We start from the raw sequence: 55059 nt of genomic DNA, 5'->3' as shown, positions 1-55059 counted from the left end.
GGGCACGAGCAGGTGCTGGGCTTCCACCTGCCCGGCGAGGTGATCGGCCTGAACGCGATCCACGGCGACCGCTACCCGTGCAATGCGGTGGCGCTGGACACGGTGATGCTGTGCCGGTTCTCGTTCCCGAAGATCGCCCTGCTGGCCCAGCGCCTGCCCAACCTGCAGGCGCACCTGTTCCGGCTGATGAGCCGCGACATCGGCGTGGCCTCGCTGTTCGCCCGCGACAACACCGCCGACGAGCGCATGGCCGCGTTCCTGATCGGGCTGTCGCGGCGGCTGGCCGCGCGCGGGTTCTCGCCGCGGCGGTTCCAGCTGACCATGTCGCGCACCGACATCGCCAACTATCTGCGCCAGGCGCCGGAGACGGTGAGCCGGGTGCTGCGCCGGTTCGAGACCGACGGCCTGCTGCACATCAAGCAGCGCGACGTGGAGATCGTGGACATGGATCGGCTGGAAGCGCTGGCGCTGGCGGTGCTGCGCGACTGAGGCGCGGGCCGCGGCCGTTGCCGGCCGCCATCCGCCCGGCGCTTGACCTGCGTCATGGAGGCACTTGCGGCGGGCGCCGAAGATGCCACCGTTCCCCGCAGCCGAGAGCCACGTCATGAATTCCACCCGCAAGCTTTGGGCAGGCCTGGCGGTCCTGCTCATCGCCTCGTTCGCCGTCCTGCTATGGGTCGGCAGCGAGACCTACCGCCAGGCACCCCCGATGCCCGAGAAGGTGGTGACCACCGACGGGACCGTGATCTACACCCGTGCCGACATCGAAACCGGACGCCAGGTCTGGCAGTCCATCGGCGGCCAGCAGCTGGGCTCGATCTGGGGCCATGGCGGCTACGTGGCGCCCGACTGGGGCGCGGACTGGCTGCACCGCGAAGCCGAGGCGGTCCTGGACATCTGGGCATCGCGCGAGCACGGCCTGGCCAGCTACAAGCAGCTGGATGAAGCCACCCAGGCCGCGTACGCCAAGCGGGTGCAGGGCCTGTTGCGGCCCAACAGCTGGGATGCGGCCTCCGGCACGATCACCATCGACGCCGACCGCGCCGCAGCCATGGCCGGAGTCGCCTCGCACTACCAGAGCCTGTTCGGCAACGATCCGGCCACCGCGGAGCTGCGCGAGGCCTACGCCATGCGCAACGACACCGTGCCCGACGCCGAACACCGTCGCCAGCTGACCGCGTTCTACTGGTGGGCGGCCTGGGCCTCGGTCACCGAGCGTCCCGGCTCGCAGATCACCTATACGGCAAACTGGCCGCACGACGAGCTGGTCGGCAACAAGCCCGCCTCGAACCTGTTCATCTGGACGGTGTTCAGCGTGCTGTTCCTGACCGCCGGCATCGGTCTGCTCGGCTGGCACTACGCGGTCAGCCACGGCGAGGAGATGGAGCCCGTCCTGCCCAAGAGCGACCCGCTGGCGGCGATCAAGGTCACCCCGTCGATGCGCGCCACCGCCAAGTACTTCTGGGTGGTGATCGCGCTGTTCCTGGTCCAGATCCTGCTCGGTGCGACCACCGCGCACTACCAGGTCGAGGGCCAGGAGGCCTACGGCTTCGCCCTGGCCGAGATCCTGCCCTACTCGCTCACCCGCACCTGGCACACCCAGCTGGCGGTGCTGTGGATCGCCACCGCGTGGCTGGGCATGGGCCTGTACATCGCCCCGGCCATCTCCGGGCACGAGCCGAAGTTCCAGCGCCTGGGCGTGAACTTCCTGTGGACCTGCCTGATCGTGATCGTGGTCGGTTCGTTCTTCGGGCAGTGGCTGGCGGTGATGCAGAAGCTGGGCCTGGACAAGAACTTCTGGTTCGGCCACCAGGGCTGGGAATACGTCGACCTGGGCCGGTTCTGGCAGATCTTCCTGTTCGTCGGCCTGCTGCTGTGGCTGACCCTGGTCGGTCGCGCGCTGTGGCCCGCGATGCGCAAGGGCGACGATTCGCGCTCGATCGTCGGCCTGCTGTTCCTGTCGGTGGTGTGCATCGGCCTGTTCTACGCGGCCGGCCTGATGTGGGGCGAGCACACCCACCTGTCGATGGTCGAGTACTGGCGCTGGTGGGTCGTGCACCTGTGGGTCGAAGGCTTCTTCGAGGTGTTCGCGGTGGCGGTGATCGCCTTCCTGTTCACCCGGCTGGGCCTGCTGCAGGTGAAGTCGGCCACGGTCGCGGTGCTGTTCGCCACGATCGTCTTCATGGCCGGCGGCGTGCTGGGCACCCTGCACCACCTGTACTTCACCGGCACCACGCCTTCGGTGATCGCCCTGGGCGCGAGCTTCTCGGCGCTGGAAGTGGTGCCGCTGGCCTACGTCGGCTTCGAGGCCTACCACAACTACAGGCTGGGCAAGGCCACGCCGTGGATGACGAAGTACAAGTGGCCGATCATGTTCTTCCTCGCCGTCTCGTTCTGGAACCTGGTGGGCGCCGGCCTGTTCGGCTTCCTGATCAACCCGCCGCTGCCGCTGTACTACATGCAGGGCCTGAACCTGACCGCGAACCATGGCCACACCGCGATGTTCGGTGTGTACGGCATGCTCGGCATCGGCCTGATGCTGTTCTGCCTGCGTGGCCTGCGGCCGGATGTGGCCTGGAACGAGAAGCTGCTGAAGACCGCGTTCTGGGCGCTCAACATCGGCCTGGCCGGGATGGCCGCCTTCACCCTGCTGCCGCTGGGCATCCTGCAGCTGCTGGCCGCGATCGACCACGGCTACTGGTACGCGCGCTCGGCCGAGTTCATGCAGCAGCCGATCGTGGAGCTGCTGGTGTGGATGCGGGTGCCGGCCGACACGCTGTTCAGCGTCGGCGCCCTGGCCCTGGCCTGGTTCGTGTTCCGGCTCTGGGTGGCGCCCAAGCGCCTGGCGCCGCTGCCGTCCGCCAGCGCGGTGGCCGCGGCGGCGATCGTGCCCAAGCGCTGATCGCGCGACAGGCGATGTGACATCGGGGGGCCGCAATGCGGCCCCCTTTCTTTTGGTTCTTCCCCCCAAGAGCTGGGAACATCCGGGTGCAGTGCTGCGGCGCTTTGGCGCGCGGCCTGCTGCCGCACCGCCGCGCGGTGGCGGCGCGCGCAGGCCGATGCGCACCCGCTTGATCCAGGTCAAGCCTGCACGGAATACGGTGCTCAATGGCTGCGCCGGCATGTCGATAGGAGAGTCAGCCCAGTCCCCCGCGGGCCGGGCGGAGCCACCTCCCCCATCGAAGACATCCCCCATGAAAACGCTCCAGCGCCTGAAAGTCGGAAGGCGCCTGGCCCTTGGATTCGGCCTTCTTCTGGCCGTCCTGGGCCTTTCGACCCTGCTCGCCCTGCACCAGCTCGCCGGCATCGACCGGCACATCCAGGAAATCACCCGCGTCCACAACCGCAAGCTGCACCTGATGACGCTGATGCGACGCGACAACTTCCGCCTCGACTCGGCCATCCGCGACCTGGTCATCGCCGCTCCGGACGCGCGTACCGGCGTGGCCGAGCGGATCGATGCCGTACGCAAGAGCTACGCCGACTCCGCACGGGCGCTGGAGGCCTTCGCCGTGGATGCGGAGGAGGCCCGTGCGCGGCAGGCCATCGATGCCGCCGCGCTGGTCGCCGGCCGCCGGATCGACCTCATCGTCGAACAGGCCACCGCCGGCGAACAGGCGCAGGCCGCGCAGACCCTGGCCGAGGCGGCGGAGACCGCGTTCGCGCGACGTTCGCAGGCGATCCAGGCCGCGATCGACCTGCAGAACCGGCGCCTGGACGCGGCCGTCTCCGGCATCGACCGCGCGGTGCGGCGGGCCGACGGGATCCTGCTCGGCTTCTGCCTGCTGGCCGGCGTGGCCGGCGTGCTGCTCGGCCGCGCCATCACCCGCAGCCTGGTGCGCCCGCTGGGCCTGGCCACTGCCGTGGCCGATGCGATCGCGCACGGCCGGCTGGACAACGCGATCCCGGCGCAGGCCGACGACGAGACCGGCCAGTTGCTGAGCGGCATGGGCCGGATGCAGGAGCAGTTGCGTGCCGTGCTCGGTGCCCTGGGCGAGATGGCGCAGCGCCACGACGAGGGCCGGATCAGTTTCCGCATGGACGACAGCCGCTTCCACGGCGACTACGGCCGCATGGTCCGCGACACCAATGCCCTGGTCGACGCGCACGTCGCGGTCAAGCTGCGGGTGGTGGAGGTGATGCGACGCTATGCCGTCGGCGACCTGTCGCTGGACATGGACCGGCTGCCCGGCGAGAAGGCCGCGATCACCGAGGCCATGGACGCCTGCAAGCGCAGCCTGGCCGAAATCAACCGCGAAATCCGGCAGCTGGCCGAAGCGGCCGCCGCGGGCGACTTCACCCAGCGCGGCGACGAATCGCGCTATCAGCACGACTTCCAGGCCATGGTCGCCGGCCTGAACCGGCTGATGGAGACCACCGACGGCAACCTGGACCAGGTCTCCACCCTGCTCAGGGCCATCGCCGCCGGCGACCTGACCGCACGCATGCAGGGCGACTTCCACGGCGTGTTCGCGCGCATGCGCGACGACGCCAACGCCACCGTGGCCCAGCTGACCTCGATCGTCTCCGGCATCCAGCAGGCCTCCGGCTCGATCAATACTGCTGCCACCGAGATCGCCTCGGGCAACAACGACCTCTCCCGTCGTACCGAGCAGCAGGCCGCCAACCTGGAAGAAACCGCCGCCTCGATGGAGGAGCTGACCTCCACCGTCAAGCAGAACGCCGACCATGCCCGCCAGGCCAACCAGCTGGCCGTGGGCGCGGCCTCGGTCGCCTCCCAGGGCGGCCAGGTCGTGGGCCAGGTGGTCACCACCATGGCCGACATCCAGGCCTCCTCGCGCAAGATCGCCGACATCATCTCGGTCATCGACGGCATCGCCTTCCAGACCAACATCCTGGCGCTCAACGCCGCGGTGGAGGCGGCCCGCGCCGGCGAGCAGGGCCGCGGCTTCGCGGTGGTCGCCACCGAGGTGCGGTCGCTGGCCCAGCGCAGCGCCACCGCTGCCAAGGAGATCAAGACCCTGATCGAGGACTCCACCGGCAAGGTCGCCGACGGTTCGGCCCTGGCCGAGCAGGCCGGCAAGACCATGGGCGAGCTGGTGGCCTCGGTGCAACGGGTGACCGACATCATGGCCGAGATCAGCGCCGCCTCGCAGGAGCAGGCTGCCGGCATCGAGCAGGTCAACCAGACCATCGTGCAGATGGACGAGACCACCCAGCAGAACGCGGCGCTGGTCGAGGAGGCCACCGCTGCGGCGCGTTCGATGGAGGAGCAGGCCGCGGGCCTTGCCGACGCCGTGGCGGTGTTCCGCCTGGACGGCAGCGATGCGCCGGCGGCCAATGTCCCGGCGGTGGCCACGCCCTTCCCGGCGCCGCAGGCACGCAACCGGACCCGTGCCGCCATCGCGCGCAGCACCGGCAACACCGCCCGTCGCCTCGACGAGGACGAGTGGGCCGAGTTCTGAACGGACCGCCGCGCCGACGCACTCCGCCCCGGCCCAGGCCGGGGCTCTCACTCACGCATCGCGCGCACCGCGATCCTTTACCGGTGGGCGACCACCGTGGCGATCATCAGCGCTGGCTGCTGCACCCGCAGCCGCAACCGCCGGCACGCGCCGGCGCGGCCTCCTCCACCGCGTCCTCCGCCGCCTCGCCCGCCAGCAGCTCGGCCGATTCGCCCAGCGCCTGCAGCACCTGCAGCACGTCTTCCGGGGGCAGCACGGTGAGCACCTTCATCCGGCCGTTGTCCGGGTCCAGGGCGACCTCGGCGTCCGGGTCGAGCCGGCGCATCGCCGCGTGGATGGCCGCCAGGCGCGAGAGCCGGGCGACCGCATCCTGCGGGGTTGCGTCGCGGGAGAAGCCGGGAAGGGGAACGGGAGTGGACATCGACAGCCTCGCTCAGGACAGGCACCGGGAACGGACGCGGACGCGCCATCGCGCGGCACCGCGCCGCGGATGCAGCGACTGTAGGCAGGCCCGGCGTGGCCGGCCTTGACCGCGGTCAAGCCGCGTCCATGCGCGCGGCCTGACCTGGATCAAGGCCCGTCGACGGCGACGGCGGCAGACTGCGCCCATGCACATCGAGGTCGTCCCCCTGCCCCCGCGCCGCCCTGCCGGCCTCTCGCCCAGCTGGCTGGCGCACGCGCCGCACCGGCTGATGTTCTTCATCGGCGCGTCCAACGTGCTGCTGGCGATGCTGTGGTGGGCGCTATGGCTGCTGGCGGTGCGCTTCGGCCTGTGGACCCCGCCGGCGCTGTCGATCCCGCCGGGCTGGCTGCACGCGTTCCTGATGCAGTACCTGGTGCTGCCCAGCTTCGTGTTCGGCTTCCTGCTCACCACCTTCCCGCGCTGGATGGGCCTGCCGGAACTGCAGCGCTGGCACTACGTGCCGGTCGGCCTGGGCCTGATGGGCGGGCAGCTGGCGATCCTGCTCGGCGCCGCCGGCCTGGAGGTCGGGCTGACCGTGGGCCTGTGGATGGCGCTGGCCGGCTGGAGCGCGGCGCTGGCGATCCTGGGCCGGCTGCTGGCCGACGAGAAGGGCCGCACCTGGCACGCGCGCTCGTGCTTCGCCGGGCTGGTGCTGGGCTGGCTGGGGGTGGCGATGTTCCTGGCCTTCGTCCTCGGCGCGCCGGCGGACTGGGCGTTCGCCAGCATCAAGCTCGGCGGCTTCGGCCTGCTGTTGCCGGTGTACGTGACCGTGGCCCACCGCATGTTCCCGTTCTTCGCCGGCAATTCGGTCCCCGGCTACCAGGCCTGGCGCCCGCTGTGGTGGCTGGGCGCGGTGTGGGCGCTGGCGATGCTCCACCTCGGCCTGGAACTGGTGCACGGCTACGCCTGGCTGTGGCTGGCCGACGCGCCGCTGCTGGCGCTGACCGGTTACGCGGTCTGGCGCTGGTGGCCGCGCCGCGCCGCGGGCAGCCCGCCGATGCCGGGCCTGCTGGCGGTGCTGTTCATCGGCACCGCCTGGCTGCCGGCGACCTTCGCCCTGTACCTGGCGCAGAGCCTGACCTACCTGGCCAGCGGCGAGTTCATCCTCGGCCGCGCGCCGATGCACGCCCTGTTCGTCGGCTTCTTCGGCAGCCTGCTGGTGGCGATGGTCACCCGCGTCACCCAGGGACACTCGGGCCGGCCCCTGCAGATGTACGGCATCGCCTGGTTCGCCTTCGTCGCCATCCAGGTCGTGGCCACCCTGCGGATCCTGGCCGAGGTCCTGCCCGACCCGGGCCTGTGGCAGGCCGTGGCCGCGGTCGGCTGGCTGGTCGCTTTGTCGCCGTGGGTGGCCAGGATCGGCCGCATCTATCTGAGCCCGCGGCGCGACGGCCGCCCGGGCTGAACCACACGACCCATGATCACCTTCTATCCCGACATCAAGCTGGTCCACATCGCCGCGGCGATGATCAGCGGCAGCTTCTTCGGCCTGCGCGCGATGGCCCTGCTGGCCGGCATGCGCTGGCCGCGCATGGCCCCGGTGCGCTACCTCAGCTACACCGTCGACACCGTGCTGCTGACCGCGGCCTTCATGCTGCTGACGATCCTGCCCAAGGCGCTGTACGCCAACGGCTGGCTGCTGGTGAAGCTGTGCTTCGTCACCGCCTACGTGGTCCTGGGGATCCTGGCCTTCAAGCCGAAGCGGCGCACCGTGGCGCGCGCCGGGCTGGTGGTGGCCGCGGCCCTGTGCTTCCTGCAGGTCTACTGCATCGCCCGCGCCCACCATCCGCTGGGCGCGTTCTATCTGCTGATGGGCTGAACGGCCCGGGAGTCCACCATGGACGCAAGCGAACTGGAGTGGCCCGATCCCTGCTCGCCGGGATGCGGACTGTTGCAGGAATGCTGGGAAGCGGCCGGTGTCTCGACCGCGACGCCGGAGATGCGGCCGGAACCGGAAGCCGCCGGCGATTGAGGCCTACGGCCGCGCTTGCCGGCGCCTACCGGCGCTTGCGGGTGCGCGAACGGGCGGGCTTGGCCGTGGCCGCGCGCGGTTCCGGCGTGGCCGCCGCGCGCAGCGACTCCAGCGACGAGAGCGCGTCGACGTAGGCGACGAAGTGCTGCAGGTAGCCGGGCGAGCACTGCTGCATCAGGGTCAGCGCCCGGTGCACCAGGCGACCGGAGTTGAGCGGGCCAGCGTCCTCGTCCACCTGCTCCAACGACTGCCGCAGCTGGGCCTCGGTACGCAGCCGCGCCCAGGTGCGGCGCGAGGCCTCCAGCGCCGGCAGCGCGACCCGCCTGCCCGCGCCTTCGTCGCGCTGCCGCTGCCGCGCAGCCAGTTCGTCCGCCAATGCGGCCAGCACGCCGGGCTCCGGCGCGGCACCGGTACCAACCACGGCCGCATGTGCCGGTACGGCCTCGCATTCGGCCACCAGTGCGGATATCCGCGCTTCCAGCATCCGTCGCGCTTCGCCCTGGTGCGCAGCCGCGCGCGCGTGCAGCGCCTCGATCAGGTCCAGTCGCCAGACCTGCACGCCACCCTGCGCGCGCCGGACCGCAAGCCAGTCCGCCAGGTCGACGTGCTCAGCCGCCATCGGCCTGCTTCTGCGCGGGCGGCGTCGCCTGGGCCGCCTGGGTTCGCTGCGGACGCGGGATCGGCGCGATCTCCACCCGCCGGTTCTTCGCCCGTCCGGCCTCGTCGTCGTTCGTGCTCACCGGCTGCTGCGCGCCGAAGGCGGCGGCGAACACCGCGTCCGCCGGCACCCCGGCCTCGATCAGGCTGCGGGTCACGGTCAGCGCGCGCTGCGCCGACAGTTCCCAGTTGTCGGCGAACTGGCGGTTGCTGCCCAGCACCGGGCGGTCGTCGGTGAAGCCGCTGACCATCAGGATCTGCTCGCGCGCGGCCAGGTAGCCGGCGAGCGGGCCGGCCAGGCTGCGCAGCAGTTCGCCGCCCTCCGGCTGCAACTGGTCGGAGTTGAGCGCGAACAGGACGTTGCCGCCGATGCCGATGCGCCCGTCCACCAGGGTCACCCGGCCCTCGGCCAGCGGCACCGCCAGCACCTGCTCCAGGGTGCGGCGCTGCTGTTCCTCCTGCTCGCGCCGGCGCACTTCCTCGTCCAGGCGGCTGGCCAGCTGCGCCTGGATCGCGATCGCGCCGACCAGCACCAGCACGAACGCGCCCAGCAGCACCGACATCAGGTCGGCGAAGGTCGCCCAGATCGGCGCGGACGCCTCGCCGTCGTCGAACTCCACGCTCATGCCGCGCCGGCCCCGTCGCCGCGCGCGCCGTCGAGCTGCTGCAGCTGGGCCACGATCTGCTGCTGCGACAGCAGGCTGAGGTCGATCACCTCGCGCGCCTGGGCGACGTAATAGGCCAGCTGCTCGTCGCTGCGCGCCAGCGAGCGCTCCAGCGCGCCCTCGATCGCCTGCAGCCGCTCGACCAGGCCGGCGCTGGATTCGCCGAAGCGCTGCACCGCCATGCCGAACGCATCGCCCAGGCCGGCGACCTCGCCGGCGCCGGCGGCGACCTGCGCGGCCACGTTTTCCAGCTTGCCGGTCTGCGCCTGGACGTGGTCGGTGAAGCGGGTGCCGACCTGCTCCAGCAGCCCGGCCGAAGTCGCGACCAGAGCGTCGATCGCGCCGCGCTGCTCGGTAGAGGCGTGGTTGACCGCGTCGAGCAGGGTGCCGAGGGTGCCGATCAGCTGGGTGCGCTCCTCGAGCATGGCGGTGTCGCGGACCATGCTGTCGGACAGCTTCTGGCGCAGCTCGGCCACGACCTCGGCGGCCGCGCGCGGCGCCTCGGAGGCCGCCTGCACCAGCCGCTCGATCTCGGCGATGGTCTGCGCGGCCTGGTCCCGGGCCTGGGCGGCGATCTGCCCGGCGCTGCGCTCCAGCGTGGCGCAGACCGCCTGCTGGCTGCGCGCGGCGTCCTGCGCCGCGCGCGTCCAGTCCTCGCGCAGGCCTTCGCTGATCGCCGCCAGCTGCGCGGCCCATGCTTCCAGGCGTCGCGCGTCCTGCGCGGCCAGGTCGGCGTGCAGTTGCGCGTGGCTGCCGTCGAGGCCGCGCACCAGTTCGCCGGCCTGGCGTTCCAGGTGGGCCGCGGCCGCGTCCAGCGCCTGGCCCTGGCGCGCCACCAGCGCTTCATTGGCCTCGGCCTGCAGGGCGATGGATCGCTGCCAGGTGTCGTCCATGCCGGCCGCGCTGCGGTCCAGGCGCGCGGCCACGCCTTCGACCAGCGCGGCGGAGCTTCGTTCGAAGCCGGCGACGAACGCATCCAGGGTTTCCTGCAGGCGCAGCGCGGCATCCGCATTGGCTTCGCGCTGGACGGCCAGGGCCGCGTTCCAGCTTTCGGCCGCGGCCGCGCCGGCGCGCTCGAAGCCGGAGGCCAGGCCGTCGAGCTGCTGCCGGGTGGCCTGCGCCACCGCCTGGTGGGTGGCCGCGGCCTCGCGCGCCAGGCCGTCCAGGGTCGCTTGCGCCATCGGCTGCAGCACCGCGGCCACCGCCTGCGCGCTCTCGGCCACGCCGGCCTTCAGGGCGTGCTCGAGGGTACCGGCCAGGCGCGCTTGCGCCGCCTCCTGGCGCTCATGGAAATCCTGCTGGCGCACCGCCAGCTGCTCGTGGCTGGCCGCGGCCTGGCGCTCGACCGCCGCGACCATCGCCTGCATCCGCTCGACCAGGTCGGGCATCAGCTCGGCCTGGCGCCGCAGCAGCCCGAAGGCTTGCTCGCGCTGGTGCGCCTGCGAGTACGGGCGCAGGGTGGTGGCGATCTCCGCGTCCAGCCTGTGCACCGCGGCCAGCCGCTCGCGCCGGCACAAGGCCGACAGCAAACCGAGCATTGCGGACGCGGCCACGCCGGCGATCGAGGTGCCAAAGGCGAAGCCCAGCCCGCGCACCGGCGCCGACAAGGAGCCGCGCATCGCCTCCAGGTCGGTCGCGCTCTCCAGCGCCAGGCCGGTGCCGCGCAGCGTCGCCATCATCCCCAGCAGGGTGCCGAGCATGCCCAGCAGCACCAGCAGGCCGACCAGGTAGGGCGTGAGCGCGGGGCCGGGCAAGGCGGTCCGCTCGCCCTCGATGCGCAGGCGCACCGGATGGCGCAGGCCCGGGTGCAGGCGCGCCAGCCATTCGCCCAGGCCCGAAGCCGCCGCGTCCGGCAACGCGTCCAGCGCCGAATCCAGGGTCGCGGTGGCCTGGCGGTAGCGCAAAAGTTCGTACGCGCCGGCCAGGTAGCAGGCCGCGACCAGGGCGATGACCGGCACGCCCCAGGGATGGACGGCGAAGGTGGCGATGGCGACCCAAACGATGGCGGCCAGGCCGGCGAGGAAGATGGCGGGGAGCAGGAAGTTGCGGGACATGTCGCTCGATCAGATCAGGAAGTGCGAAGCGCCGCGAGCAGGCCTTCGATGGGATGGAAGCGGACGTCGAGTTCGGCGAGCAGGACATCCTTGAGGTCACGGCGGAACAGCGCCAGCCAGGCGCCAGGCGCGGCGACGGAGGGCGCGACGGTCGCGGCGGCCTGGCTTTCGGCGGCCTCGGCCTGCGGCTGCGCGGCCGCCGCGCACAGGCGCCCGAAGTACGCCTCCAGCATCAGCGGCACGCCGGACAGCAGGCCGTGCTCGCGCGGGCTGAGGGCCTGCTCCATCACCGCGTCGACCTCGGCCAGCCGCGCCATCTGCGGCGATCCCGCCGTCAGGCGCTCGCGCAGCTGCCCGCGCAGGCGGCCGCTGGCGGTCTGCATCGCCCGCTGCATCGCCAGGCAGTACTGGCGGAACGGGGCATAGTCCGGTGCCGCCGCGGGGGTGGGCAGGTTCAGGCCGCGCTCGCCGGCGATGGCCTCAGCCAGCGAGGCGCGTACGCGGGCGCACTCGGCCGCGTCCGCCGCCACGTCGCCTGCCGCGTCGCCAGTCACGCCAGCCTTGGGCAGGCGACCGTCCAGGGCACGGGCCAGGACCACCGCGCGGTTCCAGTCGATCCACTGCCCTAGCCGTTCGCCCAGCCCGGGCCCGGACGGCGGGATATCCGCGTCCGCGAGGCGTGCCAGCAGCCGGGCGAACGCCGGTGCCTGCACGGGTGCGCGTTGTTGGACTTTCGCCACCGTAGCGCCCAAAAGGCGGCGATTTTACATGAAAGGCCCCGTCCGGCAGCCGCTCCCGCGCGCGCCGCCGCTACACTGCGCTCCCCTTTCCTCCCGGCAACACCCATGCCCGCCCCGGTCCGACTTGTCCAACGCGTGGCCGAACTGTTCGGCCTTTCGCGCCAGGAGGCCGAGCAGTTCATCCGCAACGGCTGGGTTTCGGTGGACGGCGAGGTGATGGAAAGGCCGCAGCACCGGGTGGACGCCGAGCGGATCGAACTCGACCCCGACGCCCGCCTGGAAAAGATCGAACCGGCCACGATCCTGCTGCACAAGCCACCGGGTTTCGATGCGATCGACGGTCCCCGTCCTGCCGCAGCACTGGTGACGCCGGCCATTCGCTGGAGCGACGATCCCAGCGGCACGCGCCTGCTGCAGAGGCATTTCCATCGACTCACCCCGCTGGTGCCTTTGGACACCGAGGCCAGCGGCCTGATGGTGCTGACCCAGGACGGCCGCGTCTGGCGCCGCCTGGTCGAGGACGCGGCCCTGATCGAGCACGAATACGTGGTCGAGGTCCGCGGCCGTATCGCGCCCGACGGCCTGGAGCGGCTGGGCCATGGCCTGGCGTTCGACGGCCGCATCCTGCCGCCGTGCAAGGTCAGCTGGCAGAACGAAACCCGGCTGCGCTTCGCGATCAAGGACGTGCGCGAGGGCCAGCTGCGCGGCATGTGCGCGCAGGTCGGGCTGGAAGTCGTGTCCATCCGCCGCCTGCGCATCGGCCGGATCGGCCTGGGCAAGGGCGCGGACGGGGCGATGCCGGCGGGCGCGTGGCGCTATCTGCCGGTGGGCGAGCGGTTCTGAAGGCGCCCGACGCCTAGTCGTCCTCTTCCGCCGCCTCGCGGCCCTGCTGCCGGATCAACGCCTCCTCGCGGGCGTCGTTGATCGCGTGGCGCACGCTGTCCAGGTCGACCGCGGATGCGTCCGGAGTGAACTCGCCGCTCAGTTCCGTGTCCGGCCGCAGCTCGCCGGCCTCGAACAGCGCCCACATCTCCTCGCCGTACCAGGTGTCCAGCAGCTCCGGCGCGCAACGGCCCAGCCAGGCGGTGAGGGTGTTGATGTCGCGCAGCAGCATCGTCCGCGCCGCGTTGTTGCCGCCGGCGCTGACCACCTGCGGGAAATCGATCACCACCGGCCCGTCCGGCCCGACCAGCACGTTGTACGGCGACAGGTCGCCATGGATCAGGCCGCAGCACAGCATCAGCACCACCTGCCGGACCAGCACCCGGTGGAACTCGCGCGCCTGCGCCGGGTCCAGCTCGACCTCGCCCAGGCGCGGCGCCGAGAACCCGCCGGCATCGGTGACCAGTTCCATCACCAGCACGCCGTGGAAATAGCCGTACGGCTCGGGCACCCGCACCCCGGCCTCGCGCAGCTGGTACAGCGCCTCGACCTCGGTGTTCTTCCAGGCCGTCTCCTGCTGCTTGCGCCCGTACTTGCTGGCCTTGCCGATCGCGCGGGCCTCGCGGCTGCCGCGCACCTTGCGGCCCTCCTGGTACTGCACCCTTTGCTGGAAGCTGCGCTGGGCCATGTCCTTGTAGACCTTCGCGCAGCGCACCTCCTCGCCGCTGCGCACGACGTACACCGCCGCTTCCTTGCCGCTCTTGAGCGGCCGCAGCACCTCGTCGATGACACCGTCGTCGATCAGCGCCTGCAGTCCTTGTGGTGTCTTCACTGGGTCTCTTGGGAGGGGTCATCGCGGCGGGATCCGCGACAGCGTGGCGGATCTTCGCATTCCCGGGCCGGGGCGGCCATCGGAGGGCCAGCGGCCCGAGGCCCAGCGCACGGAAGCGAACTCCGGACAAGGGCTGACCATCCCGACGGACGGGCCATCGCGTGGACCGTTCCCTCACGCCCGCCGCAGTTCGACTCCCGCGACGCCATCGGCAAGTGCACCCAGATCCGGCGCCGTCCACGGTCCGTGCCGCGCCGGGTCCAGCCGGCACTCCTGCACCACCCATCGGCGCACGCCGCGGCGGGCCAGTTCGCGGCCCAGGGCATGCAGTTCTTCCTCCGGGTACAGGTCCGGATGCCAGGTGGTACGGCACTCGTAGTCCACGCCGCTGGCCAGCAGCCACTTCAGCGAGTCCCACACCGCATCGGCGCCGAGGCGGCGGCCGGTGACCTCGGCGTAACGCGAGGGCAAGGCCTTGATGTCCAGGCCGACCCAGTCCAGGTACGGCAGCAGGCGCGCCAGGCGTAGCGGATACATGCCGCCGGTGTGCAGGGCGGTGGCGAAGCCGAGCTCGCGCACGGCACGTACCGCGGCCGGCAGCCCGGGCTGCAGCATCGGTTCGCCGCCGGAGAAGACCACGCCATCGAGCAGGCCGCGGCGGCGGCGCAGGAAGGCGATCGCCTGCTCCCAGGCGATCGCGTCCTCGCCGCGGGCGGGCAGCAGTTCCGGGTTGTGGCAGTAGCCGCAGCGCCAGGGGCAGCCTTGCAGGAACAGGACCGCCGCCAGCCTGCCCGGGAAGTCGATCGTGGTCAGCGGCAGCATGCCGCCGATCCGGATCATGCGGCGCGCGCGGTTCCGGCCGGGGCCGGCTCGGCGAAGACCGACTCGACGAAAAAGCGGCGCTCCGCGTGCTCGCCCTGCTTGCCGATGTTGAAGCTGGAGACCGGGCGGTGGTAGCCCATGACCCGGGTCCAGACTTCGCAGGGCTGGCGTTCTTCGTCGCGCAGGGTGGGGACGATGGTGGTGACGTTCATGGGTGCTCTCCTGTTGCGGGATGGGCGGCGGGGGTGGGACGGCATCGGCCGGTGTGCTGCCGGTGGACGGCGTGGCTTGAAGTCGCTGGGTCCCGGCATGCGCCGGGACGACGGGGTTGGGTGGATGGAGCGGCTAGGCCGCGCCGGCCAGTTCGCGGCGCTTCTGCGCCAGCTTCTCCTCGTCGCAGCGCGGGCAATAGGCGTGCTCGCCTTCCAGGTAGCCGTGCACGGGACAGATCGAGAAGGTCGGGGTGATGGTGATGTAGGGCAGGCGGAAGCGGGTCAGCGCGCGCCGGACCAGGTCGCGGCAGGCGGCGCCGCTGGAGACGCGCTCGCCCATGTACAGGTGCAGCACGGTGCCGCCGGTGTAGCGCGACTGCAGGGCCTCCTGCCGTTCCAGCGCCTCGAACGGGTCGTCGGTGAAGCCCACCGGCAGCTGCGAGGAGTTGGTGTAGTACGGCTGGTCGTCGCTCCCGGCCTGCAGGATCCGCGGCCAGCGCCGGCGGTCCTCCCTGGCGAAGCGGTAGGTGGTGCCCTCGGCCGGCGTGGCCTCGAGGTTGTAGAGGTGGCCGGTCTTCTCCTGGAACACGACCATCCTCTCGCGGATGTGGTCGAGCAGGCGCAGGGCGAAGGCGTGGCCCCACTCGCTGGTGATGTCGTGGGCGTCGTCGCTGAAGTTGCGGATCATCTCGTTGATCCCGTTCACCCCCAGCGTGGAGAAGTGGTTGCGCAGGCTGCCCAGGTAGCGCCTGGTGTAGGGATACAGGCCGCCGTCGATCAGCTCCTGCACCACCTGGCGCTTGATCTCCAGGCTCTGCCGGCCCAGCTCCAGCAGTTCGTCCAGGCGCGCGAACAGCGCGGCCTCGTCGCCGCGGTGCAGGTAACCCAGGCGCGCGCAGTTGATCGTGACCACGCCCAGGCTGCCGGTCTGCTCGGCGCTGCCGAACAGGCCGTTGCCGCGCTTGAGCAGCTCGCGCAGGTCCAGCTGCAGGCGGCAGCACATCGAGCGGATCATCCCCGGGTCCAGCTCGGAGTTGATGAAGTTCTGGAAGTACGGCAGGCCGTACCGGGCGGTCATCTCGAACAGGCGCTGGGCGTTCTCCGACTCCCAGGGGAAGTCGGCGGTGATGTTGTAGGTCGGGATCGGGAAGGTGAACACCCGGCCCTTGGCGTCGCCCGCGCTCATCACCTCGATGTAGGCGCGGTTGATCATGTCCATCTCCGCCTGCAGTTCGCCGTAGGCGAACGGCATCTCCTCGCCGGCGATGAACGGGGTCTGTTCGCGCAGGTCGGCCGGGCAGACCCAGTCGAAGGTGAGGTTGGTGAACGGCGTCTGGGTGCCCCAGCGCGAGGGCACGTTGAGGTTGTAGATCAGCTCCTGGATGCACTGGCGCACCTGCTCGTAGGACAGCGCGTCCTTGCGCACGAACGGGGCCATGTAGGTGTCGAACGAGGAGAAGGCCTGGGCACCGGCCCATTCGTTCTGCAGGGTGCCGAGGAAGTTGACGATCTGGCCCACCGCCGAGGACAGGTGCTTCGGCGGTCCGGCCTCGACCCGGTTGGGCACGCCGTTGAGCCCTTCGTACAGCAGGGTGCGCAGCGACCAGCCGGCGCAGTAGCCGGAGAGCATGTCCAGGTCGTGGATGTGCAGGTCGCCCTCGCGGTGGGCGCGGCCGATGGCGGCCGGGTAGATCCGGTCCAGCCAGTAGTTGGCGGTGACCTTGCCGGCCACGTTGAGGATCAGCCCGCCCAGCGAGTAGCCCTGGTTGGCGTTGGCGTTGACCCGCCAGTCGGCCCGGTTGAGGTACTCCTCGACCGTGGCCACTGGGTCCACCCGGGTCGCCTGGGGCCGCAGCCGGGGCGCGCCCTGGCCGTCCGCGTGCCTGTCCATGAGGGAACCTCCTCCACAAGATGTGGGGTGATTCTGTTGATCAGGCACCACATGTTGTTTGACGTGGATCAAGCGGCCGGCGGATTCCCGCGGCCGGCACGGGAAGCGTGACCGCGGTCCGGAAGCCGGAGGACGGGCACGCGGCGACGCCGGCTAGGGAAACAGCCGGCCAACCCCGAAGCGCCGCGGCGCAACATCCCGGCCTGCCTCCGACTCAGTACGCGTACTGCAACTGCAGCCAGACCTTGTCCACGTCCGCCGTGCGCGCGTCATCGTCGCTGCGGTAATGCGCCAGCTTCGCCAGCCCGCTCAGCCCCTTCACCCCCGGGATGGCATGCGCCCAGGACAGGTCGATCTCCTTGCCGTAGCGGCCGCCGCCGCGCTCGGGCACGAAGTCGTGGTACCAGGCCTGCAGGCTGCCGCCGGCCAGCGGCGCGGTGATTCCCGCGTAGTGGTCGTCCACGCCCGCCGCCGGCGTGGTCAGGAACACGTCGGCCCAGCCCTGGAAGGCATGCTTGGTCGCCAGCGGCGTCTGGAACGCACGATTGCCCGTGCCCTCGCCGCCGCCGAGCGACTCGTAGCCGGCCTTGAGCACCGCGCCGCGCACGCTGTAGCCCAGCTCCGCCAGGCGGTAGCGGCTGTCCAGTCGCCATGGATTGCGGTCCAGCTCGCGCTGGCGCGCGTATTCGGCGGCGTAGCTCCACCCGCGCCGCCTGCCCTCCAGGCGCAGTCCGCTGGTGCGGCTGACCAGGGTGCCCAAAGGCGCGGTCGCGGTGACCGCCGCGTCCTCCAGGTCCAGGCGATGGTGATAGGCGCTGGCCGCCAGCGCCGGGACGAGCTGCAGGGTGGCCTGCAGCAGCTGGCTGCGGCCCTCGATGTCGGACGGATTGGCGCGGGTGGACGCGGCGCTGTCCTGCGGCCCGAACACGGTGTTGATGCCGTCCAGCCAGGCGTAGTCCAGGCTCAGCTTCTGCAGGGGCTGCCACTGCACCCGCACGCCGTCGAAGGTCTGCTCGTTCTGGCGCCAGGCGCTGCCACCGACGAAACGCTGGTTGCCCAGGTTGATCCGCTGGCGGCCGAAGCTGGCGCTGGCCTGGCCGTGGGCGTAGCGCACGAGCGCCTGGTTGAGCTCGGCGCCGGCCGGGTCCGCGACCACCGGGTACTGGCGCTGGCCGTTGCGGGTGTCGTTGTAATGGCCATCGCCCAGGTCCATCACCGCGTCGGCCTCGGCCAGGGCGGACCAGCCGTGCCAGCTGCCGCTGCGGAAGCCTGCGCGCAGGCGCAGGGTATCGGCGCCGGCGTCGCGCGCCAGGCCGTCCTGGTCGACCCGCTCGTGGCGGTAGCGCAGGTCGAGGTAGGCGCCTTCGCGCTCGGCGGCGGCGACCGCGAGCGTGGACAGCGCCAGCGGCAATGCGGCCAGCGCCGACCAGGCGCGACGGGTGGAACGGATCTTCATGCAGCACACCTCTGTTGTGGGGTGCGCGCACCGTAGGCCCTGCCGCTGCCGCGCCTCCATGACCGGGATCAAGCTGAACGCATGCGGGTGCCAGGTGGCCCATCGATGCCGGCCTGATGCAGGTCAAGGCACCGCCCGCGCGCGGGCGCGATGGTGGCCGCACGCCGCCATCGCCACGAAACCGCCGCCATGCCTCCGCTCCTCGACCTGCGCCACCTGCCGCCGCCCGAACCGATGCAGCGCATCCTCGACACGCTCGAGACGCTGGCGGCCGGCGAGCGCCTGGACGCGCTCACCCCGCAGCGACCCGAACCCCTGCTGCCGACCCTGGCGCGATGGGGCTACGCCTGGCGGATCGAAGGCCTGGCCGAAGGCGGCGCGCGGATCGCGATCTGCCGCCAGGAGGACGAGGCCGCGCTGCTGTCCGGATACGCGCCGGAATGAGTTCGCTGGCGCTGGGCCGGGCGCCGCCTTTCTGGCGTCCCCTGCGCTTCCTGCTGACCGCGCCGCTGTGGGGCGTGGTCGCCGGGCTGGTGCTGTTCGCCGATCCCGGCGCGCTGGCGCTGGGCCGCTGGGCGCCGCCGGCGGTGGCGCTGGTGCACCTGTTCACCCTGGGCGTGCTCGGCAACGCGATGCTCGGCAGCCTGGCCCAGTTCCTGCCGGTCGCCGCGGCCACGCCGGTGCCGGGCGCCGCGCTGGCGCCGTGGCTGCACGCCCTGCTCAACCTCGGCCTGCTGCTGTTCCTGTGCGGGCTGTACCACCTGCACGCGCTGCTGGCCCCGGCCGGCCTGCTGCTGGCCGCCGCCCTGCTCGGTGCGGTCCTGCCGGCGCTGCCGGCCCTGCTGCGCCGCGGTACCCAGCGCCTGCTGCGCGCCGGCCTCGGCATGGCGGCGCTTGCGCTGGCGGCGACCGTGGTCCTGGGCGTGCTGGCCGCGGCCGTGCTCGGCGGCTGGATCGCCCTGCCGCTGGATCGCCTGGCCGACGCCCACGGCAGCCTCGGCATGGGCGGCTGGATGTTGGGGCTGCTGGCGGCGGTGGGCGCCACCACCGTGCCGATGTTCCAGGGCACCGCGGCGGTGCCGCCGTGGGCGCTGCGCGCCTGGATCGCGGTCACCTTCGCGCTGCTGGCGGCTGCCGCCATCGCCCGCCTGTGCGGCGCGCCGCCGCTGCTGCCCGCGCTGGCAATGACCGTGCCGACCCTGGCGTTCGCCGCGGCGGTGCTGTGGCTGCAATGGCGTGCCCCGCATCGGCGCAACCCCACCCTGGTCCGGTTCTGGCGTGCCGGCTGCATCGTCCTGGCATTGGCGGCACTGGCCGCCTGTGCCGCGGCGGCCGGCGCCCCGGAGCCGGCCGGCGTGCTGGCCGGCGTGCTCGGCATCGGCATCGGCGTGCCCTTGCTGGTCAACGGCATGCTGCTGGAAGTGGTCGCCTTCATCACCTGGATCGCCCTGCGCGAACGCTGCCCGCGCGGCGTGCGGATCCTGGCGGTGGGCCGCCTGATCCCGGACGCGGACAAGCACGCCGCCCTGCTCGCCCACCTCGCCGCATCCGCCCTGCTGGTCGCGGCGACGATCTGGCCCGTCCTGGCGGCTGCGGCCGGCCTCGCCCTGGCCGCCGCCTACGCGGCCACCGCCTTGTGCCTGCTGCGCTGCCTGCGCCGCGCCCACGACTTCGCCCGCGACCATGGAGGCGCCCGATGAGCCGCAAACCCCCACTGGTGTACAGCTGCTCCGGCTGCTCGAGCGCGGCGCAGATGGCCAACGCGATGGCCCTGTGGCTGGACCGCGCCGGGGCCGCGGAGATGTCGTGCATCGCCGGGGTCGGCGGCGGGGTGACCGGACTGGTCCGCACCGCGCAGTCGGGGCGGCCGATCCTGGCCCTGGACGGCTGCGTCCTGCACTGTGTGAGCGCCTGCCTGGAGCAGGCCGGCGTGCGGCCGGACGCGCATCTGACCCTGTCCGACTATGGCGTGCGCAAGCGCAGGCACGCGGACTTCGACCTGGAGGAGGCACAGGCGGTGTATCACGGGCAGGTGCTGCCGGCGGCGCTGGGGTTGCAGGTGCAGGGAGGGAAAGAGGGGAATGAAGGGAGTGAGGGGGAGGACGATGCGTAAAGCCCACGGACGCCGCGCGCACGGATCCGGGCCGGCTTGATCTGGATCAGGAGGCGCCCGCGCCGCCGTCGCTAGGATCGCTGCGCTCGCCACTTCACTGCGGACCTGCATGCACACGCCACGAGGGTTGCCGCCGTCGATCGCTCCCGGCAGCGCACCGGCCCGCCGGCTCGCCGCCGGCACCCTGGCCGGCGCACGCCATGCGATCGATCACGTCGACGACGCGGTGGTGGCATTGGCCGGCCTGCGCCGACGCCTGGTCGGTGCGGTCCAGCGCAGCAAGCGCATGGCCGGTCTCCCGGTCCGCGACGGCGAGCGTGAGGCGGGGGTGCTGTCACGCGCGCGGCGGGTGGCTGCGCGCGTGGCAGTACCCGGCGACACCGCCGATGCGTTGATGCACGCCCTGATCTCCGACGCCTGCCCCCCGCAGGCCCAGGCCGGCACCGCCGGCGACCGCTTCCTGCCCGGCCTGCCCATGCCCCTCCCGCTTCCCGCACCGCCCGCGGCCGCCGCCGACCGCCTCCTGCGCCTGCTGCCGCCGCCGCGGCGCTGGCAACCCGTGCTGCGCCCCCTGCCGCGCGCCAGCCACGCCCCGCTGGCCGCACGCATCCTCGGCCGCGCCCTCGCCCGCCTCGACCCGGACACCCTGGAGATCGTCCGCGACCGCCGCCTCGGCATCGCCATGGACGACCTCGGCCTGGAATGGGTGTTCGCCTGGAGCAACGGCCGCCTGCAGGCCTGCCATGCGCCGGCCGAAGCCACCGTGCGCGGCAGCGCCACCGACCTGGCCCTGCTGGCCAGCCGCCTGGAGGACGCCGACACCCTGTTCTTCCAGCGCCGGCTGGTGCTCACCGGCGACATCGAGCTCGGCCTGACCGTGCGCAACCTGCTCGACCGCCTGCCCTGGGAAGACCTGCCGCTGGCCCAGCGCATCGTCCTGCAGCGCGGCAGCCGGCTGCTGCGCGCCGCGCGCGAGGCCCACCGCAATGGCTGAGGGCGGCGCGCGCGCGCCGGCGCCGCAGGCCGGCCCCGGCCTGAGCTGGCACCCGGAACTGGAGGCGCGCTACGCCGAACTCGGGGCCAGGCTCGAACCCCTGCTGCCCTGCCTGGAATGGCCTCTGCACCTGCCGTGGATCGACGCCATCGCCCGCCTCAAGCGCGAGCGCGGCGCGGTGATCATGGCCCACAGCTACCAGTCGCCGGAGATCTTCCACGGCGTGGCCGACGTCACCGGCGACTCGCTGGCCCTGGCCCAGGCCGCCGCCGACTGCGACGCCGAACTGATCGTGCTGGCCGGTGTCCACTTCATGGCCGAGAGCGCCAAGATCCTGGCTCCGGGCAAGACCGTGCTGATCCCCGACCCGGAGGCCGGCTGCTCGCTGGCGTCCTCGATCACCGCCGCCGACGTGCGCGGACTGCGCCGGCGCCATCCCGGCGCGCCGGTGGTCAGCTACGTCAACACCAGCGCCGAGGTGAAGGCCGAGTCCGACGCCTGCTGCACCTCGGCCAACGCCACCCAGGTGGTCGAGGCGATGGCCGCCGAGTACGGCTCGGACACGGTGATCTTCCTGCCCGACCGCTTCCTCGGCCACCACGTCGCCCAGCAGACCGGGATCGCGCTGGTGCTGTGGGACGGCCGCTGCGAAGTGCACGAGCAGTTCACCGCGCAGCAGGCGCGGCATGCGCGCGAGCGCTTCGACGCGCGCCTGGTCGCCCATCCCGAATGCCCTCCCGAGGTCCAGGACGAGGCCGACTTCGTCGGCTCGACCACCGCCATGGGCGCCTGGCTGGAACGCGAACGGCCGAAGCGGGTGGCGCTGATCACCGAGTGCTCGATGGCCGACAACCTGCGCGCGCGCTTCCCCGACGTGGAATTCATCAAGCCCTGCAACCTGTGCCCGCACATGCAGCGGATCACCCTGCCCAACATCCACGCCTGCCTGCAGGAACTGAAGCACGAGGTGCTGGTGCCGGCGGAGATCGCCGCGCGCGCCCGCACCGCGCTGGAGCGGATGCTGGCGGGGGGCCGCCGCGACCGCGCGTGAGCGCGCCGCGGCCCCCGCTGGTGGTAGTCGGCGGCGGCGTGGCCGGGCTGTCGGTGGCGCTGGCCGCGGCGCCGCGGCCGGTGCTGCTGCTGGCCCGCGGCCGCGACGGCGGCGACAGCGCCAGCGCCCTGGCCCAGGGCGGGATCGCCGCGGCGATCGGCCCGGGCGATTGTCCGACCGCGCACGTGCACGACACCCTGGAGGCCGGCGCCTGCCACAACGACAGCACCGCCGTGCAGTACCTGGCCGAGCAGGCGCCGGCGGCGATCGCCCGGCTGCAGGCGCTGGGCCTGGCCTTCGACCGGGACGACGATGGACGCCTGCGCCTGGGCCGCGAGGGCGGCCACCACGCCGACCGGATCGTGCATGCCGGCGGCGACGCCAGCGGCGCGGCCCTGGTCGCCGCCCTCTGGCGCGCGGCGCGCGCGGCCGGCCACATCGAACTGCGCGAAGGCCAGCAGGCCCTGGCCCTGCTGCTGCGCGGCGGCGCGGTCGCCGGGGTGTGCCTGAGCGACGCGCAGGGCGGCTCGGCACTGGTGGAAACCGCCGAGGTCGTGCTGGCCACCGGCGGCATCGGCGCCCTGTTCGCCGCCAGCACCAATCCGGCCGGCGCCGACGGCAACGGCCTGGCGCTGGGCCTGGCCGCCGGCGCGCAGGCGCGCGACCTGGAGTTCGTGCAGTTCCATCCCACCGCGCTGGCGGTCGGCGAAGGCCGCGGCGACGGCCAGCCGTTGCCGCTGGTCACCGAGGCCCTGCGCGGCGCCGGCGCGCGCCTGTACGACGACCAGGGCCGGCCGCTGATGGCCGGGCTGCATCCGCTGGCCGACCTGGCCCCGCGCGACCTGGTCGCGCGCACCGTGTGGCAGACCGTGCAGAACGGCGAAGGCGCCTGGCTGGACGCGACCGCACTCGGCGAGGCCTGGCCGTCGCGCTTCCCCACCGTGCACGCGGCCTGCCTGGCGCACGGCATCGACCCGGCCACCCAGCGCATCCCCGTCACCCCGGCCGCGCACTTCCACATGGGCGGCCTGGCCACCGACCGCGACGGCCGCACCGGCGTGCGCGGCCTGCATGCGGTCGGCGAGGTCGCCTGCAACCGCGTGCACGGCGCCAACCGCCTGGCCAGCAACTCGCTGCTGGAAGGCCTGGTGTTTGGCCACCGCCTGGGCCGGCAGTTCGCGGAAGCCGGCGTCCTGCCGATGCCCGCGCGCGGCACCCACGTCTGGACCGGCAGCGGCCCGGCCGCAGGCGCGGAGGCGATGGCGCGCCTACGCCTGCTGCTGTGGAACGCGCTGGGCCCGGTGCGCGACGGCACCGCGCTGGCGGCGACCCGGAGGATGCTGGAGGCCGACGCCGACGGCCACGGCTGGCAGGGCCGGCTCGCGGTCAGGATGCTGGCTGCCGCCCTGGAGCGCCGCGGCAGCCTGGGCGCGCATTACCGCAGCGACGGCCGGTAGCGCGCAGGCCGCGCGGTAGCGATCTTCTGCGGTGTTCCCCCTGTAGGAGCCGGTCTTGCCGGCGACTGTGGAGGCGGACGGATCACTGGCACCCGGCTTCACGCAGACGCTTCCACCATGGCGGTCGCCGGCAAGACCGGCTCCTACAGGAAATCGCGATTGGATTCAGCACGTGCCCCGACGTTCAGGCCGCCTTTCCCGGCTCCATGCCCGCCAGCGAGGCCTTGCCCGCCTGTCCGTGCCAGTAGCCGTTGCGCGCGCCCAGCGCCGGCGGCGGGGCGTCCGCCTCCAGCGTCTGCCGGAAGTGCGCGATCACCTCCTCCATGCCCTGTGCCTGCGGCGAGATCCGCAGCACCCCAATACCGCAGGCGGCCATCGCCTCGCGCTCCGGGGCCATGTCGATCACCTCCGTGCCCTGGACCTGAATGCCGTTGATGGTCAGGAACGGCTCGCCCTCGCGGGTGGCCAGCGGCAGCCCGTCGGGATAGTCGATGCAGCGGAAGCCGCACTGGTCCTTGGGCAGGTCCAGCGCGCGCGCGGTGAAGCAGCGCGCCGAGTACGACAAGGGCAGCCGGCCCCAGGCCAGCATCTCCAGTTCGGGCATGGCCAGGTCTTCGGCCTCCAGCGCGCCACGCAGCTCCTGCAGCAGCACCCGGCCCTGCTCGGCGCCCGGCACCCAGCGCCGCAGGCCGTCCTCCATCAGCATCGCCAGGGCGCGGTGGTTGTACACATTGAGGCTGGGCCCGCCGACGAAGGGCACCTTCCGCTCGCGGCACAACTGCACCGCCGACAGGTCGTTGGCCTCGACCATGAAGCGGCCGTTGCCGACCTGGTTGCGGACCACGCCCAGCTCGGACTCGGCCTCGATCAGGGCCAGGGTGGACAGCACCACTTCCTTGCCGGCCTCCGCCAGTTCCTCGGCCAGCGCCAGCCAGTCGCGGAAGCCCAGCTCGCGGCGCTTGCTGCACACGGTCTCGCCCAGGTAGACGATGTCGATTGGCCAGCCGGCGACGGCGCGGTAGAACGCCAGGGTGGCCGCGCGCGGCCAGAAGTACTGCAGGGGACCCAGGCTCAGCTTCATCGATGCGTTCATGACCCGCTCCTCAATGCCAGGCACGGTGGTAGGGACCGAGCGTGGTCTGCTGGCCTTCGGCATGCGCCGACAGCGCCTGCTGCCAGGCCGCTTCGGTGGTCCAGCGCTCCGGCGCCTGGCGGTAGCGGTCGATCGCCTGGCGCCAGGTGGACGCGACCGCGCGCACGTAGGCCACGCCGCGCTGGCGGCCCTCGATCTTCAATGCCGCCACGCCCGCCTGCGCCAGCCGCGGCAGCAGTTCCAGGGTGTTGAGGCTGGTCGGTTCCTCCAGCGCGTGGAAGACCTCGCCGCCCACGGCATAACGGCCCTTGCACACGGTCGGGTAGCCGGCCGGCTCGCCCTCGGCGAAGCGGTCGATCAGCATCCCGTTGACGCGCACGCTGCGGCTGCGGTCGGCGTGCTCGTCCCAGCGCACGAAGCTGGCCGGCGAGCACACGCCGTGGCGGTTGGGTGACATCCCGGTGACGTAGCTGGACAGCTGGCAGCGGCCCTCGACCATGATGCACAGGCTGCCGAAGGCGAACACCTCCAGCGGCACCGGCGCAGCCTCGCACAGGCGCTCGACCTGCTGCACCGACAGCACCCGCGGCAGCACCGCGCGGGCGATGCCGAAGCGCTCGTACGCGTACTTCAGCGCCGGCGCGGTGGTCGCCGAACCCTGCACCGACAGGTGCCGGGCCAGCTGCGGATGGGCGCGGCAGGCGTAGTCGAGCACGCCCGGCTCCGCGGCGATGATCGCGTCCACGCCCAGCTCGGCGGCCTGGTCCACCGCGGCCTGCCAGTACGGCAGGCGCACGCTGTCCGGATAGGTGTTCAGGGCCAGGTAGACCTGGCGGTCCAGGGCGTGGGCGTAGGCGATGCCCTGGCGCAGCTCGCGCAGGTCGAAGTTCAGGCCGGGGAAGGCGCGGGCGTTGGTCTGGTCGCGGAAGCCGGCGTAGACCGCGTCGGCCCCGGCGTCGATCGCCGCGCGCAGGGCCGGCAGGTTGCCGGCCGGACACACCAGTTGCATGGCCCTCTCCCTCGTCGAAAGGAGGGCCATGCTAGGCGCGCGCCTTCACGTGCTCATTGATCCAGGTCAGGTTCCGGCGATCGCAGCAGCGAGGACCACAACGCGTCCACCCTCTGCTCCACCCGCGGGTCCAGCGCGATCGGCCGGCCCCACTCGCGCGCCGACTCGGCCGGCCACTTGCGGGTCGCGTCCAGGCCGAGCTTGGAGCCCAGTCCCGACACCGGGGTGGCGAAGTCCAGGTAGTCGATCGGGGTGTTCTCCACCAGCATGCTGTCGCGCGCCGGGTCCACCCGGGTGGAGATCGCCCAGATCACCTGGCTCCAGTCGCGCACGTCCACGTCCTCGTCCGTGACGATCACGAACTTGGTGTAGGTGAACTGGCGCAGGTAGGACCAGATCCCCATCATGATCCGGCGCGCGTGGCCCGGGTACTGCTTGCGGATCGACACCACCGCGATCCGGTAGGAGCACGCCTCCGGCGGCAGGTGGAAGTCGACGATCTCCGGGAACACCTTGCGCAGGATCGGCACGAAGATGTCGTTGAGCGCCATCGACAGCACCGAGGGCTCGTCGTGCGGCGAGCGGCCCATGTAGCTGCCGTGGTAGATCGCGTCGCGGCGCATGCGCACCCGCTCCACGGTCAGCACCGGGAAGCTGCCCTGGGCGTTGTAGTAGCCGGTGTGGTCGCCGAACGGGCCTTCCAGCGCGGTGTCGCCGGGATGGATGAAGCCCTCCAGCAGGATCTCGGCGCCGGCCGGCGCGTCCAGCCCGGTCAGCTCGCTGCGCCAGACCCGGCTGCGCGCGCCGCGCAGCAGGCCGGCGAACTCGTATTCGGACAGCGTGTCCGGCACCGGCGCCACCGCCGCCAGCAGGGTGGCCGGGTCGGCGCCGATCGCCACCAGCACCGGGAACGGCTTGTCCGGCCAGGCGTGCTGCCAGGAGGCGTAGTCCTGGGCGCCGCCGCGGTGCGCCAGCCAGCGCATGATCACCCGGTTGCGGCCGATCAGCTGCTGGCGGTAGATCGCCACGTTCTGCCGCGCCTGGTGCACGCCGCGGGTGACGACCAGGCCGAAGGTGATCAGGCGGCCGGCGTCCTCGGGCCAGCAGCGCTGGATCGGCAGCGTGCCCAGGTCCACGCCCGGGCCCTCGATCACCTGCTCGCAGAACGCCGCCTCCTCGACCTGCTTCGGCGCGACGTGGGCCAGCTGCGCCAGTTCCGGCCAGCTTTCCAGCGCGTCGCGCAGAGAGGACGGCCAGCGCGGCTCCTTGAGCGCGGCCAGCAGTTCTCCGAGTTCGCGCAGGGACGCGATCGGACGGTCGCCGATGGCCAGCTCGATCCGCCGGCGGTGGCCGAACAGGTTGCCCAGCAGCGGATGGGCCGAGCCGGTGGGGTTGTGCATCAGCAGGGCCGGGCCGCCTTCGCGCAGGGCGCGCAGGCACAGGCTGGTGCTCTCCAGCTCCGGATCGACCGGCGCGTCGATCTCCAGCAGTTGCCGGTGGCGGGACAGGTGCTGCAGGAAGGCGCGCAGGTCGTGCATGGCGGAGGCCTCGCGGGCTGTGGCTGGCGGACGGGCTTCGAACGCTAGTGGCGTCGCGCGCGGGCGGCGATGACGCAGGTCAAGCGGCGGAGCCGGCCGGGTCCCGCGGCCCGCTTGATCCTGGTCAGCGCAGGCTGTGACCGGACCACGCACACTGCTCGCCGGCTTCGCATGCCGTTGCCGTCGCCGATACGCTCCGGAGTTCCCGATGATCCCGCACCGCCGTTTCCACGCCTTCCTGCCGCTGCTGCCCGCCTTGCTCCTGACCGGGTGCGGCATGCCGACCGCATCCGATCCCGCCGCTGCGGCTGCCGTATCGGCACCGGATCCGGCGGCATCCGACGCGGCCGTGGACACAGCCGCATCGCTGGCCACCGCCCTGCCGCTGGTGGAGGTGTACAAGTCGCCGGCCTGTGGCTGCTGCGGAAGCTGGGTCACGCACCTGCGGCAATCCGGCTTCCCGGTGGAGGTGCACGAGGTCGAGGACCTGGAACCGGTGCGCAAGCAGTTCGGCGTGCCCTACGGCAAGGGCTCATGCCACACCGCGCGGGTCGACGGCTACGTGGTCGAGGGCCACGTGCCGGCCGGTGACATCCGCCGCCTGCTGGCCGAGCGCCCGAACGCACGCGGCCTGGTCCTGCCCGGGATGCCGGCCGGTTCGCCGGGGATGGAGACGCCGGACGGCTTCGTCCAGCGCTACACCGTCGAGCTGGCCACGCACGACGGCGGCACCTCGCCCTGGGCCACGCACGGTCCCTTGTAGGAGCGGTCCTGCGACGGCGACGGCGCGGCGAACACCCCGCCCAGGCCAGAAGGCATGCAGCAGGTGCCCTGACCGGCCCACCGGCGGCACTCCCGCTGGCATGAAAGCGAAAAGCCCGGCTCAGGCCGGGCTTCTTCTTGGCGCGATGGCGGTGGCTGCCGGCAGGGGACGATCGCGGCCTGGCCGCGATCGATCGATGCGCGCGGTGGCGCGCCAGTCTAGGGGACGGGATCAGGCCCCGGTGCCGCCGGCGCCCTGTCCTGCCGGATCCTGCGGGGTGGGCTCGCGCGCGGACTTCTTCTTCGCCAGCTTCTCCTCCTTCTGCTTTTTCTTCGCGATCTCGCGCTGGCGCTTTTCGAAGGAGTAATTGGGTTTTGCCAAGGCTGTATTCCTCAGGGATGGAGCGAAACGGCGGCCGCGAAGGCCTGCGCGACGCGCAGGACAGGCGGGCGCCTGCGGCGGCCATGCTACACCCTGCGCCGGCCGTCCCTGGACGCTAGCGTTCAGGCTGGGAGGAAAAGCAGCTGCGGGACCCGGCATTCGCGTGGGTCCCGCCGGTGGTCGCCGGGCCGTGCGGCCAGGCCTAGTAGGCGAAGTTGAGCTTCACCCAGGCCGTGCGGCCCGGCTCGGCGATGCGCTCGGCCGCGGCCGGGTAGCCGAAGGAACTGTTGCCAGCCAGGTTCAGGTGTTCGCTGTACGCGCGGTCGAACAGGTTGTCGATCCCGGCGGTCAGCTGCAGCTTCTCGCTGAAGCGGTAGCCGCTGTTGAGCGAGAACACCGCGAAGCCGGCGCTCGGGCCCAGGTCGCGGCCCACGACATTACCCTGGCGGGTGCTGACCCGGTCCTGGGCATCGACGATCCGCAGCAAAGCGCCCCACGACCAGTCGCCATGTTCGCCGCCGGCCGACAGCCGCGCCTCCAGCGGCGGCATCTGCGGCAGCGGGCCCTGGGCGGTCTCGCCCCAGGCGTAGGCGAGCACGCCCGACAGCTTCAGCCCGTGGCCCGGCTTCCAGTCCACGCCCAGTTCGCCGCCGGCGATGTCGGCATCCACATTCCGGGCGCGGGTGCTGCTGCCCATCATCCCGCCGCCCATGTAGTCGAACAGGATGTAGTCGTCGATCCGGCCGGCGTAGACCGAGGCCCAGGCTTCAAGGTTGCCGGCGCGGTACTGCAGGCCCGCGTCCAGCTGGGTGGTGCGCTCGGGGCGCACGCCGGCGAAGGCGTTGGCCGCACCCTGCGGCCCGTAGGTGGGCGAGAACAGCTCCCAGTAGTCGGGCATGCGCTCGGCGTGGCCGATGCCGGCGTACCAGCCGAAGCGGCCGGCCATGTCGTGCTCGTAGCGGACGAAGCCGCCGGGCAGGGTCTCGCCGCGGCGCTGGCCGGCGGTGGGATTGGGCATCGGCATCATGCTGCCGGTGGTGGCGCGCAGGTCCTCGACCGTGGCCCGGTCCACGCGCAGGCCGGACATGAGGTGGTTGGCCTCGTCCAGGTGCCAGTGCGACTCGGCGAACGCGCCGAGCGTGCGGAAGCGCGCGTCCTCGCTCCAGGCCACGCCGCGGTAGGCGCCGCGGCCCATCGCGCTGCGCTTGCGGTGCTCGCTCTGCCTGCCGTCCACGCCGGCGGTGATCTCCCAGCGGTCCTTCTGCCAGGTGGCGGCCACCCGCCCGCCCTGGCTGGTGTCGCCGACATTGCTGGCCATCGCCATCGGCATGCTGCTGGCCGGGTCGGGGTCGCGCAGGCTGTAGTTGTCCATCACGTGGTCGACCTCGTTGCGGTAGACGTTCGCCGCCACCGCGTCGAGCACGCCGCCGATGTGCTTCTTCTCGAAGCGCAGGCCGAGGCTGTCGCGACGGAAGCGGGCGCCGTCCATGCCGCGCCCGGCGTAGCGCGCCCGGGCGTCGCCGGTGTCGGCGCTCAGTTCCAGCACGGTGTCCTCGTCGGGGGTCCAGCCGATGGCCGCGTCGGTGTTCCACTTCTTCCAGGCCGAGGGCACCTCGCGGCCTTCGCCGTCGGCGTAGTCGTCGGCCTCGGAGCGGTTGCCGGCCACCCGCACATAGCCGCGCGGGGTTCCGGCGCTGAGGTCGAGCACCTGGTCGTTGCGGTCGTTGCTGCCGGCCAGGACGCTGCCCTGGGCGCGCACGCCGGGGCGGTCGAAGTACGGGATCTCGCGCTCGAAGCGCACCGTGCCGGCCGAGGCGCCGCCGCCCCACAGCACCGTCTGCGGGCCCTTGATGACCGTGAGCCGGTCGTAGGTCTCCGGGGCGATGTAGGACATGGCGTTGTCCATGCGCGAGGGGCAGGCGCCGCTGAGCGCGCCGTCGTTGGTCAGCAGCGCGATGCGCGAGCCGAACATGCCGCGCAGCACCGGGTCGCCGTTGGTGCCGCCGCTGCGCAGGGTGGAGAACCCGGGGATGGTCTTGAGGTAGTCGGCGCCGTCGCTGGCCGGCACCGGCTGCCGCGGCAGCTTGGGATCGGTGACGAAGGTGGAGGCGGCGATCGGGGCGACGCCGAGCACGACCACCCCGTCCAGCTGGGTGACCGCCGCCACTTCGGGCGCGGGGTGCAGGTGGTTGGGCGTGGCCCAGGCGGGTGCGGCCACGGCCGCGCCGAGTACGGCGGCGGCCAGGGCGCGGGACAGCGGATGGACGGTCATGGCGCGTTCTCTTCTGTTCTCTCGTTTCGACGCGTCCATTCTCGGGACCTGCCGCGGACCGATGCCTTGATCCGGGTCAAACGTTTGCGGCCGGCCGCGCCGCGCTTGACGTGGGTCAAGCCGCCGCATCGAGAGCCGCCGCCGGCAGGCCCGGATTGATGCAAATCAAGGAGCGCCCGCGGGGCCGGTCGCAACCTTGGCCCCGCAGACCAACGAACCCAGAGAGAACGTCATGAAGACCCGTCGCAACCCCCTCATCGCCTGCGCCCTTGCCGGCGCCATCGCCGGCGCGCTGTTCGCCGGCCAGGCCCTCGCCGCCAAGCCCGCCGCCGCGGCCCCGCTGGAGACGATCCAGGCGGTGCTGACCGCGCCGCCGCACGTGCCGGCCCCGATCACGCGCAAGACCCCGGCCCACGTGGTCGTCGACCTGGAGATGGTCGAGAAGGACATGCGCATGGCCGACGGCGTGACCTACAACTTCTGGACCTTCGGCGGCACCGTGCCGGGCAGCTTCATCCGCGTGCGCGAAGGCGACACGGTGGAGTTCAAGCTGAAGAACCACCACAGCTCGCACATGTCGCACAACATCGACCTGCACGCCGTCACCGGCCAGGGCGGCGGCGCCGAGGCCACCTTCACCCTGCCGGGCAAGGAGACCCAGTTCACCTTCAAGGCGCTCAACCCGGGCCTGTACATCTACCACTGCGCGATGGCCCCGGTGGGCATGCACATCGCCAACGGCATGTACGGCCTGATCCTGGTCGAGCCGGAGGAAGGCCTGGAGCCGGTGGACAAGGAGTTCTACGTGGTCCAGGGCGACTTCTACACCGAGGGCGCGCACGGCGAGCCGGGCCTGCAGCCGTTCAGCCTGGAGAAGGCGATCGAGGAGCACCCGACCTACGTGGTGTTCAACGGCTCGGTCGACGCCCTGCAGGGCGACAAGGCCCTGACCGCCAAGGCCGGCGAGAAGATCCGCATCTTCGTCGGCAACGGCGGCCCGAACCTGGTGTCGAGCTTCCACGTGATCGGCGAGATCTTCGACAAGGTCTACTTCGAGGGCGGCACCCGCTTCCAGGAGAACGTGCAGACCACGCTGATCCCGGCCGGCGGCTCGGCCGTGGTCGAGTTCAAGGCCGACGTGCCCGGCAACTTCGTGCTGGTGGACCACAGCATCTTCCGCACCTTCCACAAGGGCTCGCTGGGCATCCTCAAGGTCGAAGGCGAGAAGGACCCGGCCATCTACACCGGCCAGCAACACGACATCGAGTATCCGGAAGGCACGCCGCAAGGCAGCCAGTACAAGTAAGCGACACCCGCAAGGCAGCACGACCATGAAACGCACCCTGTCCCTGATGACGCTGTTCCTGGCCCTGGCACCGGCGCTCGCCGGCGCCAGCGGCGCGGACGGCGGCGATCGCGGCGGGGAGGCCGCCTGGCAGGCGGTCCCCGGCGGGCCGTTCCGCTCGGCGGTGCGTTTCGAGGAGGCCGCCGGCACCGTGCCGGTGGCCTCTTACGCGTTGATGGCGCGGCCGGTGAGCAACGCCGAGTTCGCCGCGTTCGTCGCCCGCCAGCCGCAGTGGCGGCGCGACCGGGTGCCGGCGGTGTTCGCCAGCCCCGGCTACCTCGGCCACTGGGCCCGGGCCGACGCGCCCGGCGAGGGCGTGGACCCGGACGCGCCGGTGGTGCACGTGAACTGGTTCGCCGCCGACGCCTACTGCCGCGAGCAGCAGGCGCGCCTGCCGACCTTCCTGGAATGGGAATACGCCGCGGCCGCCGACGCCACCCGCCACGACGCCCGCCAGGACCGCGCCTGGCGCATGCGCCAGGTCAGCGACGGCACCCCGCACGCGCTGGACGCCGCGCCGCAGTCGCCGGCCAACGCCTACGGCATCCACGGCCTGCACGGCGCCCACTGGGAGTGGAGCGAGGACTTCGCCTCGCTGCTCGGCGAAGGCGACCGCCGCGGCCAGGAGGACGGCGAACGCCTGCGCTACTGCGGCGCCACCGCCCTGGCCTTCAACGACCCCGGCGACTACGGCGTGGTCAAGCGTTTCGTCCTGCTGTCGGCTTTGCAGCCCGGGGCCACCCTGGGCAACCTCGGTTTCCGCTGCGCAAGGAGCCAGCCATGAAATCCGCCATCCTTCCCCTGCTGTTCGGCATCGGCCTGGCCCTGGGCCAGGTCCCGGCCGCGATCGCGGCCGACGCGCCCGCCGCCGCCGCGACGGCGCTGCCGGGCGCTTCGCTGTACCACCTCCAGGCCGGCCTCACCGACCAGCACGGCCAGTCCCTGCAATGGGCCTCCTTGCGCGGCAAGCCGCAGCTGGTGTCGATGTTCTACGCCAACTGCCACCTGATGTGCCCGCTGATCCTGGAGAACGCCAAGGCCCTGCAGAAGCAGCTGCCGGCCGCCCAGCGCGCGCGCCTGGGCGTGGCCATGATCACCCTCGACCCGGCCCGCGACTCGCCGCAGGCCTTGGCCGAGGTCGCCCGCAACCACCGCACCCCGGACGACTGGCGCTACCTGCGCCCGGGCGCCGACGACGTGCGCGCCCTGGCCAGCGTGCTGGACGTGCGCTACCGCTTCCGCGAGGACGGCAGCATCAACCACACCAGCGTGCTGGTCCTGCTCGACGCCGAAGGCCGCGTCCTCGGCCGCTCGGAGGTGGTCAACGCCCTTCCCGACCCGGCCTTCTTGGAACAGGTCCGCGCCGCGCTGGCCGCGACCGACTGACCGCCCCACCCATCCGAACCCACCCAACGCACCACAGACAGGAGTATCCCCATGAAACTCACCCGCACCCTCGTCGCCATCGCCCTGCTCGGCGCCGCCGGCATGGCCCAGGCCGCCGGCAACTGCACCGTCTCGCTCAAGGGCGACGACGCGATGAAGTTCGACCTGAAGGAAGCCACGGTCTCGGCCAGCTGCGCCACCATCACCGTCGAACTGACCCACACCGGCAAGCTGCCGGCCACCGCCATGGGCCACAACGTGGTCGTCTCCAAGACCCCGGACATGGCCGGCGTGGCCCGCGATGCGATCAAGGCCGGCGCCGCCAATGCCTACGTCCCGGCGGGCGACGCGCGCGTGATCGCCCACACCGACCTGGTCGGCGGCGGCCAGAAGACCAAGGTCACCTTCCCCGGCAACAAGCTCACCGCCGGCGGCGACTACAGCTTCTACTGCAGCTTCCCCGGCCACTCGACCTTGATGAAGGGCAAGCTGGTCGTCGTCAAGTAAGCGCCTCCCCGTCCCGCGCACTGGCGGGACACCCGTATCGCCGCCGCAACGGCGGTACGGACCCTCTTCTTGCCGCCGCCGCAGCGCGTCGCTGCGGTGGCGGGCTTTTTTCCCCAAGGGAGAGCCCCATGGAACTCGACATCCGCATTCCCCAGACTCCGGTCGACGTCGCCGGCATCGAGCGCCTTCTGCTGGACGCCGACCCGGCCTGCCTGGTCGACCTGGACCCGGCCACCGGCCGCCTGCGCGTGTCCACCTGCGCCAGCCACGACGAAGTGGCCCTGGTCCTGTCGGCGGCCGGCCATCCGGTCGCGGCCGGCGACATCGCGATCGTGCCCTCGGTCTGCTGCGGCGGCTGCAGCGGCTGAGTCCTTCGCCCGATCCGGGCCGGCTGCTTCCTAGTGCGCCCGCGGGGCGCGTGCTCGCGGCGATCGTCGCCTTCGGCCGTAGGCGGCGCGGCGACGTCGATTCCGTGCGGAACGATGCCCCACAGGCCGTCGCTGCGGCGCACCGGCGCCGGTACCACCGAGCGCCAGCTGAGCGGGATCAGCTCCGGGTCGAACGAGGCCCGCCAGATACCGTCGGCGACCGCGTCCATGCGCCCGTCGAACCAGCGCACGCCCTCGCGCCCCAGGCTGGCGCCCTGGCCGACCCGGCGCGGATAGTCCGGAACGACCTCCAGCAGCAGGCGCACCGCCTGGCGCAGGTTAAGTCCTGCCAGGGTGGCGATGGCGAGCTGGCGGGCGAGGGTCTGGCTTTGTTCGGGGGAGAGGGTCATGCGGGCCCCGGTGCGAACGGAGGATGGGGCCAATGTGCCGCCTCCCGCGCCCAGGCCTCGTGAGCGGAACGCAAGCGCGCCGTGAATCCGCAGCGGCCTCTTCGGCTGCGGTTCATGCGCGTCGCCGGCGTTCGCGCCGTGCCGGGAATCGTTGATCGCCCGCATCAATGCATCAGGCATGGCCACCGCCGAATCGGCGCGATCGGCCGCCCACGCGCGCGGCGCCGCGACCGGGCGATCGTAGAATCGTGGCCGTCGTCCTCCCGCACCACGGCCCATGCGCGGCCTCCCGGCGGCCGCGACGGCCGCTCCCCACGCCAGCGCCCCACGCCCGCCATGAACAGCCAGCACCGCAAGTCCCTCCCCGGCACCTCTCTGGACTGGTTCGACGCCCGCGAGGCGGTCGATACGATCCGTCCCGGCGCGTACGCCACCCTGTCCTACACCGCGCGCGTGCACGCCGAGAATCTGGTGCGCTGCGCCGACCCGGCACGGCTCCCCGATTACCTGACCCAGCTGGTCGAGCGCCGCCGCGACCTGGATTTTCCCTGGTTCCCGGTGCGCGTGGTCTGCCACGACATCCTCGGCCAGACCGCGCTGGTGGACCTGGCCGGCCTGCGCGACGCCATCGCCGAGCAGGGTGGCGACCCGGCCCAGGTCAACCCGGTGGTGCCAGTGCAGCTGATCGTCGACCACTCGCTGGCGGTAGAATGCGGCGGCTACGACCCGGACGCGTTCGCCAAGAACCGCGCGATCGAGGATCGCCGCAACGCCGACCGCTTCGACTTCATCGAGTGGACCCGGCACGCCTTCCGCAACGTGGAGGTGATCCCGCCGGGCAACGGGATCATGCACCAGATCAACCTGGAGAAGATGTCGCCGGTGGTCTACACCCGCGACGGCGTGGCCTTCCCCGACACCTGCGTGGGCACCGACAGCCACACCCCGCACGTGGACGCTTTGGGCGTGATCGCGGTCGGCGTGGGCGGGCTCGAAGCTGAAAACGTGATGCTCGGCCGCGCCTCGTGGATGCGCCTGCCCGACATCACCGGGGTGCGGCTGTCCGGCCGGCCGCAGCCGGGGATCACCGCCACCGACGTGGTCCTGGCCCTGACCGAGTTCCTGCGCCGGGAGAAGGTGGTCGGCCACTACCTGGAATTCTTCGGCGAGGGCGCGGCGGCGCTGACGATCGGCGACCGCGCCACCATCTCCAACATGTGCCCGGAGTACGGCGCCACCGCCGCTTTGTTCTACATCGACGCCCAGACCCTGGACTACCTGCGCCTGACCGGGCGCGAGGACCGCCAGGTCGCCCTGGTCGAGACCTACGCCAGGGCCGCCGGCCTGTGGGCCGACGACCTGGCGCAGGCGCAGTACGAGCGGGTGCTGGAGTTCGACCTGTCCTCGGTGGTGCGGACCATGGCCGGCCCCTCCAACCCGCACCGCAAGCTGCCGACCGCGGCGCTGGCCGAGCGCGGGATCGCCGACGAGGCCAAGCTGGAAGCCGCGCGCGAAGAGGAAGCCCGCGGACTTTTGCCCGACGGCGCGGTGATCATCGCCGCGATCACCAGCTGCACCAACACCTCCAATCCGCGCAACGTGATCGCCGCCGCGCTGCTGGCGCGCAACGCCAATGCGCGCGGGCTCTCGCGCAAGCCGTGGGTAAAGACCTCGCTCGCCCCGGGTTCCAAGGCGGTGCAGCTGTACCTGGAGGAATCGGGACTTTTGCCGGACCTGGAGCGGCTGGGCTTCGGCATCGTCGCCTTCGCCTGCACCACCTGCAACGGCATGAGCGGCGCGCTGGACCCGGCGATCCAGCAGGAGATCGTCGAGCGCGACCTGTACGCCACCGCGGTGCTCAGCGGCAACCGCAACTTCGACGGGCGCATCCACCCCTACGCCAAGCAGGCGTTCCTCGCCTCGCCACCGCTGGTGATCGCCTACGCCATCGCCGGCACGGTGCGCTTCGACATCGAGAAGGACGTGCTCGGCCTGGACGCGGAAGGCAACGAGGTGCGGCTGAAGGACATCTGGCCCTCCGACGCGGAGATCGACGCGATCGTCAAGGCCAGCGTCCGGCCCGAGCAGTTCCGCAGGGTCTACGGCCCGATGTTCGACGTGCGCGCGGAGCACGGCGGGAAGGTCGAGCCGCTGTACGACTGGCGCCCGCAGAGCACCTACATCCGCCGCCCGCCCTACTGGGAAGGCGCGCTGGCCGGCGAGCGCAGACTGCGCGGGATGCGCCCGCTGGCGGTGCTGGGCGACAACATCACCACCGACCACCTCTCCCCGTCCAACGCGATCCTGCCCTCCAGCGCCGCCGGCGAATACCTGGCGAAGATGGGCGTGCCGGAGGAGGACTTCAATTCCTACGCCACCCACCGCGGCGACCACCTCACCGCGCAGCGCGCGACCTTCGCCAATCCCAAGCTGCTCAACGAGATGGTCCGCGACGAGGCCGGCCAGGTACGGCAGGGCTCGCTGGCGCGGCTGGAGCCGGAAGGCCGGGTGATGCGGATGTGGGAGGTGATCGAGGCCTACATGGACCGCCGCCAGCCGCTGGTGATCATCGCCGGCGCCGACTACGGCCAGGGCAGCTCGCGCGACTGGGCCGCCAAGGGCGTGCGCCTGGCCGGGGTCGAGGCGATCGTGGCCGAGGGCTTCGAGCGCATCCACCGCACCAACCTGATCGGCATGGGCGTGCTGCCGCTGGAGTTCAAGCCCGGCCAGGACCGCCGCACCTTCGGCATCGACGGCACCGAGACCTTCGACGTGGTCGGCACCCGCGCCCCGCGCGCGGACCTGACCTTGGTGATCCACCGCCGCGACGGCAGCTCGCAGGAGGTGCCGGTCACCTGCCGCCTGGACACCGCCGAAGAGGTCTCGATCTACGAGGCCGGCGGCGTGCTGCAGCGCTTCGCCCAGGATTTCCTCGAATCGAGCAAGGCGGCCTGACATGGCGCATCCGACCCGACCGCACGCGCCGCAGCTGCGCATCCCCGCTACCTACATGCGCGGCGGCACCTCCAAGGGCGTGTTCTTCCGCCTGGAGGACCTGCCGCCGGCCGCCCAGGCGCCCGGCCGGGCGCGCGACCGCCTGCTGCAAAGGGTGATCGGCTCGCCCGATCCCTACGGCAAGCAGACCGACGGCATGGGCGGGGCGACCTCCAGCACCAGCAAGTGCGTGATCCTGGCGCCCTCGACCCGGCCCGGCCACGACGTGGACTACCTCTACGGCCAGGTGGCGATCGAGCAGGACTTCGTCGACTGGTCGGGCAACTGCGGCAACCTGTCCACCGCCGCCGGCGCGTTCGCGCTCCACGCCGGCTACGTCGATCCGGCGCGGGTTCCGGCCGATGGCGTGTGCACCGTGCGCATCTGGCAGGCCAACATCGGCAAGACCATCCTCGCCCACGTGCCGGTGGCCGGCGGCCAGGTGCAGGAGGACGGCGGGTTCGAGCTGGACGGGGTGACCTTCCCGGCGGCGGAGATCGTGCTGGAGTTCCTCGACCCGGCCGACGAGGGCGAAGGCGGCGGCTCGCCCGCTCGCAACAGCATGTTCCCCACCGGTCACCTGGTCGACACGCTCGAGGTGCCCGGCATCGGCGCGCTGGAAGCGACCCTGATCACCGCCGGCATTCCCACCGTGTTCGTGGATGCGGGTGCGATCGGCTTCGATGGCACCGAGCTGCAGCCGGCGATCAACGGCGACCCGGCGGCGCTGGCGAAGCTGGAGGCGATCCGCGTCGCCGGCGCCCTGCGCATGGGCCTGATCCGTACTCCGGAGGAAGCGGCCACCCGCCAGCACACGCCGAAGGTGGCGTTCGTGGCGCCGCCGCGGGACTACGTGTCGTCCAGCGGCAAGCGTATCGCCGCCGGCGACATCGACCTGAACGTGCGCGCGATGTCGATGGGCAAGCTGCACCACGCGATGATGGGCACCGCCTCGGTGGCCATCGCCACCGCCGCCGCGGTGCCCGGCACCCTGGTCAACCGCGCCGCCGGCGGCGGCGCGCGCGAGGCGGTGCGCTTCGGCCATCCTTCCGGCACCCTGCGGGTCGGCGCCTCGGTGGCCCAGGCCGACGGCCAGTGGAGCGTGACCCGCGCGGTGATGAGCCGCAGCGCGCGGATCCTGATGGAAGGCCAGGTGCGGGTACCAGCGGACATCCTGTAGGAGCCGGTCTTGCCGGCGACCGCCATGGCGGGCGTCTTTGCGTGAACCGGCCGCCAGCGATGCGTCCGACTCCACGGTCGCCGGCGCTTCTCAACGGACGAATGTCCGGTCTCCCGGCTCCTACAACGGCGCGCGGGGCGCGAACGGCAGCTGGGCGTGCACGTGCAGCGCGGCCACCGCGGCCTGGCCCACCGCCACCGAGATCTGGTTCAGGCCGCTGACCACGTCGCCGACCGCGTACAGCCTGGGCACGCCGGTGGTCTGGTGGCTGCGGTCCACCGGGATCTCGCCGGTCGGCGTCAGCGCCACGCCCGCCTGCCGGGCCAGGTGCGCGCTGCTGTCGCAGCCCAGGAACGGATAGACCGTGTCGAACCAGAAGCAGTCGTCCCCCTCGACCAGGTAGCCGCAACGCCGCCCGTCGAACAGCAGCCGGCCGCCGGCGGGCAGGACCCGGACCTCCACGCCGTCCAGGTCGGGAGTCCCGCCGGCCGCATCGGTCGGCAGCAGCGACAGCCGCGCGCTGTAGCCGCGCAGGAAGCGGACGTGACCGACGAGAGTCCGCCACGGCCCGTAGATGCCGATGTCGCGGTCGCTGACTTCGTAGGCGTCGCAGACCGGGCACAGCCGCAGGGCGCCGCAGGCGATCGCCTCCTCGACATGCTCCATCGGCGGCAGGTGGTCGCTCAGGCCGGTGGCCAGGATCACCGCACGCGCGCGCCAAAGCGCGCCGTCCTCCGCCTGCAGCGAGAAGCCCTGCCCGTCGCGCTCAAGCGAGGTCACCGTGGCTTGGACGAAGCACGCGCCGAAGGACTCGGCCTGCTCGCGCAGCCGCGCCAGCAGATCATTGCCGGAAATGCCCTGGGGAAAGCCTGGGCAGTTGTTGCTCTCCGGGATCCAGCGCGCGCGACTGGCGCCGGCGTCCAGTACCCGCACCCGGCGGTGCAGCCGCCCCAGGTAGGTCGCCGCGGTCAGCCCGGCCGGGCCGGCGCCGACCACCAGCACGTCGTCGATCGGCTCGTCTTCCATCGCTTCACTGCCGTGTCGGAACACCCGGCACGATAGGCCAGCGGCGTGAACGCCATGCGCAGGCACCGGCCGGGGCGAGGCAGCGCCGGCGCGCGCGCCCGGTATCTAGGGCGCGGCGGCCACGTCCAGGGTCACGTTCATCACCGTGGGGTCCTCGCGGTCCAGGGCGATGCGGAAGCCCAGCTGCTGGCACATCGCCAGCATGGTCGCGTTCTCGCGCAGGACCTGGCCCTCGACCGTGCGCAGGCCGATGCTGCCGGCCCACTCGATCATGATCCGCATCAGCTGCCAGCCGATGCCGAAGCCCTTCAGGTCCGAGCGCACCAGGATCCCGTACTCACCACGCTCGTAGTTGGCGTCGGCCAGCAGCCGCACCGCGCCGAGCATCTGGCCGTCGTCCGGATCGATCGCCACCAAAGCGATCGAGCGGGCGTAGTCGAGCTGGGTCAGGCGGGCGATGAACTCGTGGCTGAAGTGCCGCACCGCCGAGAAGAAGCGCAGGCGCAGGTCCTCGTCGGTGACCTTGGCGAAGAAGCCGCGGAACATCTCCTCGTCCTCCGGCCGCACCGGGCGCACGAACATCCGCCGGCCGTGGGCCAGCTCGACCGTGCGCTCCCATTCCTTGGGATAGGGCCGGATCACGAAGCTCGTATGCCACGGGCCCTTCTGCGCCGGGCCGGGATGCGGGGCGATCGCCACCCGCGCGTCCACCGCGATCACCCCGTCGCGGTCGGCCAGCAAGGGGTTGATGTCCAGCTCGCGCACCTGCGGCACGTCGGCGGCCAGCTGCGCCAGCTTGACCAGCACCAGCGCCACCGCGCGCTCGTCGGCCGCCGGTACGTCGCGGTAGGCCTTGAGGATGCGCGAGACCCGGGTGCGCGAGATCAGGTCGTGGGCCAGGCGCAGGTCCAGCGGCGGCAGGGCCAGGGCCTTGTCGTCGATCACCTCCACCGCGGTGCCGCCGCGGCCGAACACGATCACCGGGCCGAAGGTGGCGTCATCGGCGATGCCGGCGATCAGCTCGCGGGCCTTCGCCTTGACGATCATCGGGTGCACGGTCACGCCCTCGATCCGCGCCTGCGGCCGCAGCTGGCGGGCGCGGTCGAGGATGCCGGCGGCGGCATCGCGCACCGCCGCCTCGCTGACCAGGTTCAGGCGCACGCCGTCCACGTCGGACTTGTGGACGATGTCCGGCGAAAGGATCTTCAGCGCCACCGGCGAGCCCTGGGCCAGCAGGGGCGCGGCCGCGGCGACCGCGGCCTCGGGATCGGCGGCCAGGGTCACCGGGGTGATCGGGATGCCGTAGGCCTGCAGCAGCGCGGTCACCTCCAGCGGGTCGAGCCACTGCCGGCCCGCGGCAAGGGCGCCGGCGACGACCGCCTGGGCGGCGGCGGCGTCGACCACGAAGTCCTCCGGCAGGCTGGGCGGGGTCTCCATCAGCGCCTGCTGGGCCTCGCGGTGGCGGACCAGGTAGGTATAGCCGCGGACCGCGCCGGCCTCGGTGGTGTAGGTCGGCACCCCGGCCGCCTCGAGCGACTTCAAGGCGTCGGCCTCGCGCCCCAGCCAGACCCCGAGCACCGGCTTGCCGGCACCCGGGCGCGGCTTCTGCGCCAGCACCCGGGTCACCGCGTCGGCGGCCTCGCTGGAGGAGGCCAGCGCGGTGGGCACGTTCATCACCAGCACCGCGTCGTTCTCATGGTCGGACAGCAGGGCTTCCAGCGCCGTCGCGTAGCGCGAGGCGTCGGCGTCGCCGACGATGTCCACCGGGTTGGAACGGGACCAGGTCGGCGGCAGCACCGCGTCCAGCCGGCGCACGGTCGCCTCGTCCAGCGCGGCCAGGGTGCCGCCCAGGTCGATCAGCCGGTCCACCGCCAGCACCCCGATGCCGCCGCCGTTGGTCAGGATCGCCAGCCGCCGCCCGGGCGCCTGGCGCAGGTGGCCCAGGGTCTTGGCCGCGGCGAACAGCTCGTCCAGGGCGTGCACCCGCAGCAGCCCGGCGCGGCGGAAGGCGGCGTCGTAGACCGCGTCCGAGCCGGCCAGGGCGCCGGTGTGGGTGGCCGCGGCCTTCGCGCCCTGGGCGTGGCGGCCGGACTTGACCACCACCACGGGCTTGGCGCGGGCGGCGGCGCGGGCGGCGGACATGAACTTGCGCGCGTCGCGGATCGACTCGACGTACAGCAGGATCGCCCGGGTCCTGGGATCCTGGGCGAACCAGTCCAGCAGGTCGCCGAAATCCACGTCCAGGGCGTCGCCCAGCGAGACCACGGCCGAGAACCCGATCGAGCGCGCCACGCCCCATTCCACCAGCCCGGCGGCGATCGCTCCGGACTGCGAGACCAGGGCCAGGTCGCCCTTCAGCGGCCCGCGCGCGCCGAAGCTGACGTTGAGCCCGGCGTGCGGCGCCATCACCCCCAGGCAGTTGGGCCCGACGATCCGCAGGCCGGCGGGCCGGGCGATCTCGCGCAGCTTCTCCAGCAGCGAGCCTGGCCCCTGCCCCAGCCCCGCGCTGACCACCACCGCCGCGCGCGCGCCCGCCGCCACCGCCTCGGCGATCACCCCGGGCACCGTCGCCGCCGGGGTGGTGACCACCACCAGTTCGGGCCGGAACGGCAGGTCGGCCAGCCGCGCCACCGCCGGGGTGCCTTCGATCTGGCGGTACTTGGGATTGACCAGGCCGACCGGGCCGGCGAACCCGGCCTCGCGCAGGTTGCGGACCACCGCCCGGCCGACCGAGCGCTCGCGCGGGCTGGCGCCGACCACCGCGACCGACTTGGGCCGGAAGACCGCTTCCAGGGCGTAGGTGCTCATCCCGATCCTCGTTTCCTTGCGCCTGGCGCCCACGATACAGCCCCGGCCGTGCAGGCCCCATCGCAACCGGCATCCTTGCCATGGGCGACGGCCCGGACAATCGGTCCAATGCCCACGCACCGGCCGTCGGCTTATGCTGGGCGCCAAGGACTTACCCAGCGTCGGCCGGCTCGCCCGGCCTCCAGGCGGTTCCTTGCCCGGTCAGCGGGGCATGGCGACGGCCAGTTTCAATGGGTAACCCGACGCCGTCCGACGCGCATTGATTCCGATCAATGCCCGGATCGCCCCACAGGGGGATGATCGCCCCCGTTCAGACTGAGGATCGGGCCGCATGCAAAGCGTGCAGGGGACATACAACGACAAGGTGGTGCGCCAGTTCGCGGTGATGACCGTGGTCTGGGGCATCGTGGGAATGGCCGTGGGCGTATTCATCGCCGCCCAGCTGTACTGGCCGGCATTGAACTTCGACCTGCCGTGGCTGAGCTACGGCCGGCTGCGGCCCCTGCACACCAACGCGGTGATCTTCGCCTTCGGCGGCAGCGCGCTGATGGCCACCAGCCTGCACGTGGTCCAGCGCACCTGCCACGTGCGCCTGATCTCGGACAAGCTGGCGGCCTTCGTGTTCTGGGGCTGGCAGGCGGTGATCGTCGCGGCGGCGATCACCCTGCCGCTGGGCCTGACCCAGGGCAAGGAATACGCCGAGCTGGAATGGCCGATCGACATCCTGATCGCGGCGGTCTGGGTGGCGTACGCGGTGCTGTACATCGGCACGATCGCCATTCGCCGGGTCAAGCACATCTACGTGGCCAACTGGTTCTACGCCGGCTTCATCCTGGCCATCGCCCTGCTGCACATCGTCAACAACATCGCCATCCCGGTGGGGCCGTTCAAGTCCTACCCGGTATACAGCGGCGCGGTCGACGCGATGGTGCAGTGGTGGTACGGCCACAACGCGGTCGGCTTCTTCCTGACCGCCGGCTTCCTCGGGATGATGTACTACTTCGTGCCCAAGCAGGCCGGCCGCCCGGTGTACTCCTACCGGCTGTCGATCGTGCACTTCTGGGCGCTGATCGCGGTGTACATGTGGGCTGGCCCGCACCACCTGCAGTACACCGCCCTGCCCGACTGGGCGCAGTCGCTGGGCATGGTGTTCTCGCTGATCCTGCTGGCCCCGTCCTGGGGCGGCGCGATCAACGGCGTGCTGACCCTGTCGGGCGTCTGGTACAAGCTGCGCACCGACCCGATCCTGAAGTTCCTGATCGTCGCTGTCTCGTTCTACATGATCGCCACCTTCGAGGGGCCGATGATGTCGATCAAGATGGTCAACTCGCTGTCGCACTACACCGACTGGACCGTGGGCCACGTCCACGCCGGCGCCCTGGGCTGGGTGGCGATGATCTCGATCGGCTCGATCTACGCCTTGCTGCCCAAGTTGCTGGGCCGCGAGCAGATGTACTCGGTCAAGGCGATCGACCTGCACTTCTGGATGCACACCCTGGGCGTGGTGTTCTACATCGCCTCGATGTGGATCGCGGGCGTGATGCAGGGCCTGATGTGGCGCGCCACCAACGACGACGGCACCCTGACCTACACCTTCGTCGAGGCGCTCCGGTTCACCTATCCGTACTACCTGATCCGCCTGGGCGGTGGCCTGCTGGTCCTGGGCGGCATGTTCGTGATGGCCTGGAACCTGGTGCGCACCTGGCGCACCGCCCCCGCCATCGAGCCGCAGCCGCTGCTGCCCGTCGACCCCTCCGAAGTGCGTGCCTGAGGAGGAAGGAATCCCATGAGCGAAAACCACAACCCCCACGAGAAGGTCGAGAAGAACGTCGGCCTGATGGCGGTGCTGATCGCGGTGGCCGTGTCGTTCGGCGGCCTGGCCGAGATCGTGCCGCTGATGTTCCAGGCCGAGGCGATCGAGCCGCTGGAGGGCGTCGAGCCCTACCCGGCCCTGCAGCTGGCCGGGCGCGACGTCTACGTGCGCGAGGGCTGCTACAACTGCCACTCGCAGATGGTCCGCACCCTGCGCTTCGAGACCGAGCGCTACGGCCACTACTCGCTGGCCGGCGAGTCGGTCTACGACCGCCCGTTCCAGTGGGGCAGCAAGCGCACCGGCCCGGACCTGGCCCGGGTCGGCGGCCGCTACTCGGACGACTGGCACCGGGTGCACCTGCACAACCCGCGCGACGTGGTGCCGGAGTCGAACATGCCCGGCTTCCCCTGGCTGAGCGACAACGAGGTCGACGGCGAGACGGTCGCGGCGCGGATGCGCGCGCTCAAGGCCCTGGGCGATCCCTACAGCGACGAGCAGATCGCCCAGGCCGCCGCCGACGTCGAGGGCAAGACCGAGATGGACGCGGTGGTCGCCTACCTGCAGGGACTGGGACGGCACGCGCCGCGGGGAGGCCAGCCATGATTTCCGGGATCGTCACCGCCGTGCTGATCGCGCTGTTCGTCGGCGGCTGGATCTGGGCCTGGAGCCCCAAGCGCAAGCGTGAATTCGAGGATGCGGCACGCCTGCCGCTGGAAGAAGAGGATCAGGGGGAGAACCGCGCATGAGCATGGGATGGACGTGGTACGTCATCTTCCTGGTCGCGCTGAACATCTTCGGCTGCGTGTGGCTGCTGTGGTGGACCGGGCGCCGCCGTCCGGGCGATCCGAAGCCCGAGGACACCCTGCACACCTGGGACGGCGACATCACCGAGTACAACAAACCTCTGCCGCGCTGGTGGATCAACCTGTTCTACATCACCATCGTCTTCAGCATCGGCTACATCTTCTGGTACGGCGGCCTGGGCAGCATCCCCGGCTACAGCGGCTGGACCTCCAAGCAGGAGCACGCCGAGGACAAGGCGGTCGAGGACGCCAAGCTCGAGCTCACCTTCAAGCCCTACGCCGGCCAGGCCATCGACGCGCTGGCGAAGGACCCGAAGGCGCTGGCCCTGGGCCGCTCGATCTTCGGCAACACCTGCGCCACCTGCCACGGCTCCTCCGGCCAGGGCGCGACCGGCTACCCGAACCTGACCGACGAGATCTGGCACTGGGGCGGCGCCCCCGAGCGGATCCTGGAGACGGTGCTGGACGGCCGCGAGGGCGTGATGCCGGAGTGGGGCACGGTCCTGACCGGCATGGGCGGCCCGCAGGCGGTGGACTACACGATCGCCTACGTGCGCACCCTGTCGGCGCCGGACACCCTGCAGAACAACTTCATGGCCGCCCAGGGCAAGAAGCTGTACGAGGGCGTGTGCGTGGCCTGCCACGGCATCGACGGCAAGGGCAATCCGGACATCGGCGCGCCCGACCTGACCGACGACTACTGGATGTACGGCAGCAGCCGCGAGAGCCTGCAGCGCACCATCGCCCAGGGCCGCCACGGCAGCATGCCCGCCCACCGCGAGCTGCTGGGCGAGACCCGCGCCCGCCTGGTCGCCGCCTACGTCTGGTCGCTGTCGCATAATGGGACCCAGTCCACTGCCCAGCCCGCCGCGAAGTGACCGATTTCAGCGAGCCACGCTTCGATCACCCGCCCCGTCCGCTCGCGCAGCGGATCGGGGCGATCGCCTGGCCCAGCTTCTTCGCCGCCGGCGTGGCGACGATGGTGTTCTTCGCCTTCGTCGACCCGCTGGCCCTGCGCGACCTGACCTTCCCCGAACTGCCGCTGTCCCGCGAGCTCGGCTACACGCTGGGCTTTTTCATGTTCTGGCTGGCGACCGCTTCCTCCAGCCTGTTCACCTGGATCCTGCTGCGCCCGTCCAGCCGCTTCAACCGCGCCCTGCCGCCGGAGAAGTGACCGCCCGCGCCGGCGCCCCCTGCGACAATTTGTCGCTTTCGCGCGCGCCGGATATGCGGACAATGGATGGCGCGGAGCACGATCCGCACGCCACGCCGGCGCGACCGGCGAAGCCGACGCCATGACCGCCATCCATCCGCCCTCCGCTTCCCTTCTTCCGCGCATGCGCGCGGCGTCGCCGGGGCGCCGGCCATGAGCAAGCAGATCCCGCTCGACGTCGTCGACGCCCAGGGCAATTCGTTCTACGTCAGCGAGCGCAAGGTCTATCCGCGCGACGTCTCCGGCCGCTACAACCGCCTGCGGGTGGCGGCGGTGGTGTGGCTGCTGGGCATGTTCTACCTGTTCCCGTGGCTGCCGTGGGACGGCCGCCAGGCGGTGCTGTTCGACCTGCCGGCGCGCAAGTTCTACGTGTTCGGGCTGGTGTTCTGGCCGCAGGACTTCCTGTTCCTGGCCTTGCTGCTGATCATCGCGGCGATGGCGCTGTTCTTCTTCACCGCGCTGGCCGGGCGGCTGTGGTGCGGCTACGCCTGCCCGCAGACGGTGTGGACCGAGGTGTTCCTGTGGATGGAGCGCTGGACCGAGGGCGACCGGCCGAAGCGGATGAAGCTCGACGCCGGCCCGTGGAACCGCGACAAGCTCCTGCGCAAGGGCTCCAAGCACGCTTTGTGGCTGGCGTTCGCGCTGTGGACGGGCTTCACCTTCGTCGGCTTCTTCACTCCGATCAAGGACTTGGGCGCGCGTCTGTGGCCGTTCGCCTGGGGCGGCTGGGAGACGTTCTGGGTGCTGTTCTACGCCCTGGCCACCTGGGGCAATGCCGGCTTCCTGCGCGAGCAGGTGTGCAAGTACATGTGCCCGTACGCGCGCTTCCAGAGCGCGATGTTCGACCGCAACACCCTGCTGATCGCCTACGACCCGATGCGCGGCGAACCGCGCGGCCCGCGCAAGCGCGGCCTGGGCAGCGTGCTCGAGCGCGCCCGCGGCCTGCTCGACCCGCGGACCGCCTACGACTACGTGTTCCGCGCCAGCGCCCATCCCACCGCCGCCGACAACCGGCTGCAGGCGCACGGCACCATCGCCCTGGCCGGCGCCGGCGCCGTGGCCGAGCCGCTGCCGAAGTTCGGCTACGACGAGCTGGGCGACTGCATCGACTGCACCATCTGCGTCCAGGTCTGCCCGACCGGCATCGACATCCGCAACGGTCTGCAGTACGAGTGCATCGCCTGCGGCGCCTGCATCGACGCCTGCGACGAGGTGATGGACAAGATGGGCTACCCGCGCGGGCTGATCCGCTACGCCACCCAGAACACGATCGACGGCAAGTCGACCAAGGTTTGGCGCCCCCGCATCCTGGTCTACGGCCTGCTGCTACTCGGCCTGTGCGGCGCCTGGGCCTGGGGCGTGACCCACCGCAGCGAGCTGATCGCCGAGGTCCTGCGCGACCGCAACGCGCTGTACCGGCAGGCGGCCGACGGCAGCGTCGAGAACGACTACACCCTCAAGCTGATCAACAAGAGCCAGCAGACCCGGCGCTACCGGATCGGCCTGGAAGGCGAAGGCCTGCGCCTGGCCGGCCCGACCCTGGTCGAAGCCGGGCCGGAAGAGGTGCTGCCGGTGGCCCTGAGCGTGGCCGCCGACGCGGGCGTCAGCGGCCGCCGCGAGCTGAAGTTCGTGGTCGAACGCGAGGACGGCCATGAAAAGCGCATCATCGAAAGCAGCTTCTTCGGACCGGTGCAATGAACGAACCCAAGAAATCCCCCTGGGGCATCCCCGTGTTCTGGCTGGTGATCGGCCTGCCCCTGCTGTCGATCGTGGCCGGCGTCGGCCTGGTGGTGATCGCGGTGCGCTCCGGCGGCGCCGACACCGTCTCCGACCCGGTCCGGCGGGTGTCGCAGATCCAGACCGCCGACCTCGGCCCGGACGCCGCGGCGCGCAAGCTGGGCCTGAGCGCGGTGTTGCGGGTGGAGGACGGCATCGTCGAGGTGCTGCCGGCCACCGGCAGCTTCGCCCACGACGCGCCGCTGCATCTGGTGCTGGAGCATCCCACCCGCCAGGCCGACGACGTGCGCCTGGAACTGGCCCCGCAAGGCCCGGGCTGGCGCGCCGCCCAGGCGATCGACGCCGACCACGACTGGGTGGTGCAGCTGCGCGCCGCCGACGGCCACTGGCGCCTGCAGGGCCGGCTGCCGAAGCAGCAGCACGCCGCACGCCTGGCGCCCTCGCTCGGCGAGGGCCACTGAGCGCCGCCGTGGCCGCCGACCTGGCCCTGCAGTCCACCGCGATCGCGGCCACCGGCAGCTGCCACCACTGCGGCGAGACGCTGCCCGCGCGTCCCAGCGTCGTGCAGCTGGACGGCAAGGCCCGTGCCTTCTGCTGCCAGGGCTGCGCCGCGGCGGCCGAATGGATCGCCCAGTCCGACCTGGACGGCTACTACCGCCTGCGCAGCGCCGGCGCGGGCCAGGGCGGGGCCATCCGCGTCGGCGAGGACCTGCCCGACCTGGCGGTGTGGGACCGCGCCGACGTCCAGGCCGAGCACAGCCGCGAGGTGGCCGGCGGCCGCGAGATCACCCTGCTCACCGACGGCATGCGCTGCGCCGCCTGCGCCTGGCTGATCGACCGCGCCCTGGCGCGCGAGCCGGGCGTGCTCGACTGCGGCGCCAACGCGGTCACCGGCCGCATCCGGATCGCGTGGGACCCGGCGCGCACCGCGCTTTCGATGCCCCTGCGGCGGCTGGCCATGCTCGGCTACCGGCCCTACCTGGCCGGCAGCGAGGCGGCCGAGCGCGAACGCACCCGCGAGCGCCGGCGCTGGCTTTTGCGCCTGGGCATCGCCGGCCTGGGCACCCTGCAGGCGATGATGCTGGCCGAGGCGCTGTACCTGGATTTCGACAGCACCATGCCAGTGCCCACCCGCGACTTCTTCCGCTGGCTGACCTTCCTGCTGTGCACGCCGGTGGTGTTCTATTCCGGCGCGCCGTTCCTGCAGGGCGCGATGCGCGAGCTGCGTCAGCGCCGCTTGGGCATGGACGTGCTGATCGCCGGCTCGACCCTGCTGGCCTACCTGGCCAGCCTGGTGGAGACGATCCGCGGCGGCCCGCACGTGTGGTACGACGCGGCGGTGATGTTCGTGTTCCTGTTGCTGGCCGCGCGCATGCTCGAGCAGCGCGCGCGCAGCGTGGCCAGCGCCCAGGTCGACGCGCTGGCCCGCGCCCGCCCGGCGTTCGCCACCCGCGAGCGCGACGGCGGCCGCGAGACCGTGCCCCTGGCCCTGCTCGCCGCCGGCGACGTGGCCTGCGTGGCCGCCGGCGAGGCGGTGCCCGCCGACGGCGTGCTGCTCGGCGACGACGCCACCGAAGCCTGGTTCGAGGAAGCCCTGCTCACCGGCGAATCGGCGCCAGTACGCAAGACCGCGGGCGAGCCGGTCTACGCCGGCACCGTCTGCCGCGAGCGGCCTGCGCGGCTGCAGGTGACCTGCACCGGCACCGCCACCCGGCTGTCGCAGCTGGCACGGCTGGTGGAACAGGCGCAGGCGCACCGGCCTTCGCTGGCGCGACTGGCCGACCGGATCGGCAGCCGCTTCGTGCTCGCCCTGCTGCCGGTGGCCCTGCTGGTGTTCGCCGGCTGGTGGCAGTTCCAGCCCGCGCGCGCGCTGGAAGTGACCCTGGCTCTGCTGGTGATCAGCTGCCCCTGCGCCCTGTCGCTGTCGGTGCCGGCGGCGCTGGCGGCCGCGCATGGCGCGCTGGCGCGGGTCGGCCTGCTGGCCCTGCGCCCGGATGCGCTGGACACCCTGGCGCGCGCCACTGACATCGTGTTCGACAAGACCGGCACCCTCAGCGACGGCCGTCCGGCGCTGGCCGGGGTGGCCGTGCTGGATGCGACCCTCGATGCCGCCGGTGCGCTGAGGATCGCCGCCGCGCTGGAACGTGACAGCGGCCATCCGCTGGCGGCCGCCTTCGCCGGAAAGGACGCGGAGACGCTGCGGGCGACCGCGGTGGAAGCGGTGCCCGGACGCGGCGTGCAGGGCGTTGTCGAAGGCCGCCGCTGGCGCCTGGGCCGGGCCGATTTCGCCGCCGCCGGCCAGGACGACGGCGCCCTGTGGCTGGGCGACGGCGCGCGCGCCTGCGCCCGCTTCGTGCTCGAGGAACGCGCCCGCGGCGATGCCGCCGCAGCCCTGGCCGCGCTGCGCGCGCAGGGCCTGCGCCTGCACCTGGCCAGCGGCGACGGCGAGGCCGCGGTCGCGCGCATGGCCGCCGCGCTGGGCCTGGACGAAGTGCACGCGCGGCAGTCGCCGGAGGACAAGCTGGCCCTGGTGCGCCGGCTGCAGGCCGAAGGCCGGATCGTGGCCATGGTCGGCGACGGCCTCAACGACGCCCCGGTGCTGGCCGGCGCCGACGTCTCCATCGCCATGGGCGAAGGCGCCTCGCTGGCCCATCGCGCCGCCGACCTGGTCACCACCGGCAGCGGCCTGGTGCGCATTCCCGCCGCGGTCGCGCTGGCCCGCGGCACCCAGCGGATCATCCGCCAGAACCTGGCCTGGGCCGCCGGCTACAACCTGCTGGCCCTGCCGCTGGCCGCCGCCGGCCTGGTCACGCCGTGGCTGGCGGCGCTGGGCATGGCCCTGTCCTCGCTGGCGGTGACCCTCAACGCGCTGCGGCTGTCGCGGGTCGCGGCAGCGGAGGAGGCGCGATGAGCATCCTGCTGATGCTGATCCCGATCAGCCTGGTGCTGCTGGGCCTGGCGGTCGCCGCCTTCGTCTGGGCGGTCAAGCGCGGCCAGTTCGACGACCTCGACACGCCCGCCCTGGACATCCTCGAGGACAACGACCGCCCGGCCCCGCGCCATCCGGCGGTGGCCTCGCCCGCCGACGACGCGGCCGCCACTCCCCCGGGCGACCGGCCCGAATGAGCGCACCGTCGCCGGCCATGTCCACCCGGACCCGCCACGGCCGCTGAGATGCCGTTCGACCTGCCCACCGTGCTCGCCGCCCTGGTCGCCGGACTGCTCGGCGGCCTGCATTGCGCGGTGATGTGCGGCGGCATCGCCACCGGCCTGCATGCGATGGCCCCGGGCGCGCCGCTGGCGGTGGCCTGGCAGGCCAACCTCGGCCGGATCGGCGGCTACGTGCTGGCCGGCGCGCTGGCCGGCGGCCTCGGCGGTGGGGTGCTGCGGCTGCTGCGGATCGATGCCCTGGCCCTGGGCCTGCGCATGGCCGCCGGGCTGGCGCTGGTGCTGGTGGCCCTGCGCCTGCTCGATCGCGGCGGCCGCCTCGACTTCCTCGCCCGGCCCGGGGTGCAGGCCTGGCGCCGGCTGCAGCCCCTGCGCCGGCATCTTTTGCCGGCCGACCGCGCCTGGCGGCGCGTCGCGCTGGGCGCTTTGTGGGGCTGGATGCCCTGCGGCCTGAGCCTGGGCCTGCTGACCGTGGCCTGGCTGCAGGCCAGCGCCGGCGGCGGCGCGGCGGTGATGGCCGCGTTCGGCCTCGGCACCCTGCCGGTGATGCTGCCGCTGACCTGGTCCGGCGCCCGCGTCGGCCGCTGGCTGCAGCGCCCGCGCCTGCGCACGGCGATGGCCTGCTTCGTCCTCGGCGCCGGCCTGCTGACCATCGCCGCGCCCTGGCTGATGCAGGTGCCGGCCCTGCATGGGCCGCTGGCGGCGCTGGGCTGCCTTCCCGCGGGGTGATCGCCGGGCCGCTCGAACCGGCTCACTCCCGCACGCAGTTGCGGCCGGCGGCCTTGGCCCGGTACAGCGCCGCATCGGCGGCCTCGGCCCAGTCCTCGATGGCGTGCATCCGTGGCGTCAGCTCGGCCATGCCGATGCTCAGGGTCACCGTCTGGTCCTGGACCCTCACCCGCTGGGCTACGCGCTCGCGCAGGCGCTCGGCCACTTCCAGCGCGGCCTCGCGCCCGGCGCCGACCAGCAGCACCCCGAACTCGTCGCCGCCGTAGCGGCCGGCCACGTCCTGGCCGCGCAGGCCGCCCTGCAGCAGCAGGGCCACCTCGCCGATCACCCGGTCGCCGGCCAGGTGGCCATGACCGTCGTTGATCTGCTTGAACGCGTCGATGTCGATCATCAGCAGCGAGGACATCTCGCCGTGGCGATGGAAGCGCTTGAGCGCCACCGCCGCCATCGCCAGCAGCTGGCGGCGGTTGGCCAGGCCGGTGGCGGCGTCGATCCGGCTGGATTTCTGCAGCACCCGGTTGCGGGCGTGCACCCGGTCGGAGAACACCCGCGCCGAAATGCCCACCGCCAGCAGGTACAGCACCAGGAACGGCATGCACCACAGCATCGTGGCGAACTGGGTCCTGGGCTCGAACGCGAATCCGTTCAACGCGGCGGTCACCAGCGCGACCCCGATCATCGCCAGCATCGAGTTGCGCGCCAGGACCCAGCCGCCGGCCACGGTGCGGTCCATGGCCATCACCGCGGCCAGCATCACCGCCGGCAGCAGGTCGAAGCGCGCGATCGCGATCCAGAACCCGGCCAGGCCGGCGTCCAGGGTCAGGTTGCGGAACTCGGTGCGGACCGGATCGGTGCTGGCCGCGGCCAGGCGCCAGGCCAGCAGCGGCCAGCCCAGCGCGGTGAACGCCAGCAGCGGCCACCACGACTGCAGCGCTCCGTGCCCATGCAAGGCCGCGCCCAGGCCGAGCGCGCCGGTGGTCGAGCCGAGCAGGCGCATGCCGCCGATGTAGTGGACGAAGCGGGACCCGCGCGTGTCGGAGCGGGAAGCGGAATACGGCATGGGCAGGCAGCCGTCCTGGGCATCGCGGGCGATGCGGCAGCGTACTACCGGGCGGCGTGAAGGACGCTCGCACGCGCGGCGTGGCCGTGGGTGCCGGAAACGCGAAAGCCCGGCCTTGCGGCCGGGCTTTCGCTGGAAGATGGCAGCCCCGGAAGGATTCGAACCTCCGAATGCCTGAGTCAGAGTCAGGTGCCTTACCGCTTGGCGACGGGGCTGTAGGCAGGGCGGGATTATAGCCCTGCGACCCGGCGAATGCACACCGGGGATGAAGGAAACGGAACCACCGGTTCCGCTTCCTCCAGGCCGCCTCCGCGAGGGAAGCGGCCCACCAGACGCATCAGCGCTTGGAGAACTGGGTGGCGCGACGGGCCTTGTGCAGGCCGACCTTCTTGCGCTCGACCTCGCGGGCGTCGCGGGTCATGAAGCCGGCCTTGCGCAGGTCGCTCTTCAGCGATTCGTCGTACTCGACCAGGGCGCGGGCGATGCCCAGGCGGATCGCACCGGCCTGGCCGGTGGTGCCGCCGCCGGTGGCGGTGACGACGACGTCGAACTTGTCGGTGCTCTGGGTCAGTTCGAGCGGCTGGCGCACGATCATGCGCGCGGTCTCGCGGCCGAAGAACTCGTCCAGCGGACGGCCGTTGACGGTGATGTTGCCGCTGCCCTTGCGCAGGAACACGCGGGCGGTGGAGGACTTGCGACGGCCGGTGCCGTAGTTCTGAGTGGTAGCCATCGTTGTGCCTTAGATGTCCAGCGGCTGCGGCTGCTGCGCCGCGTGCGGGTGGGCGGAACCGGAATAGACCTTGAGCTTGCGGTACATCGCACGGCCCAGCGGGCCCTTCGGCAGCATGCCCTTCACGGCGATCTCGAGCACGCGCTCCGGGTGGCGCTCCAGCGCCTGGGCCAGGGTCTCGCTCTTGAGGTTGCCGATGTAGCCGGTGAAGCGGTGGTACATCTTGTCCTGCAGCTTCTTGCCGGTGACCGCGATCTTCTCGGCGTTGATCACGACGAGGTAGTCGCCGGTATCGACGTGCGGGGTGTAGACGGGCTTGTGCTTGCCGCGGAGGCGGTGGGCAAGTTCGGCGGCCAGGCGGCCGAGGGTCTTGCCGGAGGCGTCGACGAGGTACCAGTCGCGCTGGACGGTCTCGGACTTGGCGATGAAAGTCTTCATGGGAACTCGAAGGTTGGTCGGGCGGATTCCGGGGCCGGATTGCCCGGTCGGAACTTTGCCACGCGTTGTGAAGGGTGCCGCAAAGAAGCGGAATGATAGCCCGGGGCCGGGGCCTCGTGCAACCGGCCCTCTTCCCCGGGCTTACGTTGTCCCGGCGGATGCCGGGACCTAGCGACTTTGGGGGTGGGTAAAGCATGGCCGCGGCGCCGCGGCACGATGCCTGCCGCCGCTCATGTCCCCCGGCTCCGGCCTGCGGCCGAAGCCTCCTCCTTTACTTCCCGTCGGCAGGCATCGCACCGCGACGCTTCCAGCCTGGCTGCCCATCCGGACGGAAAGCGGCACGGCCCGATCGCTGGAAGTGGGCCGGCTCTGGTCTTGTTTGGCAAACCGTGCCCGCCGGTCGACAATCTGGGGACTGCCGTACCCCGTGCCCCCCCCCCGGAACCCCCATCCCCCCCCCCGCCCGCCGCCTCTCCCCCCCCGCCTTGCCCTTCCTACCATTCTCCGGGCCCCCACAACGGGCACACGTATCTGTTACCGGCTTCTGCTTATAAAAACAACACAACCGCAACCAGTAAGCATACCTGGGAATCTAAATCCA

Annotated in this window: 51 protein-coding genes and 1 tRNA gene (1 of these 52 only partly in view); 31 read left to right on the top strand and 21 right to left on the bottom strand. The window is 72.0% G+C overall.

The genetic code is table 11. The features are described from left to right. The 3 genes from CSC62_RS11570 to CSC62_RS11560 all read left to right on the top strand — a co-directional run. Positions 1-489, top strand: partial view of a helix-turn-helix domain-containing protein gene (locus CSC62_RS11570; RefSeq protein WP_162406486.1) — the 3' portion only. The gene continues 267 nt to the left of window position 1, outside the view; only the last 489 of its 756 coding nucleotides appear in the window; the start codon falls outside the window, past its left edge; the stop codon is at positions 487-489. A 115-nt stretch (positions 490-604) separates the two neighbouring features. Further along, positions 605-2902, top strand: a complete 2298-nt coding sequence (locus tag CSC62_RS11565; RefSeq protein WP_162406484.1) for a nitric-oxide reductase large subunit — start codon at positions 605-607, stop codon at positions 2900-2902. A 292-nt stretch (positions 2903-3194) separates the two neighbouring features. Next, complete coding sequence (locus CSC62_RS11560) at positions 3195-5426, top strand: methyl-accepting chemotaxis protein (protein ID WP_162406482.1); 2232 nt, start codon at positions 3195-3197, stop codon at positions 5424-5426. 106 nt (positions 5427-5532) lie between these two features. Here CSC62_RS11560 and CSC62_RS11555 read toward each other — a convergent pair whose 3' ends face one another. Next, a complete protein-coding gene (locus CSC62_RS11555; protein ID WP_162406480.1) occupies positions 5533-5847 on the bottom strand; it encodes a hypothetical protein in 315 nt (104 codons plus the stop codon). Positions 5848-6034: 187 nt separating this feature from the next. Here CSC62_RS11555 and CSC62_RS11550 point away from each other — a divergent pair, with 187 nt between their 5' ends. From CSC62_RS11550 to CSC62_RS18185, 3 genes are read left to right on the top strand one after another with little or no spacing between them, the layout of a single operon-like run. Beyond that, on the top strand, positions 6035-7294 hold the full coding sequence (locus CSC62_RS11550; RefSeq protein ID WP_162406478.1) for an NnrS family protein: 1260 nt from the start codon (positions 6035-6037) through the stop codon (positions 7292-7294). Positions 7295-7306: 12 nt separating this feature from the next. Next, positions 7307-7708, top strand: a complete 402-nt coding sequence (locus CSC62_RS11545; protein ID WP_162406476.1) for a SirB2 family protein — start codon at positions 7307-7309, stop codon at positions 7706-7708. An 18-nt stretch (positions 7709-7726) separates the two neighbouring features. Next, a complete protein-coding gene (locus CSC62_RS18185) occupies positions 7727-7861 on the top strand; it encodes a hypothetical protein (RefSeq protein WP_281353314.1) in 135 nt (44 codons plus the stop codon). A 25-nt stretch (positions 7862-7886) separates the two neighbouring features. Here the strand turns inward: CSC62_RS18185 and CSC62_RS11540 are convergent, their stop codons facing one another. From CSC62_RS11540 to CSC62_RS11525, 4 genes are read right to left on the bottom strand one after another with little or no spacing between them, the layout of a single operon-like run. After that, positions 7887-8480: a DUF2894 domain-containing protein gene (locus CSC62_RS11540; protein ID WP_162406474.1), complete on the bottom strand. Its 594-nt coding sequence runs from the start codon at positions 8478-8480 to the stop codon at positions 7887-7889. Continuing rightward, on the bottom strand, positions 8470-9144 hold the full coding sequence (locus CSC62_RS11535) for an OmpA family protein (protein WP_162406472.1): 675 nt from the start codon (positions 9142-9144) through the stop codon (positions 8470-8472). Before CSC62_RS11535 ends, CSC62_RS11540 begins: the two co-directional genes overlap by 11 nt. After that, on the bottom strand, positions 9141-11237 hold the full coding sequence (locus CSC62_RS11530) for a DUF802 domain-containing protein (protein ID WP_162406470.1): 2097 nt from the start codon (positions 11235-11237) through the stop codon (positions 9141-9143). The genes CSC62_RS11535 and CSC62_RS11530 overlap by 4 nt, the downstream gene beginning before the upstream one ends. Positions 11238-11251: 14 nt before the next feature. Further along, on the bottom strand, positions 11252-11989 hold the full coding sequence (locus CSC62_RS11525) for a DUF3348 domain-containing protein (protein WP_211368980.1): 738 nt from the start codon (positions 11987-11989) through the stop codon (positions 11252-11254). A 93-nt stretch (positions 11990-12082) separates the two neighbouring features. Between CSC62_RS11525 and CSC62_RS11520 the strand changes: the two genes are divergently transcribed. Continuing rightward, on the top strand, positions 12083-12820 hold the full coding sequence (locus CSC62_RS11520; RefSeq protein ID WP_162406466.1) for an rRNA pseudouridine synthase: 738 nt from the start codon (positions 12083-12085) through the stop codon (positions 12818-12820). A gap of 13 nt (positions 12821-12833) precedes the next feature. Here the strand turns inward: CSC62_RS11520 and CSC62_RS11515 are convergent, their stop codons facing one another. The 5 genes from CSC62_RS11515 to CSC62_RS11495 all read right to left on the bottom strand — a co-directional run bounded on the left by CSC62_RS11515 (position 12834) and on the right by CSC62_RS11495 (position 18072). Continuing rightward, complete coding sequence (locus CSC62_RS11515) at positions 12834-13691, bottom strand: PA4780 family RIO1-like protein kinase (protein ID WP_162406464.1); 858 nt, start codon at positions 13689-13691, stop codon at positions 12834-12836. A gap of 174 nt (positions 13692-13865) precedes the next feature. Then, the gene (locus tag CSC62_RS11510; RefSeq protein WP_246194381.1) at positions 13866-14513 is read right to left on the bottom strand and encodes an anaerobic ribonucleoside-triphosphate reductase activating protein; all 648 of its coding nucleotides are present in this window, start codon (positions 14511-14513) and stop codon (positions 13866-13868) included. A 14-nt stretch (positions 14514-14527) separates the two neighbouring features. Continuing rightward, positions 14528-14725 (bottom strand): anaerobic ribonucleoside-triphosphate reductase, encoded by a 198-nt coding sequence (gene nrdD / locus CSC62_RS11505; RefSeq protein ID WP_162406460.1) that lies wholly within the window; start codon positions 14723-14725, stop codon positions 14528-14530. Positions 14726-14858: 133 nt separating this feature from the next. Beyond that, positions 14859-16616: a ribonucleoside triphosphate reductase gene (locus tag CSC62_RS11500; protein WP_162406458.1), complete on the bottom strand. Its 1758-nt coding sequence runs from the start codon at positions 16614-16616 to the stop codon at positions 14859-14861. A 214-nt stretch (positions 16617-16830) separates the two neighbouring features. Then, a complete protein-coding gene (locus tag CSC62_RS11495) occupies positions 16831-18072 on the bottom strand; it encodes an alginate export family protein (RefSeq protein ID WP_162406456.1) in 1242 nt (413 codons plus the stop codon). 189 nt (positions 18073-18261) lie between these two features. Between CSC62_RS11495 and CSC62_RS11490 the strand changes: the two genes are divergently transcribed. The 6 genes from CSC62_RS11490 (at position 18262) to CSC62_RS11465 (ending at position 23687) form a co-directional block, all read left to right on the top strand. After that, positions 18262-18516 (top strand): DUF2249 domain-containing protein, encoded by a 255-nt coding sequence (locus tag CSC62_RS11490; protein ID WP_162406454.1) that lies wholly within the window; start codon positions 18262-18264, stop codon positions 18514-18516. Beyond that, positions 18513-19772, top strand: a complete 1260-nt coding sequence (locus CSC62_RS11485) for a hypothetical protein (protein ID WP_162406452.1) — start codon at positions 18513-18515, stop codon at positions 19770-19772. Before CSC62_RS11490 ends, CSC62_RS11485 begins: the two co-directional genes overlap by 4 nt. Further along, a complete protein-coding gene (locus CSC62_RS11480) occupies positions 19769-20185 on the top strand; it encodes a putative zinc-binding protein (protein WP_162406450.1) in 417 nt (138 codons plus the stop codon). Before CSC62_RS11485 ends, CSC62_RS11480 begins: the two co-directional genes overlap by 4 nt. 109 nt (positions 20186-20294) lie before the next feature. Continuing rightward, positions 20295-21179: a ubiquinone anaerobic biosynthesis accessory factor UbiT gene (gene ubiT / locus CSC62_RS11475; RefSeq protein ID WP_162406448.1), complete on the top strand. Its 885-nt coding sequence runs from the start codon at positions 20295-20297 to the stop codon at positions 21177-21179. Beyond that, positions 21172-22230 carry a quinolinate synthase NadA gene (gene nadA / locus CSC62_RS11470; RefSeq protein WP_162406446.1) on the top strand — a complete coding sequence of 353 codons (1059 nt, stop codon included), beginning with the start codon at positions 21172-21174 and terminating at the stop codon, positions 22228-22230. The genes ubiT and nadA overlap by 8 nt, the downstream gene beginning before the upstream one ends. Next, a complete protein-coding gene (locus CSC62_RS11465) occupies positions 22227-23687 on the top strand; it encodes an L-aspartate oxidase (RefSeq protein ID WP_162406444.1) in 1461 nt (486 codons plus the stop codon). Before nadA ends, CSC62_RS11465 begins: the two co-directional genes overlap by 4 nt. 184 nt (positions 23688-23871) lie before the next feature. Here CSC62_RS11465 and CSC62_RS11460 read toward each other — a convergent pair whose 3' ends face one another. From CSC62_RS11460 to CSC62_RS11450, 3 genes are read right to left on the bottom strand one after another with little or no spacing between them, the layout of a single operon-like run. Beyond that, positions 23872-24780: a U32 family peptidase gene (locus CSC62_RS11460; RefSeq protein ID WP_246194377.1), complete on the bottom strand. Its 909-nt coding sequence runs from the start codon at positions 24778-24780 to the stop codon at positions 23872-23874. A 10-nt stretch (positions 24781-24790) separates the two neighbouring features. Then, positions 24791-25789 carry a ubiquinone anaerobic biosynthesis protein UbiU gene (gene ubiU, locus CSC62_RS11455; protein WP_162406442.1) on the bottom strand — a complete coding sequence of 333 codons (999 nt, stop codon included), beginning with the start codon at positions 25787-25789 and terminating at the stop codon, positions 24791-24793. Between the two features lie 53 nt (positions 25790-25842). Then, positions 25843-27327: a UbiD family decarboxylase gene (locus CSC62_RS11450; protein WP_162406440.1), complete on the bottom strand. Its 1485-nt coding sequence runs from the start codon at positions 27325-27327 to the stop codon at positions 25843-25845. Between the two features lie 208 nt (positions 27328-27535). Here CSC62_RS11450 and CSC62_RS11445 point away from each other — a divergent pair, with 208 nt between their 5' ends. Further along, on the top strand, positions 27536-28090 hold the full coding sequence (locus tag CSC62_RS11445) for a DUF411 domain-containing protein (protein ID WP_425502020.1): 555 nt from the start codon (positions 27536-27538) through the stop codon (positions 28088-28090). 231 nt (positions 28091-28321) lie between these two features. On the opposite strand, the gene CSC62_RS17785 is transcribed toward CSC62_RS11445, so the two are convergent. Further along, entirely contained in the window at positions 28322-28471 is a 150-nt protein-coding gene (locus CSC62_RS17785) for a hypothetical protein (protein WP_170298365.1), read from the bottom strand. A gap of 202 nt (positions 28472-28673) precedes the next feature. Then, positions 28674-30743 (bottom strand): TonB-dependent copper receptor, encoded by a 2070-nt coding sequence (locus tag CSC62_RS11440; protein WP_162406438.1) that lies wholly within the window; start codon positions 30741-30743, stop codon positions 28674-28676. 232 nt (positions 30744-30975) lie between these two features. Between CSC62_RS11440 and nirK the strand changes: the two genes are divergently transcribed. The 7 genes from nirK (at position 30976) to prpF (ending at position 38933) form a co-directional block, all read left to right on the top strand. Next, the gene (nirK, locus tag CSC62_RS11435; RefSeq protein ID WP_162406436.1) at positions 30976-32049 is read left to right on the top strand and encodes a copper-containing nitrite reductase; all 1074 of its coding nucleotides are present in this window, start codon (positions 30976-30978) and stop codon (positions 32047-32049) included. A gap of 25 nt (positions 32050-32074) precedes the next feature. After that, positions 32075-32872, top strand: coding sequence for a formylglycine-generating enzyme family protein (locus tag CSC62_RS11430; RefSeq protein WP_162406434.1), 798 nt, complete (start codon positions 32075-32077; stop codon positions 32870-32872). After that, complete coding sequence (locus CSC62_RS11425; protein WP_162406432.1) at positions 32869-33474, top strand: SCO family protein; 606 nt, start codon at positions 32869-32871, stop codon at positions 33472-33474. Before CSC62_RS11430 ends, CSC62_RS11425 begins: the two co-directional genes overlap by 4 nt. A gap of 51 nt (positions 33475-33525) precedes the next feature. Then, positions 33526-33981, top strand: coding sequence for an azurin (gene azu / locus CSC62_RS11420; protein WP_162406430.1), 456 nt, complete (start codon positions 33526-33528; stop codon positions 33979-33981). Positions 33982-34109: 128 nt separating this feature from the next. Then, positions 34110-34349, top strand: a complete 240-nt coding sequence (locus CSC62_RS11415) for a hypothetical protein (RefSeq protein ID WP_162406428.1) — start codon at positions 34110-34112, stop codon at positions 34347-34349. Between the two features lie 746 nt (positions 34350-35095). Beyond that, positions 35096-37714, top strand: coding sequence for a Fe/S-dependent 2-methylisocitrate dehydratase AcnD (acnD, locus tag CSC62_RS11410; protein ID WP_162406426.1), 2619 nt, complete (start codon positions 35096-35098; stop codon positions 37712-37714). A 1-nt stretch (position 37715) separates the two neighbouring features. Continuing rightward, positions 37716-38933 carry a 2-methylaconitate cis-trans isomerase PrpF gene (prpF, locus tag CSC62_RS11405; protein ID WP_162406424.1) on the top strand — a complete coding sequence of 406 codons (1218 nt, stop codon included), beginning with the start codon at positions 37716-37718 and terminating at the stop codon, positions 38931-38933. A 120-nt stretch (positions 38934-39053) separates the two neighbouring features. On the opposite strand, the gene CSC62_RS11400 is transcribed toward prpF, so the two are convergent. Continuing rightward, entirely contained in the window at positions 39054-39959 is a 906-nt protein-coding gene (locus CSC62_RS11400; RefSeq protein ID WP_170298364.1) for an NAD(P)/FAD-dependent oxidoreductase, read from the bottom strand. Between the two features lie 105 nt (positions 39960-40064). Then, positions 40065-42767: a bifunctional acetate--CoA ligase family protein/GNAT family N-acetyltransferase gene (locus CSC62_RS11395; protein ID WP_162406422.1), complete on the bottom strand. Its 2703-nt coding sequence runs from the start codon at positions 42765-42767 to the stop codon at positions 40065-40067. Between the two features lie 331 nt (positions 42768-43098). On the opposite strand from CSC62_RS11395, the gene ccoN reads away from it, so the two are divergent. The 10 genes from ccoN to CSC62_RS11345 all read left to right on the top strand — a co-directional run bounded on the left by ccoN (position 43099) and on the right by CSC62_RS11345 (position 52230). Then, positions 43099-44538 (top strand): cytochrome-c oxidase, cbb3-type subunit I, encoded by a 1440-nt coding sequence (ccoN, locus tag CSC62_RS11390; RefSeq protein ID WP_162406420.1) that lies wholly within the window; start codon positions 43099-43101, stop codon positions 44536-44538. 15 nt (positions 44539-44553) lie between these two features. Continuing rightward, positions 44554-45183, top strand: a complete 630-nt coding sequence (ccoO, locus tag CSC62_RS11385; RefSeq protein ID WP_162406418.1) for a cytochrome-c oxidase, cbb3-type subunit II — start codon at positions 44554-44556, stop codon at positions 45181-45183. After that, positions 45180-45326: a cbb3-type cytochrome oxidase subunit 3 gene (locus CSC62_RS11380; protein ID WP_162406416.1), complete on the top strand. Its 147-nt coding sequence runs from the start codon at positions 45180-45182 to the stop codon at positions 45324-45326. Before ccoO ends, CSC62_RS11380 begins: the two co-directional genes overlap by 4 nt. Then, complete coding sequence (gene ccoP, locus CSC62_RS11375; RefSeq protein WP_162406414.1) at positions 45323-46261, top strand: cytochrome-c oxidase, cbb3-type subunit III; 939 nt, start codon at positions 45323-45325, stop codon at positions 46259-46261. Before CSC62_RS11380 ends, ccoP begins: the two co-directional genes overlap by 4 nt. Continuing rightward, complete coding sequence (locus CSC62_RS11370) at positions 46258-46557, top strand: hypothetical protein (RefSeq protein WP_162406412.1); 300 nt, start codon at positions 46258-46260, stop codon at positions 46555-46557. The genes ccoP and CSC62_RS11370 overlap by 4 nt, the downstream gene beginning before the upstream one ends. Before the next feature lie 192 nt (positions 46558-46749). Then, positions 46750-48294, top strand: a complete 1545-nt coding sequence (locus CSC62_RS11365) for a 4Fe-4S dicluster domain-containing protein (protein ID WP_162406410.1) — start codon at positions 46750-46752, stop codon at positions 48292-48294. Beyond that, positions 48291-48794, top strand: coding sequence for a FixH family protein (locus tag CSC62_RS11360; protein ID WP_162406408.1), 504 nt, complete (start codon positions 48291-48293; stop codon positions 48792-48794). The genes CSC62_RS11365 and CSC62_RS11360 overlap by 4 nt, the downstream gene beginning before the upstream one ends. Positions 48795-48802: 8 nt before the next feature. Then, positions 48803-51244, top strand: coding sequence for a heavy metal translocating P-type ATPase (locus tag CSC62_RS11355; protein ID WP_162406406.1), 2442 nt, complete (start codon positions 48803-48805; stop codon positions 51242-51244). Then, on the top strand, positions 51241-51459 hold the full coding sequence (gene ccoS, locus CSC62_RS11350; RefSeq protein ID WP_162406404.1) for a cbb3-type cytochrome oxidase assembly protein CcoS: 219 nt from the start codon (positions 51241-51243) through the stop codon (positions 51457-51459). The genes CSC62_RS11355 and ccoS overlap by 4 nt, the downstream gene beginning before the upstream one ends. A gap of 48 nt (positions 51460-51507) precedes the next feature. Further along, positions 51508-52230 (top strand): sulfite exporter TauE/SafE family protein, encoded by a 723-nt coding sequence (locus CSC62_RS11345; protein WP_162406402.1) that lies wholly within the window; start codon positions 51508-51510, stop codon positions 52228-52230. Positions 52231-52252: 22 nt separating this feature from the next. Here the strand turns inward: CSC62_RS11345 and CSC62_RS11340 are convergent, their stop codons facing one another. From CSC62_RS11340 to rplM, 4 genes are all read right to left on the bottom strand, one after another. Beyond that, entirely contained in the window at positions 52253-53290 is a 1038-nt protein-coding gene (locus CSC62_RS11340) for a diguanylate cyclase (protein ID WP_246194375.1), read from the bottom strand. A 140-nt stretch (positions 53291-53430) separates the two neighbouring features. Further along, positions 53431-53505 (bottom strand) — tRNA-Gln (locus CSC62_RS11335). 122 nt (positions 53506-53627) lie between these two features. Next, positions 53628-54020 (bottom strand): 30S ribosomal protein S9, encoded by a 393-nt coding sequence (gene rpsI / locus CSC62_RS11330; RefSeq protein WP_024867475.1) that lies wholly within the window; start codon positions 54018-54020, stop codon positions 53628-53630. A 9-nt stretch (positions 54021-54029) separates the two neighbouring features. Next, positions 54030-54458 carry a 50S ribosomal protein L13 gene (gene rplM, locus CSC62_RS11325; RefSeq protein ID WP_162406400.1) on the bottom strand — a complete coding sequence of 143 codons (429 nt, stop codon included), beginning with the start codon at positions 54456-54458 and terminating at the stop codon, positions 54030-54032. Positions 54459-55059 lie beyond the last annotated feature (601 nt).

This window comes from Pseudoxanthomonas jiangsuensis (genome assembly GCF_010093185.1).
In the GTDB taxonomy this organism is placed as follows: domain Bacteria; phylum Pseudomonadota; class Gammaproteobacteria; order Xanthomonadales; family Xanthomonadaceae; genus Pseudoxanthomonas; species Pseudoxanthomonas jiangsuensis.
Note: the sequence above shows the minus strand (reverse complement) of the source record. Positions and strands in the feature narration are given on the sequence as shown.

What these genes read in the sequence shown, in the direction of transcription:
- ccoS (WP_162406404.1), top strand. Translation starts at nt 51,241, where the DNA reads ATGAGCATCCTGCTGATGCTGATCCCGATCAGCCTGGTGCTGCTGGGC.
- nadA (WP_162406446.1), top strand. Translation starts at nt 21,172, where the DNA reads ATGGCTGAGGGCGGCGCGCGCGCGCCGGCGCCGCAGGCCGGCCCCGGC.
- ccoN (WP_162406420.1), top strand. Translation starts at nt 43,099, where the DNA reads ATGCAAAGCGTGCAGGGGACATACAACGACAAGGTGGTGCGCCAGTTC.
- CSC62_RS11555 (WP_162406480.1), bottom strand. Translation starts at nt 5,847, where the DNA reads ATGTCCACTCCCGTTCCCCTTCCCGGCTTCTCCCGCGACGCAACCCCG.
- nrdD (WP_162406460.1), bottom strand. Translation starts at nt 14,725, where the DNA reads ATGAACGTCACCACCATCGTCCCCACCCTGCGCGACGAAGAACGCCAG.
- CSC62_RS11530 (WP_162406470.1), bottom strand. Translation starts at nt 11,237, where the DNA reads ATGTCCCGCAACTTCCTGCTCCCCGCCATCTTCCTCGCCGGCCTGGCC.
- ccoO (WP_162406418.1), top strand. Translation starts at nt 44,554, where the DNA reads ATGAGCGAAAACCACAACCCCCACGAGAAGGTCGAGAAGAACGTCGGC.
- rpsI (WP_024867475.1), bottom strand. Translation starts at nt 54,020, where the DNA reads ATGGCTACCACTCAGAACTACGGCACCGGCCGTCGCAAGTCCTCCACC.
- CSC62_RS11495 (WP_162406456.1), bottom strand. Translation starts at nt 18,072, where the DNA reads ATGAAGATCCGTTCCACCCGTCGCGCCTGGTCGGCGCTGGCCGCATTG.
- CSC62_RS11550 (WP_162406478.1), top strand. Translation starts at nt 6,035, where the DNA reads ATGCACATCGAGGTCGTCCCCCTGCCCCCGCGCCGCCCTGCCGGCCTC.
- CSC62_RS11415 (WP_162406428.1), top strand. Translation starts at nt 34,110, where the DNA reads ATGGAACTCGACATCCGCATTCCCCAGACTCCGGTCGACGTCGCCGGC.
- CSC62_RS11395 (WP_162406422.1), bottom strand. Translation starts at nt 42,767, where the DNA reads ATGAGCACCTACGCCCTGGAAGCGGTCTTCCGGCCCAAGTCGGTCGCG.
- CSC62_RS18185 (WP_281353314.1), top strand. Translation starts at nt 7,727, where the DNA reads ATGGACGCAAGCGAACTGGAGTGGCCCGATCCCTGCTCGCCGGGATGC.
- ubiU (WP_162406442.1), bottom strand. Translation starts at nt 25,789, where the DNA reads ATGCAACTGGTGTGTCCGGCCGGCAACCTGCCGGCCCTGCGCGCGGCG.
- CSC62_RS11445 (WP_425502020.1), top strand. Translation starts at nt 27,536, where the DNA reads ATGATCCCGCACCGCCGTTTCCACGCCTTCCTGCCGCTGCTGCCCGCC.
- CSC62_RS11380 (WP_162406416.1), top strand. Translation starts at nt 45,180, where the DNA reads ATGATTTCCGGGATCGTCACCGCCGTGCTGATCGCGCTGTTCGTCGGC.
- CSC62_RS11520 (WP_162406466.1), top strand. Translation starts at nt 12,083, where the DNA reads ATGCCCGCCCCGGTCCGACTTGTCCAACGCGTGGCCGAACTGTTCGGC.
- CSC62_RS11340 (WP_246194375.1), bottom strand. Translation starts at nt 53,290, where the DNA reads ATGCCGTATTCCGCTTCCCGCTCCGACACGCGCGGGTCCCGCTTCGTC.
- ubiT (WP_162406448.1), top strand. Translation starts at nt 20,295, where the DNA reads ATGCACACGCCACGAGGGTTGCCGCCGTCGATCGCTCCCGGCAGCGCA.
- rplM (WP_162406400.1), bottom strand. Translation starts at nt 54,458, where the DNA reads ATGAAGACTTTCATCGCCAAGTCCGAGACCGTCCAGCGCGACTGGTAC.
- CSC62_RS11490 (WP_162406454.1), top strand. Translation starts at nt 18,262, where the DNA reads ATGCCTCCGCTCCTCGACCTGCGCCACCTGCCGCCGCCCGAACCGATG.
- nirK (WP_162406436.1), top strand. Translation starts at nt 30,976, where the DNA reads ATGAAGACCCGTCGCAACCCCCTCATCGCCTGCGCCCTTGCCGGCGCC.
- CSC62_RS11460 (WP_246194377.1), bottom strand. Translation starts at nt 24,780, where the DNA reads ATGAACGCATCGATGAAGCTGAGCCTGGGTCCCCTGCAGTACTTCTGG.
- CSC62_RS11345 (WP_162406402.1), top strand. Translation starts at nt 51,508, where the DNA reads ATGCCGTTCGACCTGCCCACCGTGCTCGCCGCCCTGGTCGCCGGACTG.
- CSC62_RS11510 (WP_246194381.1), bottom strand. Translation starts at nt 14,513, where the DNA reads ATGCTGCCGCTGACCACGATCGACTTCCCGGGCAGGCTGGCGGCGGTC.
- CSC62_RS11565 (WP_162406484.1), top strand. Translation starts at nt 605, where the DNA reads ATGAATTCCACCCGCAAGCTTTGGGCAGGCCTGGCGGTCCTGCTCATC.
- CSC62_RS11545 (WP_162406476.1), top strand. Translation starts at nt 7,307, where the DNA reads ATGATCACCTTCTATCCCGACATCAAGCTGGTCCACATCGCCGCGGCG.
- CSC62_RS11540 (WP_162406474.1), bottom strand. Translation starts at nt 8,480, where the DNA reads ATGGCGGCTGAGCACGTCGACCTGGCGGACTGGCTTGCGGTCCGGCGC.
- CSC62_RS11485 (WP_162406452.1), top strand. Translation starts at nt 18,513, where the DNA reads ATGAGTTCGCTGGCGCTGGGCCGGGCGCCGCCTTTCTGGCGTCCCCTG.
- acnD (WP_162406426.1), top strand. Translation starts at nt 35,096, where the DNA reads ATGAACAGCCAGCACCGCAAGTCCCTCCCCGGCACCTCTCTGGACTGG.
- CSC62_RS11480 (WP_162406450.1), top strand. Translation starts at nt 19,769, where the DNA reads ATGAGCCGCAAACCCCCACTGGTGTACAGCTGCTCCGGCTGCTCGAGC.
- CSC62_RS11360 (WP_162406408.1), top strand. Translation starts at nt 48,291, where the DNA reads ATGAACGAACCCAAGAAATCCCCCTGGGGCATCCCCGTGTTCTGGCTG.
- prpF (WP_162406424.1), top strand. Translation starts at nt 37,716, where the DNA reads ATGGCGCATCCGACCCGACCGCACGCGCCGCAGCTGCGCATCCCCGCT.
- azu (WP_162406430.1), top strand. Translation starts at nt 33,526, where the DNA reads ATGAAACTCACCCGCACCCTCGTCGCCATCGCCCTGCTCGGCGCCGCC.
- CSC62_RS11535 (WP_162406472.1), bottom strand. Translation starts at nt 9,144, where the DNA reads ATGAGCGTGGAGTTCGACGACGGCGAGGCGTCCGCGCCGATCTGGGCG.
- ccoP (WP_162406414.1), top strand. Translation starts at nt 45,323, where the DNA reads ATGAGCATGGGATGGACGTGGTACGTCATCTTCCTGGTCGCGCTGAAC.
- CSC62_RS11365 (WP_162406410.1), top strand. Translation starts at nt 46,750, where the DNA reads ATGAGCAAGCAGATCCCGCTCGACGTCGTCGACGCCCAGGGCAATTCG.
- CSC62_RS11500 (WP_162406458.1), bottom strand. Translation starts at nt 16,616, where the DNA reads ATGGACAGGCACGCGGACGGCCAGGGCGCGCCCCGGCTGCGGCCCCAG.
- CSC62_RS11425 (WP_162406432.1), top strand. Translation starts at nt 32,869, where the DNA reads ATGAAATCCGCCATCCTTCCCCTGCTGTTCGGCATCGGCCTGGCCCTG.
- CSC62_RS11440 (WP_162406438.1), bottom strand. Translation starts at nt 30,743, where the DNA reads ATGACCGTCCATCCGCTGTCCCGCGCCCTGGCCGCCGCCGTACTCGGC.
- CSC62_RS11450 (WP_162406440.1), bottom strand. Translation starts at nt 27,327, where the DNA reads ATGCACGACCTGCGCGCCTTCCTGCAGCACCTGTCCCGCCACCGGCAA.
- CSC62_RS11560 (WP_162406482.1), top strand. Translation starts at nt 3,195, where the DNA reads ATGAAAACGCTCCAGCGCCTGAAAGTCGGAAGGCGCCTGGCCCTTGGA.
- CSC62_RS11400 (WP_170298364.1), bottom strand. Translation starts at nt 39,959, where the DNA reads ATGGAAGACGAGCCGATCGACGACGTGCTGGTGGTCGGCGCCGGCCCG.
- CSC62_RS11430 (WP_162406434.1), top strand. Translation starts at nt 32,075, where the DNA reads ATGAAACGCACCCTGTCCCTGATGACGCTGTTCCTGGCCCTGGCACCG.